The 57,671-nt window shown below is 42.9% G+C and carries 55 protein-coding genes and 1 riboswitch (2 of these 56 running past the window's edge); of the genes, 12 read left to right on the top strand and 43 right to left on the bottom strand.

The features are described from left to right. The 3 genes in view from FGL80_RS06135 to FGL80_RS06125 are tightly spaced (at most 54 nt apart) and all read left to right on the top strand, a layout consistent with a single transcriptional unit that may run on beyond the window. Positions 1–138, top strand: the 3' portion of a protein-coding gene (locus FGL80_RS06135; protein ID WP_010000190.1) for an HIT family protein. 294 nt of this gene lie to the left of the window's left edge; the window shows 138 of its 432 coding nt (coding positions 295–432); the start codon falls outside the window, past its left edge; its stop codon occupies positions 136–138. A gap of 5 nt (positions 139–143) precedes the next feature. Next, entirely contained in the window at positions 144–383 is a 240-nt protein-coding gene (locus FGL80_RS06130) for a hypothetical protein (protein ID WP_055308006.1), read from the top strand. 54 nt (positions 384–437) lie between these two features. Continuing rightward, entirely contained in the window at positions 438–1,349 is a 912-nt protein-coding gene (locus FGL80_RS06125; protein ID WP_010000193.1) for a peptidyl-prolyl cis-trans isomerase, read from the top strand. A 33-nt stretch (positions 1,350–1,382) separates the two neighbouring features. On the opposite strand, the gene FGL80_RS06120 is transcribed toward FGL80_RS06125, so the two are convergent. Genes FGL80_RS06120 through FGL80_RS06110 form a run of 3 tightly spaced genes read right to left on the bottom strand, consistent with a single transcriptional unit; the run spans position 1,383 to position 5,878 of the window. Continuing rightward, positions 1,383–2,330, bottom strand: a complete 948-nt coding sequence (locus tag FGL80_RS06120; protein WP_055308007.1) for a 3'-5' exoribonuclease YhaM family protein — start codon at positions 2,328–2,330, stop codon at positions 1,383–1,385. 15 nt (positions 2,331–2,345) lie between these two features. Further along, positions 2,346–4,709, bottom strand: a complete 2,364-nt coding sequence (locus FGL80_RS06115; RefSeq protein WP_055308008.1) for an ATP-binding protein — start codon at positions 4,707–4,709, stop codon at positions 2,346–2,348. A 5-nt stretch (positions 4,710–4,714) separates the two neighbouring features. After that, positions 4,715–5,878 carry a metallophosphoesterase family protein gene (locus FGL80_RS06110; RefSeq protein WP_147001862.1) on the bottom strand — a complete coding sequence of 388 codons (1,164 nt, stop codon included), beginning with the start codon at positions 5,876–5,878 and terminating at the stop codon, positions 4,715–4,717. Between the two features lie 122 nt (positions 5,879–6,000). On the opposite strand from FGL80_RS06110, the gene FGL80_RS06105 reads away from it, so the two are divergent. Further along, entirely contained in the window at positions 6,001–7,032 is a 1,032-nt protein-coding gene (locus tag FGL80_RS06105; protein ID WP_147001861.1) for a lactonase family protein, read from the top strand. 35 nt (positions 7,033–7,067) lie between these two features. On the opposite strand, the gene FGL80_RS06100 is transcribed toward FGL80_RS06105, so the two are convergent. The 22 genes from FGL80_RS06100 to FGL80_RS05995 form a co-directional block, all read right to left on the bottom strand. Further along, positions 7,068–7,823 carry an SGNH/GDSL hydrolase family protein gene (locus FGL80_RS06100; RefSeq protein ID WP_055308011.1) on the bottom strand — a complete coding sequence of 252 codons (756 nt, stop codon included), beginning with the start codon at positions 7,821–7,823 and terminating at the stop codon, positions 7,068–7,070. A gap of 79 nt (positions 7,824–7,902) precedes the next feature. Beyond that, entirely contained in the window at positions 7,903–8,754 is an 852-nt protein-coding gene (locus tag FGL80_RS06095) for a DegV family protein (protein WP_010000201.1), read from the bottom strand. A 7-nt stretch (positions 8,755–8,761) separates the two neighbouring features. Further along, entirely contained in the window at positions 8,762–9,262 is a 501-nt protein-coding gene (locus FGL80_RS06090) for a dihydrofolate reductase (protein WP_055308012.1), read from the bottom strand. Then, positions 9,255–10,460 (bottom strand): CCA tRNA nucleotidyltransferase, encoded by a 1,206-nt coding sequence (locus FGL80_RS06085; protein ID WP_147001860.1) that lies wholly within the window; start codon positions 10,458–10,460, stop codon positions 9,255–9,257. Before FGL80_RS06085 ends, FGL80_RS06090 begins: the two co-directional genes overlap by 8 nt. Before the next feature lie 96 nt (positions 10,461–10,556). Beyond that, entirely contained in the window at positions 10,557–11,822 is a 1,266-nt protein-coding gene (locus FGL80_RS06080) for a tetratricopeptide repeat protein (RefSeq protein WP_055308014.1), read from the bottom strand. Positions 11,823–12,024: 202 nt separating this feature from the next. Then, the gene (locus FGL80_RS06075) at positions 12,025–12,252 is read right to left on the bottom strand and encodes a CsbD family protein (protein ID WP_010000206.1); all 228 of its coding nucleotides are present in this window, start codon (positions 12,250–12,252) and stop codon (positions 12,025–12,027) included. A 261-nt stretch (positions 12,253–12,513) separates the two neighbouring features. Next, positions 12,514–12,789, bottom strand: a complete 276-nt coding sequence (locus tag FGL80_RS06070; protein WP_010000207.1) for an HU family DNA-binding protein — start codon at positions 12,787–12,789, stop codon at positions 12,514–12,516. A gap of 195 nt (positions 12,790–12,984) precedes the next feature. Next, on the bottom strand, positions 12,985–14,298 hold the full coding sequence (der, locus tag FGL80_RS06065; RefSeq protein ID WP_010000209.1) for a ribosome biogenesis GTPase Der: 1,314 nt from the start codon (positions 14,296–14,298) through the stop codon (positions 12,985–12,987). Positions 14,299–14,400: 102 nt separating this feature from the next. Further along, positions 14,401–15,591, bottom strand: a complete 1,191-nt coding sequence (gene rpsA / locus FGL80_RS06060; RefSeq protein ID WP_010000210.1) for a 30S ribosomal protein S1 — start codon at positions 15,589–15,591, stop codon at positions 14,401–14,403. 95 nt (positions 15,592–15,686) lie between these two features. Continuing rightward, complete coding sequence (cmk, locus tag FGL80_RS06055) at positions 15,687–16,364, bottom strand: (d)CMP kinase (RefSeq protein WP_055308015.1); 678 nt, start codon at positions 16,362–16,364, stop codon at positions 15,687–15,689. A gap of 13 nt (positions 16,365–16,377) precedes the next feature. Beyond that, positions 16,378–16,947 (bottom strand): DUF2500 domain-containing protein, encoded by a 570-nt coding sequence (locus FGL80_RS06050; RefSeq protein WP_147001859.1) that lies wholly within the window; start codon positions 16,945–16,947, stop codon positions 16,378–16,380. A gap of 76 nt (positions 16,948–17,023) precedes the next feature. Then, complete coding sequence (locus FGL80_RS06045; protein ID WP_055308017.1) at positions 17,024–17,608, bottom strand: ECF transporter S component; 585 nt, start codon at positions 17,606–17,608, stop codon at positions 17,024–17,026. 66 nt (positions 17,609–17,674) lie between these two features. Then, positions 17,675–17,810: riboswitch (FMN riboswitch) on the bottom strand. A 52-nt stretch (positions 17,811–17,862) separates the two neighbouring features. Beyond that, positions 17,863–18,612 (bottom strand): pseudouridine synthase, encoded by a 750-nt coding sequence (locus FGL80_RS06040; protein WP_010000216.1) that lies wholly within the window; start codon positions 18,610–18,612, stop codon positions 17,863–17,865. Beyond that, a complete protein-coding gene (scpB, locus tag FGL80_RS06035; protein ID WP_055308018.1) occupies positions 18,605–19,204 on the bottom strand; it encodes an SMC-Scp complex subunit ScpB in 600 nt (199 codons plus the stop codon). The genes FGL80_RS06040 and scpB overlap by 8 nt, the downstream gene beginning before the upstream one ends. Continuing rightward, positions 19,197–19,973, bottom strand: coding sequence for a segregation and condensation protein A (locus FGL80_RS06030; RefSeq protein WP_055308019.1), 777 nt, complete (start codon positions 19,971–19,973; stop codon positions 19,197–19,199). The genes scpB and FGL80_RS06030 overlap by 8 nt, the downstream gene beginning before the upstream one ends. Beyond that, complete coding sequence (locus FGL80_RS06025; protein WP_010000220.1) at positions 19,952–20,308, bottom strand: hypothetical protein; 357 nt, start codon at positions 20,306–20,308, stop codon at positions 19,952–19,954. The genes FGL80_RS06030 and FGL80_RS06025 overlap by 22 nt, the downstream gene beginning before the upstream one ends. A 38-nt stretch (positions 20,309–20,346) precedes the next feature. Further along, the gene (xerD, locus tag FGL80_RS06020; protein WP_055308020.1) at positions 20,347–21,243 is read right to left on the bottom strand and encodes a site-specific tyrosine recombinase XerD; all 897 of its coding nucleotides are present in this window, start codon (positions 21,241–21,243) and stop codon (positions 20,347–20,349) included. Beyond that, positions 21,227–22,108 carry a CvfB family protein gene (locus FGL80_RS06015; protein ID WP_055308021.1) on the bottom strand — a complete coding sequence of 294 codons (882 nt, stop codon included), beginning with the start codon at positions 22,106–22,108 and terminating at the stop codon, positions 21,227–21,229. Before FGL80_RS06015 ends, xerD begins: the two co-directional genes overlap by 17 nt. Positions 22,109–22,220: 112 nt before the next feature. Further along, on the bottom strand, positions 22,221–22,667 hold the full coding sequence (locus tag FGL80_RS06010; RefSeq protein WP_095652524.1) for a GatB/YqeY domain-containing protein: 447 nt from the start codon (positions 22,665–22,667) through the stop codon (positions 22,221–22,223). 86 nt (positions 22,668–22,753) lie between these two features. Beyond that, the gene (rpsU, locus tag FGL80_RS06005) at positions 22,754–22,939 is read right to left on the bottom strand and encodes a 30S ribosomal protein S21 (protein ID WP_004899901.1); all 186 of its coding nucleotides are present in this window, start codon (positions 22,937–22,939) and stop codon (positions 22,754–22,756) included. 135 nt (positions 22,940–23,074) lie between these two features. After that, positions 23,075–24,577, bottom strand: coding sequence for a carboxypeptidase M32 (locus FGL80_RS06000; protein WP_055308023.1), 1,503 nt, complete (start codon positions 24,575–24,577; stop codon positions 23,075–23,077). 33 nt (positions 24,578–24,610) lie between these two features. Then, the gene (locus tag FGL80_RS05995; RefSeq protein ID WP_055308024.1) at positions 24,611–25,876 is read right to left on the bottom strand and encodes an MFS transporter; all 1,266 of its coding nucleotides are present in this window, start codon (positions 25,874–25,876) and stop codon (positions 24,611–24,613) included. Between the two features lie 170 nt (positions 25,877–26,046). Between FGL80_RS05995 and FGL80_RS05990 the strand changes: the two genes are divergently transcribed. Together FGL80_RS05990 and FGL80_RS05985 are read left to right on the top strand one after the other, a co-directional pair. Next, positions 26,047–27,594 (top strand): PucR family transcriptional regulator, encoded by a 1,548-nt coding sequence (locus FGL80_RS05990; protein WP_055308025.1) that lies wholly within the window; start codon positions 26,047–26,049, stop codon positions 27,592–27,594. Positions 27,595–27,726: 132 nt separating this feature from the next. Further along, positions 27,727–29,124, top strand: coding sequence for an amino acid permease (locus tag FGL80_RS05985; RefSeq protein ID WP_055308026.1), 1,398 nt, complete (start codon positions 27,727–27,729; stop codon positions 29,122–29,124). A gap of 132 nt (positions 29,125–29,256) precedes the next feature. Here the strand turns inward: FGL80_RS05985 and FGL80_RS05980 are convergent, their stop codons facing one another. From FGL80_RS05980 to FGL80_RS05965, 4 genes are all read right to left on the bottom strand, one after another. Continuing rightward, positions 29,257–30,252 carry a LacI family DNA-binding transcriptional regulator gene (locus tag FGL80_RS05980; protein WP_055308027.1) on the bottom strand — a complete coding sequence of 332 codons (996 nt, stop codon included), beginning with the start codon at positions 30,250–30,252 and terminating at the stop codon, positions 29,257–29,259. 62 nt (positions 30,253–30,314) lie between these two features. Then, positions 30,315–31,163: a sugar ABC transporter permease gene (locus tag FGL80_RS05975; RefSeq protein WP_010000234.1), complete on the bottom strand. Its 849-nt coding sequence runs from the start codon at positions 31,161–31,163 to the stop codon at positions 30,315–30,317. A 2-nt stretch (positions 31,164–31,165) separates the two neighbouring features. Then, positions 31,166–32,527 (bottom strand): carbohydrate ABC transporter permease, encoded by a 1,362-nt coding sequence (locus FGL80_RS05970; protein ID WP_055308028.1) that lies wholly within the window; start codon positions 32,525–32,527, stop codon positions 31,166–31,168. 57 nt (positions 32,528–32,584) lie between these two features. Next, the gene (locus FGL80_RS05965) at positions 32,585–33,817 is read right to left on the bottom strand and encodes an extracellular solute-binding protein (RefSeq protein ID WP_055308029.1); all 1,233 of its coding nucleotides are present in this window, start codon (positions 33,815–33,817) and stop codon (positions 32,585–32,587) included. A 353-nt stretch (positions 33,818–34,170) separates the two neighbouring features. On the opposite strand from FGL80_RS05965, the gene FGL80_RS05960 reads away from it, so the two are divergent. Genes FGL80_RS05960 through FGL80_RS05945 form a run of 4 tightly spaced genes read left to right on the top strand, consistent with a single transcriptional unit; the run spans position 34,171 to position 40,412 of the window. Continuing rightward, the gene (locus tag FGL80_RS05960; protein ID WP_055308030.1) at positions 34,171–35,274 is read left to right on the top strand and encodes an ABC transporter ATP-binding protein; all 1,104 of its coding nucleotides are present in this window, start codon (positions 34,171–34,173) and stop codon (positions 35,272–35,274) included. 49 nt (positions 35,275–35,323) lie between these two features. Continuing rightward, positions 35,324–37,108, top strand: a complete 1,785-nt coding sequence (locus FGL80_RS05955) for a glycoside hydrolase family 13 protein (RefSeq protein ID WP_055308031.1) — start codon at positions 35,324–35,326, stop codon at positions 37,106–37,108. Positions 37,109–37,118: 10 nt separating this feature from the next. After that, positions 37,119–38,750: a glycoside hydrolase family 13 protein gene (locus FGL80_RS05950; RefSeq protein ID WP_055308032.1), complete on the top strand. Its 1,632-nt coding sequence runs from the start codon at positions 37,119–37,121 to the stop codon at positions 38,748–38,750. A gap of 18 nt (positions 38,751–38,768) precedes the next feature. After that, on the top strand, positions 38,769–40,412 hold the full coding sequence (locus FGL80_RS05945) for an alpha-glucosidase (RefSeq protein WP_055308033.1): 1,644 nt from the start codon (positions 38,769–38,771) through the stop codon (positions 40,410–40,412). A gap of 59 nt (positions 40,413–40,471) precedes the next feature. On the opposite strand, the gene FGL80_RS05940 is transcribed toward FGL80_RS05945, so the two are convergent. The 8 genes from FGL80_RS05940 to FGL80_RS05905 all read right to left on the bottom strand — a co-directional run bounded on the left by FGL80_RS05940 (position 40,472) and on the right by FGL80_RS05905 (position 51,255). Then, positions 40,472–41,338 (bottom strand): YitT family protein, encoded by an 867-nt coding sequence (locus FGL80_RS05940; protein ID WP_147001858.1) that lies wholly within the window; start codon positions 41,336–41,338, stop codon positions 40,472–40,474. Between the two features lie 110 nt (positions 41,339–41,448). Further along, entirely contained in the window at positions 41,449–43,218 is a 1,770-nt protein-coding gene (aspS, locus tag FGL80_RS05935) for an aspartate--tRNA ligase (protein WP_147001857.1), read from the bottom strand. Continuing rightward, positions 43,218–44,519 (bottom strand): histidine--tRNA ligase, encoded by a 1,302-nt coding sequence (hisS, locus tag FGL80_RS05930; RefSeq protein WP_055308123.1) that lies wholly within the window; start codon positions 44,517–44,519, stop codon positions 43,218–43,220. Before hisS ends, aspS begins: the two co-directional genes overlap by 1 nt. Positions 44,520–44,856: 337 nt before the next feature. Then, positions 44,857–45,531: a beta-phosphoglucomutase gene (gene pgmB, locus FGL80_RS05925; protein WP_055308036.1), complete on the bottom strand. Its 675-nt coding sequence runs from the start codon at positions 45,529–45,531 to the stop codon at positions 44,857–44,859. A 12-nt stretch (positions 45,532–45,543) separates the two neighbouring features. Then, positions 45,544–46,512: an aldose epimerase family protein gene (locus tag FGL80_RS05920; RefSeq protein WP_055308037.1), complete on the bottom strand. Its 969-nt coding sequence runs from the start codon at positions 46,510–46,512 to the stop codon at positions 45,544–45,546. Positions 46,513–46,552: 40 nt separating this feature from the next. Then, complete coding sequence (locus FGL80_RS05915; protein WP_055308038.1) at positions 46,553–48,820, bottom strand: glycoside hydrolase family 65 protein; 2,268 nt, start codon at positions 48,818–48,820, stop codon at positions 46,553–46,555. Between the two features lie 23 nt (positions 48,821–48,843). Then, positions 48,844–50,199, bottom strand: coding sequence for an SLC45 family MFS transporter (locus tag FGL80_RS05910; protein ID WP_055308039.1), 1,356 nt, complete (start codon positions 50,197–50,199; stop codon positions 48,844–48,846). A gap of 111 nt (positions 50,200–50,310) precedes the next feature. Continuing rightward, on the bottom strand, positions 50,311–51,255 hold the full coding sequence (locus FGL80_RS05905) for a LacI family DNA-binding transcriptional regulator (protein ID WP_055308040.1): 945 nt from the start codon (positions 51,253–51,255) through the stop codon (positions 50,311–50,313). Between the two features lie 119 nt (positions 51,256–51,374). On the opposite strand from FGL80_RS05905, the gene FGL80_RS09235 reads away from it, so the two are divergent. Further along, on the top strand, positions 51,375–51,509 hold the full coding sequence (locus tag FGL80_RS09235) for a hypothetical protein (protein WP_010000247.1): 135 nt from the start codon (positions 51,375–51,377) through the stop codon (positions 51,507–51,509). A gap of 34 nt (positions 51,510–51,543) precedes the next feature. Here FGL80_RS09235 and FGL80_RS05900 read toward each other — a convergent pair whose 3' ends face one another. From FGL80_RS05900 to FGL80_RS05885, 4 genes are all read right to left on the bottom strand, one after another. Then, entirely contained in the window at positions 51,544–52,143 is a 600-nt protein-coding gene (locus tag FGL80_RS05900; RefSeq protein ID WP_055308041.1) for a nitroreductase family protein, read from the bottom strand. 115 nt (positions 52,144–52,258) lie between these two features. Then, on the bottom strand, positions 52,259–52,783 hold the full coding sequence (locus tag FGL80_RS05895; protein WP_029508892.1) for a GNAT family N-acetyltransferase: 525 nt from the start codon (positions 52,781–52,783) through the stop codon (positions 52,259–52,261). A 220-nt stretch (positions 52,784–53,003) separates the two neighbouring features. Continuing rightward, the gene (locus FGL80_RS05890) at positions 53,004–54,203 is read right to left on the bottom strand and encodes an aminotransferase class I/II-fold pyridoxal phosphate-dependent enzyme (protein WP_147001856.1); all 1,200 of its coding nucleotides are present in this window, start codon (positions 54,201–54,203) and stop codon (positions 53,004–53,006) included. A 129-nt stretch (positions 54,204–54,332) separates the two neighbouring features. Beyond that, positions 54,333–55,466, bottom strand: a complete 1,134-nt coding sequence (locus tag FGL80_RS05885) for a THUMP domain-containing class I SAM-dependent RNA methyltransferase (RefSeq protein ID WP_147001855.1) — start codon at positions 55,464–55,466, stop codon at positions 54,333–54,335. Positions 55,467–55,525: 59 nt separating this feature from the next. Between FGL80_RS05885 and FGL80_RS05880 the strand changes: the two genes are divergently transcribed. Continuing rightward, positions 55,526–55,810: a hypothetical protein gene (locus FGL80_RS05880; RefSeq protein ID WP_055308045.1), complete on the top strand. Its 285-nt coding sequence runs from the start codon at positions 55,526–55,528 to the stop codon at positions 55,808–55,810. On the opposite strand, the gene FGL80_RS05875 is transcribed toward FGL80_RS05880, so the two are convergent. Together FGL80_RS05875 and asnS are read right to left on the bottom strand one after the other, a co-directional pair. After that, on the bottom strand, positions 55,802–56,440 hold the full coding sequence (locus tag FGL80_RS05875) for a DnaD domain-containing protein (RefSeq protein WP_010000255.1): 639 nt from the start codon (positions 56,438–56,440) through the stop codon (positions 55,802–55,804). The two genes, FGL80_RS05880 and FGL80_RS05875, sit on opposite strands and share 9 nt — an antisense overlap. Positions 56,441–56,572: 132 nt before the next feature. Then, positions 56,573–57,671 carry the 3' portion of an asparagine--tRNA ligase gene (gene asnS / locus FGL80_RS05870; protein WP_055308124.1) on the bottom strand. It continues 209 nt past the right edge of the window, so 1,099 of the gene's 1,308 nt are visible here — the last part of the coding sequence; its start codon lies off the right edge, out of view; its stop codon occupies positions 56,573–56,575.

The raw sequence follows: 57,671 nt of genomic DNA, 5'->3' as shown, positions 1-57,671 counted from the left end.
TGGCATTTGATTCCACGTTATGATGATGACAATTTGACTTCACGCTTGGCACCAACCATTGACAACAGCAGTCAATTCTCACCTGAACGTTACCAAGCGATTGCCACAGCGATTACTGAAGCCCTTGAAAAGGAGTAACTGCCATGGTTGTCATTGATCAAATCAAACATATAATTGCCCAAATTCAAACCATCCTGTCTTTGGGCAAACAACTTCAAAACCAAGAAGCCCAACTTAAAGCACAATTAGCGCAACTAAAAGTCGTGCAAGATGATCTCCAAGTCGACATTAATAAGATGAACTTCAAAAATAAGCCACATCTTGATCGCATCCAAGAGACCACTGCACACCTGAAAGCTGAATTGTCAAAGTATCAGGCGTAGAGACTGATTTTGTGTTAAAATAATCAAGATACTAATCAGAAAAGGAAGCATCTCATGCGTAAATTTATTTGGGGGCTACTTGTTGTTATTTTTGCAGGTGGTCTGATCTATCTTGGTCTCAATTCATCAAAAACACTGATGACATCTGACGCAGGAAAAGTGACGGAAAAATCATTCTTGGCTGACTTAAAAAAGTCACCAGCTGGTCAACAAGCGTTCGCCAACACAGTGGTCACAACCGTACTTGACAATAAATACGGAGGCGATGTCTCAAAGTCTGACGTGCAACAAGCATTTGATACACAAAAGGCCCAATACGGCGATGCCTTCAAGACAGTCTTGGCTTCAAACAATATGACTGAAGCACAATTCAAGACGAACATCAAAAACAATTTGATTATGACGGCAGCTGTGAAAGCCAACTACAAGGTGTCAAACAGCCAACTTGAACAAGCTTACAAAGACTATCATCAATCAACAACGATTTCGATGATTAAAGCAAAAGATGAAGATTCTGCCAAAAAAGCCATTGAAGACTTAAAGTCAGGTAAAAGTTGGAACGACGTTTATAAGCAATATACAACAGATAAGACTTATGAAAAGTCAAATGGCCAACTCCCTGCCTTTGATTCTACTAGCACAAGTGTTGATTCAGCAATTCAAGACGCCGCCTTCAAACTTGCAAAAACCGGTGACTATACAACCGACCCTGTAACGTCTAACGGTAGCTATTATGTTATCCGTTTGGACAAGACGACAAAGAAGCCTAGCTTGAACAGCGTGCGTACACAACTCACGGACAAGCTTGTCACAAACTTCTTGAATGATCAAAAGAGCAGTGACAAAGTACAAGCCATTATTGGTAAGATCCTACGTCAAGAAAACGTTGACGTTAAGGACGCACAACTTAAAAATGCTTTGAATGCTTACTTGACAGCTGGTTTAACAGCCAACAAGTCAAAGTAAATTAAAAACACGTCACTGAAGTGACGTGTTTTTTTATGCCTGCGTATCGTGATAAAAACGACGATTATCTAATCCAAAGATGCGATCAGAAAAAGCATGTTCTGGCGTTTTTTCTAAAGCAGCCGTCATCATCTGAATATTGGCATCAATCTCATCGAGTTGATGTAACACTTCGGCTGTCATCGTGGCTGGTCGTACTGGCGAACCATATTCTAGTACCCCATGATGCGCCAACACAACGTGCCGCAGCAACAGCATGTCTTCAGATTGTAAGTCAAATTTTAATTCGTGAGCGGCCAATACAATTTGTTCATCCACCAACGTAATATGTCCAATCAGATTGCCAGCCAATGTGTATTGCGTAGCAACCGGACCAGATAATTCAATGACTTTGCCTAAATCATGCAACAAAGCCCCAGCAATCAGTAAGGACTGATTTAGTTGTGGGTATTGCGCTGCGACACTTTTTGCTAAACGTGCAATCGATAATGAATGATACGCTAAGCCGCCGGCAAACGCATGGTGGTTCACCTTAGCTGCTGGAAAACGCAAAAACGCCTCATGATAGGTTGTAAATAACTTTCGCACCAACCGATTCCAAGTAGGATTGGTAATCATCAAAATGAGGTCATTTAATTCTTCTTGCATCGCCTCCGTCTTAATCGGCGCATGCGTCATAAAGTCAGCCGGATCATCCGGTTCCCCAGTTTGTGATAAGCGTATATGCGTAATTTGAACTTGTGGCTTATCCTGATAAGCACCGCGAACGCCCTGCAATTTGACGATTTGACCTGGCAGTAAGGTTTTTATCTGCTCATCCGTCGCATCCCATAAATTACCTGGCAAATCACCCGATCGATCCGAAAAAACCAGACTCAAATAAGGTTTGCCCGTTTTTGTCAGTCGCATATCGGCACTTTTAATTAATGCAAAATTGTCAATCGGTTCTGTATCTTGATACGCTGTCAGTAATTTCACCATTTGCCACCTCTTTGATTATAATTTTATCATACTCTCGACCGCTTGATCGGGCCAAGCCGTTGCAAAATAGATGATTTGTTGCTGCTGGGCAATATCTTGTAATAGCGCGATCATTGTCTGTTTACGCTGCGGATCAAAATTAACAAACCCATCGTCAATCAAAATTGGGACCGACACAATATCTGCAATCACGCGACTTAAAGCCAGCCTTAACGCAATATAAAGTTGTTCTTGTGTCCCAGTTGATAATTCAGTCACGGCAAATTGTTGCTGGTCCGCGCGCGTGACTAGTAATTCTGACGCTGAAAATGTCATCTCATGATAGCGTCCGTGCGTTAATCGCTGGAAATACTGCGTCGCCAATGTTTGCATTTTTGGAAAGCGGTTTTGCGAGGCACGTTGCAAAGCGACTGTAATCCATTGACTAGTCAACTTTTCGGCAATATAGACACCGAATTGTTCAATTAAGGCGGTCTCCTCGTCTGCAAGCGCCTGTTGCATGGCGATAAATTGATCGTTACTGGTTAAATGCGCTTGTTGTGCTTGGTGATCTGATAATGCCGCTTGGCAGGCAAAAAGACGCTGCTGGGCAACTTGCAACTGTTGTTGTAAAGCGGTGAGTTGTCCCTGTAACGTATCACGATCCTTAATTTGTTCTAATTGTGCCAGCATGTCAGGCTGAATTTGACGCATCAAATCGTCATACCGTTGGCGCAGTCTGGTCTGTGATAACTCTTGTTGTTTTAGGGCCTCGATATCTGCCATGTCACTGACATGATACTGGGCAAATAACTTTTGTTGCGCTTCACGAGCTTGATCTAATTGCTGCTGATGAAACGCGATGGCTTCAACGCGTTGCTGTTGTTGCTGGCTCAACGCCATAAAGTCGTGTTGCGCCGTTAATTTTTGCTGTTCATAGCGATGTTGCAATTCAACCACTGATTGCGCTAAATCAGTCATATGCAACGTCACGTTAAAATGCGTGGCAACTGGCTTCAATTGACGCATAATCGCGGTTTGCAAATCAGCAATCGCAATGTTTAAAGCCGACAACTTTTGTTTTGTTGCGGGTTGTTGCTGCAAGGTTTTCTGCAGTGTCAACACCTCATCAACCGTTAAATGCCCGTAGCGCGCTAAAATTGCAGCAACTTGGCGCTGATGTGACTTGTATTGCCAAAAGGCCAAGCCAGCCGGAATAATGGCCAACAAGACCCCTGGTTTGGCAACCAAAAAGCCTAAGACGCCGACAACCAAACTCGCCATCAACCAGACCATTTCAGAACTACGACGTGTCAATTGTTGCTTTTCAGCAGGACTTAGTGGTTCGGGTAGCACCCCATCTTCAAATTGTGCCTGTAATTGGCGTTGCGCTGACAGGAGCTTTTCACGTGCTGCTAGTTTCTCCTGTAATTGTGTCACCGCGTGCTGGGCTTGCGCTAAAGTCGTTTCAAATTCAAAGGCGTCTGGTGTGGCTGCCACTTGTTTGGGATCTTGTGCCTGTTGTAAAGTTTCTAAGGCCGATTGATGTAATTTGATGGCTGACGTCTGCTCTTGTAAAGCCAGCAAATCCGCATCTGAAACGTGCGGCCCAGCTTGCGTCATTTTTGTTTTTAACGCAACGGCTGTTGTATACACATCATATTGTTGTTGCAGTTGCTCATGCTGTTTAACTTGTGCTGTCAGCGATAAAACAGCTGTTTTAGCCTCATCGACACGTTGTTGATCAGCCATCACTTCCGCCTCACCTGCAATAAAATCGGGTAAGGCGGTCGCTTTTTGCTGAACTTGTGCCAATGTCTCAAAATAATGCTTGGTCGCTTGATTAAGCGGCCGCTTACCTGTTGGCCGTTGCGCAAATTGCTTGTCTGCTTGTTTGTCTAGGTCATCAGCGACGGTTAACCATTGTGCGCTGCCTACGGCCCCAATATTGAGTAGAAGCTTCTGTAAATCAACCGCTTTGAGCTGGGTAATTTCTGCTAAATCCTGTTGACTAAAATTAAAAATCGCGTCAAAAGCTTCACGATTTAGCGGGGCTAATTGGTCGGCTAACCACTTTTCGGGTTCAGCGATACGCGTTTGGTCAGCTAAACGTGTGATCGTTAATTGCGATTGTGTGCGGCCTAAGCGGGTAATTTTCACCGTTTCGGACGCAAAACGCACCGTTAAGCTCCCACCATAGCGACTCCCATCTCGCGGGTCATAAGTATTAGTCTTCCCTTTTTTGCTGGGAAAACCAAATAAAATCCCAACGATAAAGGCCCGTAAGGTTGACTTACCAGACTCATTTTGGCCAATAATGACTTGGAGTCCTGACTGAAAGTCAAAATGTTGCTTCGACCAACGCCCAAAGCCACTGATATCGACTTGTTGGATATCCATGCGTCTCACATATTCCTTTCTAATAACAGTTGTTGCATTTTGTCACGCAAAGCTTGCTTACCAGCTGCACTAAGGTAATACTCACGGACAGCATTAGGTACTTGTGCGGGTAAATGCGCCCCCATATCAAAATCATCGAGTACTTGCGCCAATGCGTCATGCCAAAATTGTTGATCAATTTGATCGGCTGCTAACAACGTTGTGGCGACCTGTCGCCGTTCCAGTTTAACAACCCATTGGTTGGCTGGTAGATTCGCCCGAATTTTGGCTAACATCACGCCACTCGTTAAACGTTCAACCACAGCTGGATCTAGCTGTCCAGTGAGCTGAATGGTGAAAAAGACAGGCGTCTGATCATCACGATCAGCCAGTCGTGCTAACAACTCATCTTCGTTTAAACTGTCCGTAAAAACGAGTTCCTCCCAACGAATCACCGTTGATGGCTGAAATACTGGAACTAATTTACCTTGTGTCGCTGTGACTAAATAATAGCCCTTCTCGCCGGTTTCTTTCCGGTTTAACCCTTGTAAATTCCCCGAATACCCAATAAATGGTTGCTCATGTAGTGTTTGTCGCACATGAATGTGGCCAAGTGCCCAATAATCATAGTGCTTGGTGAGTAGTCCTTGTACAGTAAATGGTGCATAAGGATCGCCCGCCTTTCCCAACGCGCCATGATACAGGCCAATATGATAGTCATCCGTCGTGCTTTTCACTGGAAAATCCGTCAAAACAGGCTGCATTTGTCGTGGCGTTTGGTAGCTAAATCCAGTGATTGCCACCCGTTCACCGGACGCAAGTGTGAACCGTTGTGTCGCCACATCTTGACTGAACACATGCACATTTGCTGGCCAAGGTAAGTGGGCATGTTGATCCGCTTCAAAATCATGATTCCCGAAACTCAGATAGACCGGAATATTTGCTTGATTTAAACGTTCAAATTGTTGATGCACAAAAACTTGGACTTTGGGACTATTTTCGGTGGCACTATATAAATCCCCAGCAATCACTAAAAAATCAACCTGCGCCGTCAGCGCCTGCGTTATCATTTTTTCAAATGCGTGCATGGTTGACGCTTGCACTAACTGTTTGAGCGCTGCTGGTAACTCACGGTCTAACCCTTTAAAGGGGTTACCTAAGTGACTATCCGCTGCATGAATAAATTTCATAATCGACCTCTCTGAACAAATGTTCGCTTATTTAATTATACTGAATTGCTTGCACTTTCACAACTTGTGAAACCCCTTACATATATGCTATGATAGAGGCAATACATCAAGGAGAGTTTATTATGACAATTCATAAAATTTTATTTGGTACTTATACGAAACGCATCTCAAAAGGCCTCTATGAAGCTGAACTCGACACTGAAGCGCGTCAATTACAAAACCCCACTTTTGTGGCACCACTAACAAATCCGACTTACCTCGCCGTATCAAAGGCCGACAAAGTATATGCCGTTGAAAATCGCAACGGTCAAGGTGGCGTTGTTACATTTGATAACACTGTTCGCCCATTGGCTGAAATTGATGCCCAATTAAGTGAAGGTTCTGCGCCAGCTTATATTGGTATTGATGAAGCCCGTCAACTTGTCTTTGCCGGTTACTACCATCGTGGTACCGTTGAATCTTATCAAATCAAGCCTGATGGCAACCTGTCACTCGTGACAACATGGACTAATACAGGTTCTGGCCTACGCCCAGAACAAGGAAGCTCTCACATTCATTTTGCTAACTTGACACCTGATAATCGCTTAGTTGCTGTCGACTTAGGAACAGATGAAGTGATTACTTTTGACGTACAAGATGATGGTCAATTTACTGAAGTGGCACGTTTCCGCACCGAAGAAGGCTTTGGTCCACGTCATATTCGTTTTTCACCAGATGGGCAATATGCCTATCTGTTAGGTGAACTTTCAAGCTTACTAAGCGTCTTGAAATATAACGCTGAAGATGGCACATTTGAGCACGTGATGACGGCATCAACGATTCCAGCCGATTGGACAGCCCACAATGGTTCAGCTGCCCTCCGCATTAGCCATGACGGTCGATTCATCTACGCGTCAAACCGTGGCCACAACTCAATTGCTGTCTTTAAGGTCATGAATGAAGGGGCAGAAATTGAACGTATCCAACTCATTAGTTCTGAAGGTGAATTCCCACGTGATATGAACTGGGATGACAAACAAGATTTCCTTGTTGTTGCCAACCAAGACACTGATAATGTGACCCTCTTTGCCCGTGATCAAGAAACTGGCGAATTAACGCTACTACAAAAAGACTTTGCCATTCCAGAAGGTGTGCGCGTTGCCTTTGAAAACTAATCAAAAAAAGTTCAAGTCGTTTGACTTGAACTTTTTTATTTGACTTTCAGCGTTTTAGTGTAAGTTTCAGCGATCAATCTGGCAATGCGGCGCTGACCCACATCATTTGGATGTAACCCATCCGGCATAAATTGTGCCCGAAAGTCGGCCTGACTCGGATCAAATAACTTTTTTTGCATTAAGTTGATGACGGGTACTGCTAAATTCTGACAAGCCGTGAGCTGAGCAGCCACATAGGCATGCAAATCCAAACCCAAACCATTTAACGTCCGGTCAGTCCGTCGCACCTGTTGTCCACGGACAGGTGTTTGATAAGTTGGCGTCAAGACAAGAATTGTCGCCTGCGGCTGTAGTTGCCGTAAATGGGCAATAATCTGATAGAACGCGCCGATATAAGTCGTAGCGGTCAAATCAGTCGGCGCACCAATGGGCACATTCCCCAGCCAATCATCATCCGTGCCTTGTACAATATATAAGTCAGCTGGTTTTAGCCGTTGGGCCTGCTGAAATAAACTGGTAAAACCGTTATCAGCAAGATGCGCACCAGATACCGCCAGATTTTGAATCGTGGCCCCTGTGGCTTTTTGAAGATACTGGCCATAATTATATTTGGCCTTTAAGCCAAACGACACACTATCGCCAATAATGCCAATTTGACGCACATTCTTCAAGGCCGAGTATCGGATACGCGCTAAACTCATCATATCTGAATCTTGCCAATGTGCCATCATCTGCCACGTTTTAAACCGACCGATAAGTTGATGGCTGAAATGTTTCAATTGTCCCCACATTGCGGTTCCCCAACGTCCTTTCTTGACACAACGACTAAAATAAAACCCCAAAAAATTTTGGGGTTACTATCACACGTTTTTAGCGCGCATGATACAAAATAGCCAAAGCACCGATACCCGTATGCGTTGAGACAATCGGTGTCGTATTCGTGACTTCAATTTTAATATCGGGCCAGATCGCATTCAAACGAGCAGCCATTTTTTCGGCTACTTCTGGGACACCGGCATGAGAAATACCAATCGCAATCATCTCATTATAAGATTGCATTTTTTCAATCACACTGTCATTGAATTTGGCAATGGCCTTCATACCACGTCCTTTGGCTACGACTTCAACTGAACCTGTTTGATCAACCGTCGCACCGACTTTAATGTTTAACAAATTCCCAATGATGCCTGATGTTTTACTTAAACGACCACCGGCAACCATGTTATCTAATGAGGTAAAGCTCAAAAATGTATGTGATTCCGAGCGTACCTTCTCAGCTTCCGCCAAAATTTCCGCCATTGATGCCCCTGCTTGTGCCATTTTAGCCGCTGCTAAAACGGGAAAAGCTTCGGCACGGTCAGCATTTAATGTATCAAATGTTGTAATTTTAGCTGCTGATAGTGCTGCCGCTTGTTCGGCGGCATGCACAGTCCCAGACAAACCAGATGAGAGGTGCATACTCAAAATTTCTGATTCAGGATATTGTTGATGAATGGCATCATAAGCTGCCTGAAACTTTCCAATTGATGGTTGTGATGTCTGCGGTAAAGTGTCACTTTTTGACATCTTTTCAAGGAATTCATCACGTTGAAGTGTCACGCCATCTTCATAAACGACCCCATCAATTTGCACCGTCAAAGGTACTACCGTAATATCATATTGGGCGATTTCTTCTGGGGTTAAAGCAATCGCTGAATCTGTAACAATCTTTATATTCGACATTTTTTCCTCAATTCTTACGCTGATATCGTTCAACAACAAATGCGTAGTCATGTTTTTCATCTTTTGGGTGTGGTTGACTGGCAATCAGCTCAAATTGTGACAAATCCACCGCTGGGGCAAACGTATCACCCGCCACATCACCAGCAACTTTTGTAATTATTAAATCCGTGGCATAAGGCATGAATGCTTGATACATGGTTGCCCCACCAGCAATGGTCACATCACGATCTTCTGCCGCAATTTTGGCCAAAACTTCTGACATACTATGCGCGACAAGTACGTCGTCATAGCCAGGTTGCCAATCAGTTTGATGGGTTAACACCAGGGTTGTACGGTTGGGCAATGGGCGCCCAATACTATCCCAAGTTGTCCTACCCATAATCATTAACGTCCCCATTGTTTCTTGTTTAAATAGCTTAAGGTCATCAGGTAAATGCCATGGTAAGTCCCCATTCTTACCAATTGCGTGCTGTTCGTCTTCCGCCCATACCATTTTAATCTTAGTCATGTTGACTGAGCTCCTTTGCATAGGCTAACAATGCCGCTGGCTGATTGGCCACTTGGCCTGTGACAACTGCCCGTTCAATTTGCTTTAAAATACGCCCCATTTGTGGGCCTGGTTGTACAATTTGTTCGGCAATTAACTGGCCGCCAGCCACACGTAGTTCACGTGTATGATGAATCGGTAAGGCCTCAAACATCGCGTCCACATCGGCAATTACTGCATCATCAGTTCGGATTAAACGTAATACACTCATCAAAACGTCACGGTAATCATAAATTTGATATAACGTCCATAAGTCACGCCGCGCAATGTGGCGTGCAACCGGAACAACCGCAGTTACCATCTTAATCAAGTCCCGACTTGTTTTCCAAGTCCGCATAAATGTCGTCATCTCTGACTCGTTTAACGTTGAACGGGTTAAAAGATGCGCCCAAACGACTGGAATTGTTGCGGGTTGCTGGTTTTCAAGGTCAGCGATAATATCAGCAAATTGCCACTGATCAAGCTGACCAGGTAAGTACGTCACAACGCCATCTTCAATTGCCATGGTCAGACTGGCAGCGGCTTGCTGACCCATCAATAGTTTTTCAAATTCAACACGAATGCGTTCAACCGCAATTTTGGCCAAATTTGGCGCCAAACGTTGCAAAGCTGCGCGGGTATCTGGTGCGATTTGAAAGCCAAGTTGGGCACTAAAACGTAATGCGCGCATCATGCGCAACGCATCTTCAGTAAACCGTACTTCAGCCTCACCGACGGCCCGAATGACACCGGCCGACAAATCCGCTAACCCATCGAACAAATCAACAATTTCACCATCATAGGTCATTGCCAACGCGTTAATCGTAAAATCACGGCGTTGCAAATCTTCTGACAAACTGCGCACAAACGTGACTGTATCAGGTCGGCGAAAATCTGTATAGGTTGATTCCGTCCGAAACGTCGTAATTTCATAGCCCAGCCCATGATCTAATACCATGACAGTCCCGTGCTGAATACCAGTATCGACTGTTTTATCAAATTGTTTTTTGACCTCTTCTGGAAAGGCAGCACTCGCAATGTCAACATCATGAATCGGTTTTTGAAGTAACATGTCGCGTACGGAGCCACCAACAAAATAGGCTTCAAATCCGGCTGCTTCTAAACGCTGTAAAACTGGTTTGGCAGCCTCAAATTCTGATGGTAACGCTTCAATTTTCATACATAATATCCTTCTGTCTATTATATCAAAAACACCCTAATTAGAAACACTCCCCCGCACCATTTATTAGGCTGATTCCAGTCTTTTTTGCTCATCTTAGTAAGCTAAATCTTCCAGACGCATTTGCATGTCCAGATCATCAGGTGCCAAGAATAGATATTGCTTCAACGCAGAGATTTCTTCTTCAGGTTGCCCTTGTTCATGGTACCAATCAATCAAATCGCGCAAGAAGGCACTATTATCTTGGAATAATGGCGCAGCAGTTGCCCAATTTTCAGCGGCCTTATCTGTCTCCCCAATAGCTTGATAGGCACGAGCTAATAACCAATAGAACTGTGGATCTAAGACATCCTCTGCCATGGCTGTCGTTAAGCGCGCAATCACGTCTTCATAACGTTGTTGGGCAAACCAGAGATCAGTCAACGCAATCAGTGTTGCAACATCGGACTCATCAACAGCGAGTCCCTTGAGATAATATACTTCGGCTGCCGCCGTATCCCCCAATTTTTCAGCTGCCTGACCGGCAAGACGATACAACAACACATTCGTTTCATCTTGGGCTAGCCCAGCCTGGTACGTCCGATAAGCGTCTTCTAACTGGTGAATTTGCGTATAGGCTTGTCCAAGTAGTGGATAAACTGACGTGTACTTTGGATCAACATCCAAAATGTCATTAAATAGACGGATCGCATCGTTTTCTCGATGCGTTTCTTGGTACAAAATAGCTAGCTGGAAACGCGTGTCTAACGTCATCAATTCTGGCTTGATTTGTTCCAAATAACCAATGGCATGGTCATATTGCCCGATTTGGGCATATGCGACCCCAATTCGCGCCACCAAGTCCACCCGACTCATTTCACGCTTACCTTTCAAGAGTAAGGCGCGGTAGCGACTAATGGCCTTCTGATAGGCTTGATTTGCAAAATAAAATTCAGCTAAAGCAAACTGGATAATATCTTCATCTGGCGCTAATTTTTCAGCCTGTAACAAACTGTGTTCAGCTGCTTCATTTAAGCCTTCTGATTGATAAATATCTGCCTTAACCAATAGTGCCCGCAAATAAGAATCAGAATCCGGTTGAATTTGTGCGAGATAATTTTGTGCGTCATCAATATCGCCATCTTCAATGGCAATGTCAGCCAATGCTGTGCGCAACTCATCTTCTTCCGGATACTTAGCCAATAATTGTTGATAAGCGCGTCGTGCTTCTTCTAAAAAGCCCAAGGCATACAGCTCTTCGGCTAAACTATAAATCAACTCATCGCTATCTTGACGTAACGATTGATCAAAAAATTTTTGCGCAGGTTCTAACTGACCACGCTCCAATGCATCTAACATTTGTTCGGCATAACTTGTTGACATTCTGACTCCTCTAACTTTGACCCCTATTTTTTATTGGCCGACAACACTACTTTTTAGGGCAGTATATCGCCATTAATATGATCTTATTTAACAGCCTATTTTACCATAAAACCGTTGGTAACAGCGACTTTATGGCTAATATATCGATAATCTATTCAACATAAAAACGCCGCTCATCTGAGCAGCGTTACTAACTGATATCTTACTTCTTGAGATGGTCGAAACCATCTTTCACTGCGTCAACGGCTTCTTCTGCCTTGTCCTTGACTGCTTCAGCAGCATCTGATAGCTTGTCCTTCACATCAGCAAATAGCCCTTGAGCCTTGCCTTCTGCTTCACGTGCCTTATCACCGGTAACCTTGCCTTCTACTTCTTTTGCCTTACCAGCAACCTTGTCCTTAGCGTTATCAAACTTTTCTTCAACTGACATAACCTGTCCTCCTTGAGTGGTGATTTGACGTTACAAGTGTATTCTAACACAAAAAAGATAATATAGGGTGAATTTTGCACATTATTTTTTAAGTATTTTGTCCTTTATTTATTAACGCCTTTTAAAATTAATGGCGTCACAACACAGAAAAAGGCAAGCGCTATTGCGCTTGCCTTCGGTATGCTAGATTAGAAAATAAACACTTATGTTGGCTAATTTCTCCCAGGATACCCTGTCAATCACGATTCAGTCAGAATCTGATTACTTAACAGCTTCCTTCAATGCCTTACCAGGCTTGAATGCAGGTACCTTTGATGCAGGAATTTCGATTTCTGCGCCAGTTTGTGGGTTGCGACCCTTACGAGCTGCACGGTCACGAACTTCAAAGTTACCAAAACCGATCAATTGAACCTTTTCACCGTTCTTCAAAGCTTCTTCGATTGATGTAAAGACAGCATCAACTGCTGCAGTAGCATCCTTCTTTGTTAAACCAGTTGCCTTTGCAACTGAATCTACTAATTCTTGCTTGTTAGCCATTTTCGCTTCTCCTAAGAGTTTTTATTAACCGTCAACCGGTTTTGAAATCTGTCGAAACATTATTTCATGTAACTAGAATAACACAAGAACGCCCGAATGTGTAGTGTTTATGCGGGTTTTCAGGTTTTCGTAATAATTTTGTCACAAGAAAATGACGTCATCACAACATGACTCACATGCGCAGTCGCTAACTTCTCATTTACGAGCACGGACAATCAATTTGATTGGCGTACCCGTGAAATCAAAGGCTTCACGGATTTTATTTTCTAAGAAACGTTCGTATGAGAAGTGCATTAATTCAACATCATTAACAAAGATAACAAAAGTTGGTGGTTGCACGGCAACTTGTGTCGCATAGTAAACACGTAAGCGGCGGCCATTATCAGTTGGCGTTGGGTTCACGGCAATCGCGTCCATAATAACATCATTCAACGTTGACGATGAGATACGCTTACGGTGGTTAGCATCAACATCCTTAATCATCTGTGGCAAACGATCCAAACGTTGCCCTGTTTTTGCTGAAACAAAGACAATTGGTGCATAATCTAAGAACTTGAATTCAGCGCGAATCAAATTCTCGAAATCTTTCATCGTGTGATCATCTTTTTCAATGGCATCCCATTTGTTGACCACAATAATCATGGCACGGCCGGCTTCATGCGCAAAACCTGCCACGTGCTTATCTTGTTCCCGAATACCTGCTTCGGCATCCAGCACCATCAAGACCACATTACTATCATCAATGGCTTTCAAGGCGCGCATCACAGAATACTTTTCTGTATTCTCATACACCTTACCGCGCTTACGCATCCCAGCAGTATCCACCATGATGAATTCATCACCTTCAGGCGTGACAAAACGCGTATCGATGGCATCACGAGTTGTCCCTTCGATATCAGACACAATCACCCGTTCTTCACCCAAAATGGCATTCACAATTGATGACTTGCCAACATTTGGCCGACCAATGATACTAAAACGAATAGCGCCATCGTCTTCTTGTTCAGCTGCTTCGTCGGGGAAATTCTTGACAACTTCATCCAACAAATCACCTAAGCCCAAACCGTGTGACCCAGAAACTGGATAAGGTTCGCCAAGACCAAGTGAATAAAAGTCATAAATATCTTGACGCATTTCTGGGTTGTCGACCTTATTGACCGCAAGCACTACGGGCTTGTCCGTCTTATAAAGCATTTTTGCGACAACTTCATCAGCTGAAGTCACCCCTTCACGCCCAGATGTCACCATGACAATGACATCAGCCTCATCCAAAGCTAATTCAACTTGGGCACGAATTTCGGCCAAAAATGGTTCGTCTCCGAGTTCAATCCCGCCGGTATCAATCATCCGGAATTCATAATTCAACCATTCGGCTGGTGCGTACAAACGATCGCGTGTCACCCCTGGTTGATCTTCAACAATTGCAATACGTTCTCCGGCCATCCGGTTAAAGATAGTCGATTTTCCGACGTTTGGTCGGCCAACAATGGCTACTATTGGTGCTGCCATAATCGCACCTCCTTTTTCATACCGTGAGCGTCCACTAATGCTCACTCAATTTTTTTCAAAAATAAAAGAACTGGCGAACCAGCTCTTTTATGTTGATGCTTCTTACAACTTATCACCAAAGATGTCACCCAATGTTGCGGCTGAGTCATCTTGTTGCTTGTAAGCAGCGATATCAGCACGTGAAGCTGAACCATCGTTACCACGACGATCTTCACGTTCTGGCTTTTCTTCCAAAGCCTTCATTGACAATGAAATACGTTCTTCGGCTGGCTTAATGTCCAATACCTTCACTTGTACCTTGTCACCAGACTTCAAAACTTCTGATGGGTTTTCAATACGCTTGTTTGAAATTTGTGAAACGTGTACAAGACCTTCGATACCAGGCAAAATTTCAACAAAGGCACCAAAGTCCTTCACACGCTTAACAGTACCTTCAAGCACTGAACCTGCAGCGATTTGATCTGCAGCTTCGTCCCAAGGACCACGTTGTGTTGCTTTGATTGACAATGAGATACGACCCTTTTCAGTGTCCAATGCCAAGATCTTAACGTCAACCTTGTCACCCTTTGTCAATACATCGGCTGGGTTCTTCACACGATCGTGTGAGATTTCTGATACGTGAACCAAACCATCAACACCACCCAAGTCAACGAATGCGCCGAAGTCTGTCAAACGGGCAACAGTTCCTTCAACAACTTCACCAACTGACAACTTGCTAAATACTTCAGCCAACTGTGCAGCACGTTCTTGTGCAGCAACAGCCTTACGTGACAAAATCAAACGTGCATTAGCAGGGTCAATTTCGATAACTTGTGCTTTAATATCCTTATTCTTGAATTGGTTCAAATCAGAAACGAAACGTTCTGCAACCATTGATGCTGGTACGAAACCACGTACACCGTTAACATCAACAATCAAACCACCACGAACAGCGTTGATAACCTTGGCATCAACTGTGTCACCTTCAGCAAAGCTCAAGTTTTCCCATGCCTTGCGAGCATCCAAACGCTTCTTTGACAACAAGTAAGCTACACCTTCCTTGTCGCTTGTTACGTTAGAAATGACAACTGCTTCAATGGTATCACCAATTTTTAATTCGTCTGCCAGGTTGATGTTACGATCGTCTGAGTACTCACGTGCTGGCACAACTCCTTCTTCACCGGTAGACAAACCAACAACTGCTTGGTTATCATTATCAATAGCTAAAAGCTCACCGGTAACGACATCTCCCACCTTAATTTGATCTGCTGCGCTTTCGAGAGCTGCTAAGAACTCGTTGTTTGTTTCACTCATGACGTCTAACGTCCTCCTACAATTTACACTATGTGTATAGTTTACCAGAATATGTTTATCTTGTATAGTAAAAAACAGCGTTTTCACGCTGTAAGTTAATCTTGCTGTTTATCTAGGATGATTTTTGTAATCATTGCCACAACTTCGTCGATGCTGTGACCCGTTGTGTCGACCAAAACGGCATCGTCGGCTTTGACTAACGGACTAATCTGACGATGTGAATCCTTATAATCACGTGCCTCAATTTCAGCTTTTAAGGTCTGCAAATCAACGGTCATGCCCTTAGCTAAATTCTCTTGATAACGGCGTTGTGCGCGTTCGTCAACACTAGCCACAAGGAAGATCTTCACTTGAGCATCTGGTAATACCGTTGTCCCAATATCACGCCCATCCATAATCACATTATGACTGTTGGCAATCTCTCGTTGGCGGGCCACAAGATCAGCTCGCACTGCAGCATACGATGAGACCAACGACACGTTGTTGGTAATCTCAGTTGACCGAATTGCTTCCGTCACTTCTTGATCATTTAAGAAAACACGTTGCACTGGTGTCCCTGGTTCAAAACGTACCTGCGTATGCGGTAATAAAGCCACAACCCGTGCTTCGTCATCATATGCGACGCCGGCTAATTTAGCCGCTAAGGTGATGGCACGATACATCGCACCCGTATCCACATAAACGTATTGTAATTGTGTAGCTAAAATTTTGGCAATCGTTGACTTACCAGCTGATGCTGGACCATCAATTGCCACCTGAAAATTATTTGTCATAGTCTCCTCTAACTTAGCGAATATTTAAATCGCGACCAGCATATTGGGTATAATTTGACACGGTAAGACCTGGGTTTAACGCAATCACTTGATCCGTTGTCATGCCATGAGTCACGGCAAAATTATAAAGTGTTTGGCTGGCACCAAGTACGGCAGTATTGTTAGCAACACTCGATGACGCTTCAGGTGCCACACTACTGCTACTTTCGACTGCACTTGATGAAACGCTCTCATCAACTGAACTGGTGTCATCACTACTACTTACGGCAGATTCAGATACCGCAGTATCGTCTGAAGAAGCGACCGATGACGATGATGAGTCAACAGACGATGCTTTTTTCGACGATGCCGTTTTCTTATGACTCACTGATGACGCCACTTGTTGTTGCGGTGCTTTGTGGTTCGCCCAGAAGCCATAGACTGGTACGCTCGATAAAATGAGCAACCCAAGCACAATAAGGAATACCCGTAAACGCTTGTGTTCTCTGTTACGTTGACTCGACTTACGCGCAAATTGCGGTTCAATTTTTTGTTGCTTTGATCGGGCTGACCGACTCATCTTGTTTGGGTCAAAATCGTTCATAATAAAACGACCTCCATCATAATAGTTCACTTAAAAGTTTACCACATAGGGGGTCGTTGATGTGCACAACGTTTGCTTAAGAGACAATTTTATGCTGAAGCGGCTTCAAGACTGATAAAATAGCAAAACTAACAATGCCCCATATCAAACCTTGCGCAATATTAAACGGTATCACCATTGCGATAAAGTATTGGCCCAAACCAATCATTTTAGCAATATCAAAATGCGCAAATTTCGCATAAAGTGGTACCGCGATCAACCAGTTCATCAGGACACCTGCCAATGTTAAGCTCACCGTTGCCGCACCGACCGCAAAAAATGCGCGGCCAATTTTTTTGGCGTCAAACTGTGGCATCACCCAAAATAATACTAGCGCAAAAGCCACAATCGCCCCTAAGTTAACGGGTAAGCCAAGATAGGTATTGACCCCTTCATTAGCCAAGATTAACTTTAAGAGCGTCCGTAAGATGACAGTCCATAGTGCCGCCGTAAGATCTAACCAATACCCTGCTATCAGCACCGGAACAATTGAAAAGTCTAATTTCAAAAAATCAGCTCCTGGTATCAACGGCAATTGTGGAAACAACATTAAGCCAAACGAAATGGCACTTAAAATCGCGATCAGCGTTAAGCGTTGCGTGCGTGTGTGTGAAACGGACATAATTTTTGCCTCAAAAAAACTGCACAATTTGTCAGGGTAGCACAAAAAGGCAGTTTTACTTTCTTTTTTAAACTTCTTTATACCCGACTTTACGGTCGGCTCTGGATTTTGACCAGATCAGCTGCTTGCGCAGGTCGCGGGCTTACCATGTCTTGCATGTCTCACCGCCGGTTGGGATTTACACCCGACCCTGAAGTATATTCAATTAAGATTACTTACTAATTGTAACAAAGTAATCATCACAAAGCAACGTTTTAGCGACGACGATACATTTTGTAGTCTTGATTCTTGAGGCGCTTGACTTCTGCACTCGTTAATTTACGATATTCACCCGATTGTAGACCAGTTAAATCAAAGAAGGCATACTGTTCACGTGTCAACTTAGCCACTGGTAACCCCACTTTTTGAAGCATGTTTTTCACTTGGTGATTACGACCTTCATGAATAATAACGCGTACCATACTGGTCTTTTTGTCTTTATCCACACGTTCAACACTCACCCGCGCAGGGGCCGTCTTCCGACCTTGAATGACCACACCACGCTTTAGCGGCGCTAACTTTTCGTCAGTCGCAATCCCTTCAACTTTGGCCATATAGACCTTATCAACACGTGACTTAGGGTGCATCAATTGATTAGCGATTACCCCATCATTGGTCAATAATAAAACACCAGTTGTATCATAATCCAAACGACCAACAGGATAAACACGTTGTGGCACGTCTTCAAGCACATCAAGGACCGTTTGGCGGCCCTTATCGTCACTATTCGTCGTGACCACCCCACGTGGCTTGTTCATCAAATAATACACCAGCTTTTCGCGGCCTTCAATCGGTGCGCCATCAACCTGAACAGTATCATGTGGCATCACTTTGATGCCCAGGGTTTTGACCGTCTCACCGTTGACTTGGACCCGACCTTGTGTGATTAATTCTTCTGCCCCACGACGTGAAGCAAGTCCTGCTTGCGCAATGACTTTTTGTAAACGTTGTGCTTCTTCAGACATCATTTTTTTCTTCCATTTCTGTTGTCTGCGCATCAAATGCGCTGGTAAATAATTCGCCACCACCATCTACGACGTCCAGGGATTCAAAATCTGGTAGTGGTGGGAGTTCATCAAGTGATTTTAAGCCAAAATAATCTAAAAATTCGGCTGATGTCCCATACATAATGGGACGACCTGGTTCATCTTTTCGCCCCACTTCAACCACAAGCTGCCGCAACATCAACTTCTGAATGGTACCTGCTGACTGGACGCCCCGAATTTGATCAATTTCAATACGCGTAATCGGTTGCTTGTAGGCAATAATGACTAAAGATTCTAGCTGTGCTTGTGATAAAGTAGCCTGGGCTGGCGCTTCAAAATACCCCTTAACAACTGCGCCAAGTGCTGGCTTAGTGACCAAACGATACATGCCATCCGTTTCCCGAATCTCTAAAGCGCTGTTGGGATCATCAGCATATTTATTGGCTAGCGCTTCAATCAAGTTCAACACTGCCGGTTTATCAAATTGGGTAATACTACAAAGCGTTGATAGCGCCATCCCTTCATCACCAGCGACAAAGAGCAGTGCTTCAATTTGACTCAAATTATTCATGCCCGTCTATGTTCTCAATTTCTACAAATATTTCTGCTTGTGCATCTGTTTGATGCAAAATAACCTGATCTTCCTTTGCCATTTCCAACAAAGCAATAAACGTCATGACCAGCGATTCACGATCATGTAACTGGTCAAATAACGACTCAAAGGGCAACATATCCCCAACTTGGTGTGCTGCAAAATGCTGACGAATATTAGCCACTGCGTGCGCCATCGTCATTTTTTCACGAACAACCCGACGACTAATCGGTTCATGTTGTCGTTTTTTGCGCAATAACTTAGCAAATGCCACCTGTAAATCCACTAACCCAAGCCCTGGTGCCAGTGCCATATCAGGCTCAAAATCTGCTGGGACTGCCATCGGTAACCGTGCAAATGATTGGTGATCAGCGCGCTCTCGTTCTCGTAATTGCGCACTGGCAGCTTGAAACTGTTTATAGGTTAACAGTTGCCGCATTAATTCATCACGTGGATCATTTAAATCCTCAACCAGCATATCATCGTCATAGGTTTCTTGCGGCAACAAATCCGCTGATTTAATTTGGACTAACGTGGCCGCCATCACCAAATATTCAGACGCCACATCCAACTGCATATCTTGCTGCGCCTGAATGAAGGCTAGATACTGGGCCGTGATCGTGGTAATTGGCAAATCAAAAATATCCAGTTCTGATTTTTTAATTAAATGCAGTAATAAATCTAACGGGCCTTCAAAATCGCTTAATTTGATTGTTAAACGCTGCGCTACGATGTTGCTCTTCTCCATTTATTAATTAATTTTTGATTATCTAGTGTTCCCATCAAAAAAGCCGTTGGATTTTGTGTTTGAAAATTAGATAACAACTCAAAATAATTTTCAACCGTACGGGCTTCTGGGGTAAACGCCACATGACGCACCAAGACGATATCATGATCTAAAAATTCAACGCCCAAAACACCCTGCACCCAATTACTACGCTGCCAAACATAAAGGCAACGGGTCTCACGATCGTTGTACCAAGCCATTTCAGCTTTCAAAAATGGTAACTCACGTAACCCAGGCAACAACGATAAAATACCCATCACGGTTTTTTGATTATCACTTCTAGCTAATGCTAACATTTTTCTTCCTCATTAATGGCAGGTCTGGCGCCAGTAAATTAAGCCCGTGGATGGTACTGATCATAGACTTCACTCAAGCGCTTTTTTGAAATATGCGTATAAATCTGCGTGGTTGAAATATCGGCATGCCCGAGTAATTCTTGCACAATTCGTAAATCCGCCCCATTTTCCAAAATATGGGTGGCAAACGAATGGCGCAACGTATGTGGGGAGACATCTTTTGTAATGCCTGCTTCAACAACCAACTTTTTAATAATTTTCCAAACACCCTGCCGTGTGAGTTGTCCGCCACGATCATTTAAGAAAACATAAGGTGATGCTTTACCTTTGAGTAAGGCTAAGCGACTGCTGGCAAAATAACGCGTTAACCAGTCCGCCGCTACTTCGCCAATCGGAATAATCCGTTCCTTGTCGCCTTTTCCAATAGTTTGAATCAACCCCAATTGCAAATGTAAATCACTTAACTTAAGGTTGACCAATTCGCTAACACGTAAACCAGTGGCATACATCACTTCAATTAACGTACGATTACGGATATCAAGCGGGGTCGTGTCTGTTGGCACAGCCAGCAAGGCATCAATTTCCGCCACACTCAAAACGGCCGGTAAATGCGTGGCTTTCTTCGGTGGTTTAATATCGCGCATCGGATTTGGCAAAACAATTTTTTCTTGCGCTAAGTAGCCAAAAAACTTCCGGAGTGACGTGACCATGCGGATCACAGAATTATTGGATTTACCAACTAACCGTAGTTGATTCAACCATGCCAAAACCACGACATGATCTACTGCTTCAAGCGTCAATTTTTCTGCTGTCAAATAAGCGCTAAATTGGGTTAAATCCTGTCGGTAACTGTTAATTGTATTGTCAGACAAGCCACGTTCTATCCGAATATAGTGCAAATAGTCCGCAATAGCGAGGTTAATTGTTTGTGTCATTTTCGGCAATCAGTTGAATACCACCGTCAACTTGTTCAATGAGACGCGCTTTGTAAAGGTGGCCTAACGCACGCTTGAACTGACTCTTACTAAAGCCAAATTGACGCTTAATGGCTTCAGGATTACTTTTATCATTGAATGGCAAAAAATGATCCGTCCGACGTTGCAACTGGAGCAACAAGAATTGGGCATCTTCATCCATTGTCTTATAAGCTAATGGCTTGAGTGACAAATTCAACGTGCCATCTTCACGAACGCCAATAACACGCGCTTTAAGAACTTCCCCTAATCTTGGCTCATCGTGACGTTGTGACGGGTGAATAAAGCCCAGATAATAATCTTCAGTAATCACAAGTGTGCCCGCGATTTTATTGCGGTACACTGTGGCTTTAACTGTTTTAGACTTCATTTCTTGTGGGGCACGACGAGCAACGGCACCAATAATATGTTGCTGGGCAAGTTCGCCCCACAACCGACCTTTATTATCTTCTTTTATTGCTAGCATCAGGCGGTCACCCTTTTGTGGCCACAATGTTGTGATGGTTGGCAGATCATCTAAAGAGACAACTAGGTCTTTGTTAGGTAGTCCAATAGCGACAAACACACCTAAATCGTGTCGGTTTGCCACAACCGTTCCCCAGCCATAAACATCTTTTTGAGCTGTTGGTAGTGTTTTGGTAATTTGTAGCTTATGATTTTCATTTTCATAAGCAAAACCTGTTACAAAGCCTCCGACTTTAAGGGGCTTTTCAAGTTCTGATTTGTCAATTTCGTACGTAAAGCCATCAACTTGCGCAAAAAAATACTGGGTATTTTCATCCGTTACTGATGCTTTTACAATTGTACCAACTCTTGGATTCGTCATGATTTTTCCTCTGATGCGCAACTTCACGCATTTTTCTTTAATACCCTAGTTTAACACGGATAGACAACGATAAGCCAACAAAAAAATCGGCCGCAGCCGATTATCCTTGTCTTTATTGTGCCAAGGTTGCCTTAACTAAGTCAGCGACTACCTTACCATCAGCTTTACCTTTAACTTGCGGCGTCACCACGCCCATGACTTTCCCCATGTCTTTAGGACCGGTTGCGCCAGTTTGTTCAATGGCTGCTGCAACAATGGCAACGATTTCTTCTTCGGTCAATTGCGCTGGCAAATACTTGGCCAAGATCGTTAATTCTGATCGAATACCTGCCGCTAAGTCTTCGCGGCCCCCCTTTTCAAATTCCGCTAGAGAATCTTGACGTTGCTTCACTTCACGTGATAATACCGTCAATTCTTCTTCTGGTGTCAAGTCATGACCCAAACTAATTTGTTCGTTCATCACCGTTGACTTCACCATCCGAATAACCGATAGCGCTTCCTTGTTCTTATCTTTCATTGCTTGCTTCATATCAGCGTTCAATGTCTCTAACAGGCTCATGTGTCTTCTTCTTTCTTGTTTAGTCTATTGCTATTTTAACATAAAATGCAAAAGAAAAACGCCACCGAAGTGACGTTTAGAACCGATTAACGGCCCTTCTTCTTGTTACGCTTTTGTGCTGCTTCAGACTTCAATTTACGAGCAACTGAAGGCTTAACATAGAATTCGCGCTTACGGTATTCTTGGAGAGTACCGTCCTTTGAAACACCGCGCTTAAAGCGACGCAATGCATCATCCAAAGATTCGTTCTTACGTACGATGACCTTTGCCATGTGATAACCCTCCTTTCTCGCATTTTATTTCGATTAAACGACATGCTGTAAATACTTATTTATTCTATCAAAATCCAGTGTTGCTGTCAACAACAGACCCCAAAGCGTACCTTTATTTTTTGCCGGATTGGGATGTTATTTTGGTAACTGGTAGGCCGTGGCATATAAATCATTCATCACGGTTAACCAATATTGTGGATTCAAGCCTTCACCAGTCGCTGCCAGTAAGACGTCGCCTGGGTCAATTACCCCACCGTGTTGCCAAATATGTTGTTTGCGCCACTCAAAAATTGGTGTGTACTCACCTGAAGCATAAATCTGCTCGAAATCCAATGTTTTTTGCATCGTGGCCATAAATTGGGCCGCATATAAATGGCCCAAAGCGTAACTTGGGAAGTAACCAAATGACCCACCAGCCCAGTGAATATCTTGTAAAATACCAGTCAAATCATCAGGCACCGTCAAGCCTAAGTATTCTTGATATTTATCACGCCAAAGCTGAGGCAACTCTGCTACTGGCACATTGTCATTAAAGATGGCTTTTTCAATTTCATAGCGAATAATAATGTGCAAAGGATACGTCAACGGATCCGCTTCAGTCCGAATCAACGTGGCCTCCGTTTTAATCCAGCCATTATAAAAGGTTTCAAATGAAATGTCATCAAATGTTGGGGCAAACACCGCTTGCATTTTTGGATATTCTGCCTGCCAAAACGCCTTTGAGCGACCGACCATGACTTCGTTAAAGAGTGATTGTGACTCATGAATACTCATACTAATCGGCATCACGGCACGCACGTCATCATACTTGGCGGCCACATTTTGTTCAAACAACCCATGCCCCGCCTCGTGGAAAATTCCCAACACCGCCATTTGGAAATTGTGTTCGTCCCAGCGTGTCGTAATACGCGCATCATCTCGATTTAAAGCTTCCATAAAGGGATGAATGGTGTCATCAAGACGGCCTTTATTCATATCATAGCCTAATCGCTGTGAAGCAGCTAAAGCATACTCACGTTGTTTGGCTTTAGATACTTGCCGAGATAAAAACGTACCATCAGGTTCGGTTCCAAGCGTTTCTAACCGGTGACGTAAGGCCATAATCCCTGTTTTCAGCTCATCAAACACTGCGTCTAATTTAGCCACGGACAAGCCTGGTTCATACTGATTTAGCAACACATCATACGGCGTTGCTTCATCAGTTTGCCACAATGGAATAAATTGCTTCAAGTAAGCAATAATTTTTTCAACATAAGGCTGGAAAATTGTATAATCATTAGCCTCACGTGCTTGGGCCCAGTAATCTTGGGCCTCAGATAATGTCCTTTGGAAATCGATATAGTCCTTTTCAGGAATCTTCCCCGTCACGTCAAAATCTTTCTGCGCTTTGGCTAAGACTAATTGTCCAAAGTCATCTAGACCGCTTTTATCCGCCGACAACTCTTCGAGTAACTGTTGTCGTTGTGCGCCCGTGGCGACCTGAAAGGTCTTTTCAGCCAAATAAGCATCCACATCGGCACGAAAATGCCCTGCATCTTTTGGCATACCGGTCAGGGCATCCCAGCCAGATAACGCCGAAATTTCTGACAAGATGGTCTGTTCTTTAATTGAATCTAAAAGTGCTTGTTGTGTCGCCATGAAACCCTCCTTGTATTATCATTATTTTATCATTTATTGATCCAGTTTAGAAGTTGACTTTGTATCAGCCATCCGCCAATAAACGAGTAAACTAATAAAAATAACGGTGGCGACATAAACAAAGAAGACCGATTCATGATGCGCATTCTTGAGATAGAGGGCCACATATTCCGCCGTACCACCAAAAACGGCAACGGTCAGACCATAAGGCAACCCGACACCGAGCGCCCGAATTTCTGTTGGGAACATCTCTGCTTTCACAATGGCGTTAATGGCTGTATAGCCCGTGACAATAATCAAACCCGCCAGCATCAAGAAGAAAGCCACCCAGGCACTCTTAGTTTGCGCCAAAGCTAAGAAAATAGGTACGGTGAACACTGTCCCTAACCCACCAAACCAAAATAGCAATGGCTTACGGCCAATTTTATCCGACAAAGCCCCAGCAAACGGTTGTAATAGCATGAAAATAAACAAGGCGGCAAAGTTAATCCAGGTCACCGTTTGTTTTGGCAAACCCGTGGTATTAATCATAAACTTTTGGAGATATGTGGTATAGGTGTAAAAGGCAATCGTCCCACCTAACGTCAAGCCCATCACCGTCAGAACTGCCTTAGGATAACGTAACAATTCACGCAATTGCCCTTTCTCTTTTTTGACTTGCGCCAAGAATTGATCGGACTCTTCCATACTCAGTCGCAAAACAAGGACGACTAGCGCGCCAAGCGCACCAATGACAAAGGGAATCCGCCATCCCCAGACCGCAATCGCATGCTCAGACAACGTCATTTGCAAGACAATTTGTACCCCCAATGCAATTAATTGCCCACTAATCAACGTCACATATTGAAAGGATGAATAAAAGCCACGGTGTCCCGCACTTGCCATTTCTGACAAATAAGTAGCTGATGTGCCGTACTCACCACCCAAAGATAGTCCCTGGAAAAGGCGCGCAATGACTAAGATTGTTGGTGCCAATATCCCAATTTGATCATATCCTGGTGTCACCGCAATCACTAATGACCCAGCTGCCATAATCAGCACTGACAATGTCAACGCGGCTCGGCGCCCATGTTGGTCGGCATACTTGCCCAGTAACAAACTCCCCAAGGGGCGCATCAAGAAACCAATCGCAAAAACGGCTGCTGTACTTAATAGCTCGGCTGTTTTATCATGTGATGGAAAAAACACCGGTGCAAAATAAATGGCAAACGCGGCATATACATACCAATCAAACCACTCCACCAAATTCCCTAAAGAACCTTTTAAGACGTTACTAATAATTTCTTTTTCTGTTCGCATAATTATCCCTCCATACCCTACCAAACATTAAAATATATCATTCCTACATATCGTAATATAGCATGCCGTCCGATACGGGTATTCGTGCGACTTGCACAACGTTCAAAATTCGCTTGTGCACTATCACTAACTACGATACAATGAAAAAAATACTTTGAGGCTGACACGACATGCAATTATCTGAGATTTTACAACACCCGTCCCTACGTAACATTCAGGTTGCGGCTGGCGCCGATGGATTATCACGCGAAGTATCCCAAGTCGGTATGATTGATGCACCCGATATCACGGACTTCTTATTTGATGGCCAACTTTTAGTCACGTCAGGTTATCATTTTTCACAGAATCATCATTTATTACGTGATTTGATTATTGGCATGCATGAAACCAATGCCAGTGGGATTGCGATTAAAGCTGGTCGTTACGTCACCACCCTGCCCAAAACAATCATTGATCTAGCCAATCATCTTAAAGTGCCTATTTTATGGACACCAACGGATGATTTTCTATCATTAACCGTTAAACGGCTAACGGCTGTTATTTTAGAAACCCAAAATACGGAATTAAAACAAATCATCGCTATCAACCAGCAATTGTCGGAATTGAATGCGCAAAATATTACCTATCAACACCTACTCGATCAAAGTGCCAAAGTATTGGAAACACCTCTGGCACTGCTCGACGCCCACTTTACGGCCATTTATGCGAGTAGCGAGTGGGTGGCGCAACGTGAATTCTTAACACATTACTTACGTCACGAATCTGGTATTGACTACTTGAATTTGACCGTCCCGGTTCGGGTTGAATTTAACCACCAACTCATTGACATTTTACCGATTTTTTCCGCTTTAAATGAAAACAAAGCGTTTGCTGCCTTTGTCGTTAATCAAGACGAACCGTCAAGCTTCCAAATTTTAAAGCGCCAACAAGTGATGAATACACTGGGGCTAGCTAATTCGCGCACTGATTTGTTGAACGAAACGGAATTTCGGAACCGTTCTGGTTTTTTCCTAAACGTGATGCAACGCGGGTTGAGTCATGAGGCAATTGATAATTATCTCTATAATGCCAATATTGACAACAAACGCCGCTATCGGGTCGCTATTCTTGATTTCAGTCAAAAAAACAAGGTTATCGAATCCCGTCAATTTGAAATTCGCCAACAACTCACCCGCTGGTTTATTTTTGAACATGATTGGCAAGTCTTGACCTTTTCACACCGCCAGCAGCTCGTCTTATTGATTGATGAACAGATTGATACGCGACAATTCCTCCAGCGCCTCTATGATTTTTTAGTGCAACAGCCCGGTTTACATTATGCTTTTACGATTGGCTTTTCAAGAATTGCCGAATCGATTCATATGCTATCTGATTTATATGATCAGGCCAATAACGCGCTGAAATTAACCTCTCAGCAGCATCCCATTATGCGTTTCCGGCCTAAAAACGCCCAAGAACTACTACACCTCTTGCCAAAACAAGAAGCTCGTGTTTTCGTTGAAAAAACGTTAGGCCCAATTTTGGAAAATGCCGAACTACTAGAAACCTTAGAAACCTATGTTTTCCTTCACCAAAATGTTACCGCCGTGGCCAATGCTTTATTCGTCCATCGCAACACGATCACGTACCGCTTAAAGCGGATTAGTGAGTTACTCGGCGTTGATTTAGAGATGCCTGACGTGTTAGTTGATATTCAATTAGCACTCTTACTTATTTAGGCACATACTTTTATTGATTGTGCACAAAATATTCTTCATTTTTTGTCATCCTTTCCGATATGCTAAACCGTAAAACTGCTAATATGTTTATATTGGCTCTTTTTTTTGGCCACGATAACCGGAGGTACAAATATGATTGAATATACAGACTTAGCAACTAACCCAGACGGCACAGTACGTGGCCTCAAAAAGAAGCACGTTCAAATGATTGCCATTGGTGGCACAATTGGTACCGGCTTGTTTTTGGGGGCTGGTAATTCGATTGCCAAAACCGGCCCATCAATTTTGGTGGTCTATGCGATTCTTGGCGCATTTTTCTTCTTAATGATGCGCGGAATTGGTGAAATGCTCTATGCCGATCCAACCCAACACACATTTGTGTCATTTATTAGTCGATACGTCGGCGCCGGTGCGGGCTATTTTGCCGGTTGGTCCTACTGGATTGGGTTGACCTTCGTTGCCATGGCTGAATTGACCGCTGTCTCGACTTATGTGAAGTTTTGGTTTCCAGATTGGCACACGTGGTTAATCCAAATTGTCTTCTTAGCCATTTTGACTTTGGTTAATCTGGTGGCTGTCAAAATTTTTGGTGAAACAGAATACTGGTTTGCCATGATTAAAATTATCGCCATTCTGGCTATGATCGCGACTGGTTTGTTCTTGATTTTCACCGGTTTTGAAGCACCAGCAGCTGGTGGCCATACCATTGCCTCATTTGGTAATATTACCCATAATTTCTCACTATTTCCTAACGGACCAGCTATGTTCTTTGCCGCCTTTCCTATGGTTTTCTTTGCCTTTCAAGGCATGGAATTTGTCGGCATCACCACAGCCGAAACACAAAACCCGCGTCAAGTCTTGCCCCGCGCGATTAACACCATTATCTTCCGTATTTTGATTTTCTATCTGGGCGCCATGATCATTATCATGTCAATTATTAATTGGCACGTAATCGCCAAAACACCTGGTCAAAGTCCCTTCGTGATGGTGTTTGAATTAGCCGGCTTCAAGGCAGCAGCGACTGTAATTAATTTCGTCGTCTTAACTTCGGCTGCCTCAGCATTGAACTCTGCGCTCTATTCGGCAGGTCGTCATTTCTATCAATTGGCAAAAGAATCAAACACCACCATCATGGCCCCATTTGGCAAGATTTCTAAACTTGGCATCCCAGCCAACGCCATTATTTTCACTGCCGTCTTGGTACTTTTCTCACCAATTATCAGTGCGTTGCCACAAATTACATCAGCTTTTAGTTTCATCACGGCTATTTCATCAAACATGTATATCATTGTCTATGGCTTAACGATGTATGCCCATCGTAAATTCCGTGAATCAGCTGATTTTTTGCCTGACGGGTTTAAAATGCCTGGTTATCAAGTCACCAGTCCATTAACCTTGCTCTTCTTTGTTGCCATTTACTTCAGCCTATTCTTCCAGTCTGATACGCGCATGTCAGCCATTGGTGCCATTATTTTCACCGTTGTCTTTGGTACCCTTGTGCATCAACGCTTTAAAAACACCAAAAATTAGCCATCAAAAAAGCGAATCTGACGATTCGCTTTTTTCAATACCTGCTCGATTATGCCGTCAATACTTGCTGTCTTTTCCGTAATAGCCAATCTAGTTGCCAGCGTGTCACCTTTGGTGCAACATCGTTTCAATTCACCATGTTTCGTCACCAAATTCAGGTAAACGATACGGCACAATCACACTTGTTGCCTTAGTTTGCTCCAACACAGAACGCTGATCATTAAACAATAATCGGACCGCTTCACTCCCCAAACTACGTGGTAACACATCAACTGAATAGAAGTCCTTACCACCGAGTCGTGCATATTCAGAACGATTAAAAGCAATCGTTGGCAATTTGGGATGTGTGGGTAAATGGGCTTGTGCTTGATTACGTGCCAGATAACCGATTTTGTCATCACTCGCAATGATGCCGTCAATTTCGTGATGCAATTCAAAATAATCTTTCAATACCTGTTTTTGCGCTTGGAAATCAATCGGTAATGATAAAATTTGACCCTCTGGTTGTGCAATATGAAATCCAATTTCACGATTTCGCTCATAACGCCAATCAGCCAAAGTGCGAACAAAGAGTGGGGCTTTTAGATTAAATTGATCAACTAGCTGTCTAGTCGCTTCTTCTCCAGCTCGTCGATTATCATTATCAACATATAGAACATTATTAGCCTGCTCCGGTTCGCCAGTGACAACAACACGCGCGTTGTTTTCTCGTAACAATTCAGAAATCGGATCATTTTCAACCGTGTAAAGCAGTATAAAACGGCGAACTTGTCCAGCTTCCACCATCATTTTAACGGCATTGTAAACTTCAGACCAATTACTTCCCGTCGCAGTAGTTAATAGATATTGTCGCGCAACGAGTTGAGAATTAATGCCAAATAGTAATTGCATTGCAAAATCATTTTCAGTACTACCGACGGCTTGTGGTTGAAAAACAACCCCTACCGTGTTACTTTCACGCTGTGTTAAGTTCCGTGCAGCAAAATTGGGCGTATAGCCCATATCTTGTGCCATTTTTTTAATCCGTTCCTTTGTTTTAACACTAATTTTGGGTGAATCAGCCAACGCGCGCGAAACCGTTGACATCGCAACGCCGGATTTATTTGCAATATCTTGTATTGTTACCATAGCCCCCTCCTGTAAAAGTTATTGTAACATGAAAAAGATTGGGACTGACGTCCCAATCTTTTTTAGCCTTTGACCGAACCACTTGTCACACCAGAAACGTAGAATCGTTGCAACACAATAAACAAAATTGTAATTGGAATGGCAATAATCACCGCCCCCGCAGCGAAACTCATGAATAATGAATTAGCCGTTTCTTTCGTCATCATCGAATATAATCCGATTGCAACTGTATAGTTTTTAACATTGTCACCCATAATAACCTGAGCAAAAATGAAATCCATCCACGGCCCAGTAAACGCTGTCAATGCTGTAAAGACAATGATTGGTTTAGATAATGGCAATGTAATTTTAGTAAAAATTTGCCATTTCGTTGCACCATCTAACATGGCACTTTCATCCAATGAATACGGAATCGTGTCGAAAAATCCTTTTTGGATGTAAAATACCAAACCAGCGCCAGACACATAAACTAGTATTAAGGCGAACAAACTTTGCGTCAAACCAGCTGCTTTCAAAATATAATAGATCGCAAACATTGCCATAAAGCCCGGAAACATGTTCAAAACTAAGGCAACTTTCAAAAAAGGACCCTTTAACTTAAATCGTAAGCGACTCAATGAGTATGCCATTGCTAACACTAAAGCTGTGGAAATAAAGCCGCTCACAATCGACACAAATAATGTATTCAAGAACCAGCGACCAAAAGGATATTGTGAGTTGGTAAAAAGTTGTACATAGTTTTGAAAAGTATAAGTTTTTGGCCAAAAATAGTTAACAAACGCGCCACCCTCCCCACGGAAACTCGTCAATATAATCCAGAGAATAGGCACGACCCAAACAATTGCCATGACAGTCAATAATAGATACAAAATTATTGTATTACGGCGTTTTACGCCTTTTAAACTATGCATTGTTATGCCTCCATGCCAGAATTTGATATTTTCTTATAAGCAAGTAACGAGAATGTGGCAGACAAAATGAAGATTAAGATACCAATGACTGAAGCTAAGTTATAATCAGCGGTATTCAAAGTTAAATTGTATAACCAAGTAATCAGCAAATCAGTTGAGCCAGCACCGTAATAATTAGAGTTAGCTGGTCCGCCACCGGTTAACAAATAAATCACATTGAAATTGTTCACATTACCAATGAACTGTTGAATCAAACTTGGCGCCATCACAAACACAATTTGCGGAAATGTGATTGACTTGAAAATTTGGAATTTATTAGCGCCATCAATTTCTGCTGCTTCAATTTGTTCTTCAGATTGATTTTGTAAAATCCCCGTTGTCACCAACATTGTCGCTGGAATACCAATCCATAAGTTAACAACAATAATTGTCAGCTTAGCAAACAATGGATTTGTGAAAAATGGTAACGATGTTTTAATCAGACCAGCGTTAATCAGCAATGTGTTAACTAAGCCGCCATCAGCAAACATATTGTTCATAATTAGTAAACTAATGAAGGCTGGAATCGCCATCGTTAAAATGAAGAGTGTTCGGAAAACTTTTTTGCCTTTGATACCCTTGGCATTGATCATCATTGCCAAGATAACGCCAAAGAAAAATGATGTTACAGTGGCGGCAACGGCCCAAATTAACGTCCAGGCCAGTACAGGAAAGAAGGTACTAGCCATTTGTCCTGAGATCACATTACCAAAATTCGCAAAGCCAACCCAACTAAATAAATTTTTGGGTGGCAAGTGATTGTGATCGTATGAGGTAAAAGCAATCGCAATCATATAAATCAGCGGCAAAATAGTAAAGAATAAAACGCCCGTCATTGGAATGGCCATCAATGTCACATGCATTTTTTCGTCAAGCAAGGACGCTAAGTCTTGCTTCAAAGTTGGCAGTGGTTCACCGGCTTGTTTTAATTCCCATATTTTCCGCGCCGATGCCAAATTAGCACGGTATAAGAGAATAAACAGTACCGTAATAATGACCGCTAGCATGCCCCACAGTAGCAAAAGCATCGAATTATCACCCGCTTTTAAGACAGAAATACCTAATTTTTTGTCATAAACCAAACCTTGTGCATTTGTGCCCAACGTTATCATGTTGTGATAAGCTTTTAATCCTGTCGTGAACAACCACGTCACCCAAGATATTTCTAGTGCTAAAAAGATCAAGCCTTTGAGATATTGTTTATTGGCAATGTTGGCAGCGCCCATAATCACATAAGAGGCCTTAGTCGCACGATCTGCTTTTTTAAATAATTGCGTTAGTGGTATATGTGCTTCAAAAGTCGAATGCTTTTTTCTTTTAAACATCTTTCCATCCTTCATAAGTATGTACACAGTGAATGCTCGCCACTCACTGTTTTACTGCTATTTCACTGATTTTGAGGCATTTTTAACTACAGTGGTCAACTTTGGTAACATTTGACTGTCTGAAATCTTGCCCTTGTATGTGTCATTAAACAAGGCATCAGATGATGTCCAGAAGTTAGCCATGGCTGGTGATTTAGGCATTGGTGTTGAATAGCCCTTCTTCGACATATCGACAACCGCCTTAGCAAGCGCATCATTTTGAATCTCTTGAGAAGCTTGAACTTTCTTAGACGATGGAATATAGTGTGAATCTTTGAATCCTAGCTCTTGTACCTTATCACTTGATAAGTACTTTGCTAATTTCATCGCTGCTAACGGTTCTTTCGTATCTTGTTTAACACCAAACAACTTAACACCCAAGAACGCCTGCATCTGCTTTTCACCAGAACCCAAGTCAACTGTTGGATATGGCGCAATGCCTAAGTTATCACCTAGGGCTTTTTTATAGTCATTATATGACCATGGACCAGACAAAGTTGCCGAAATGTTACCTGATTGTAGCAGATTCAATGTATTCGTGCTGGCTTGAACAACGCCCGGATTGTCTTTTTGGGCTTTTATCCACTTCAAAACGGATACACCTTTTTCGTTGTCAATATTTGTCCCTTTGGCTTTTTCACCATTGTTCCCATACAAAGTATCTCCGGCAGTGTAAAACAGTGGCGCGAAAATGTAGTTAGCGCCAGCTGATGCTAAATTGGTGCCAATTTTTCCCTTAGATGTCAAACTCGTCCAAGATTTAATATCCTCATTGCCAAGTTGCGTTTTGTTATAATACAAAACTTGTGACTCAATACCGTAAGGATAACCGTACACCTTGCCCTTATAAGTTGCTCCCGCCATTGCATTAGAAATTTGCGTTGACTTCAGGCTTTTAGCATATTTAGTATTTTGATAAATCAATCCCTGTGACGCTAGCGAACCGATTTGATCATGCGGAAACATGAAGACATCGGCAGCAGCCGATGGATCCTTTTGCAAATTCTTTAATGCATCAGTTGAGTTCGTGTACTTAATCGTCACCTTGATACCGGGATTCGCTTTTTCAAAATCTTTAACAGCTTGAACATAGGTTGGTTTTGTCCCTGTGTCCACCCACAACTTCAACTTTGCCGTCTTGGCAGCACTTACTGTTGGTGTATCAAGTGCAACACTCAATAATCCAACGGTAGTTGAAGCCGTCAGCAACGTTACCATCGCGCCAGTTGTCACGCTCATCATTTTTCTCATGATGTTTTTTCCTCCAGAAAAATTGTCTTTGTCTTTTCGATTACGCAATCATCATAAAACATTTATTCAAGTAATGCAAGCGCTTACATTTTTATTGTTTATAAATTGGTCTAAAAAATATGTGATATTCCGATTGCGACTAATTGAGCATATAAGAACGTATCTTTGCTTATGTATGCATCAATTACGATTATATTATTAAATTAATCATATTTTTCACAAGCATATAAAATTTGGTATAGCAATTTTGTGGAAGCGCTTGCATTTATTTCTAAGTATGCTAATCTAATCAATGTAAGCGCTATCATTTTTTATAGTCGCGATAACCGATATTAAAAAACAAGGAAGAAAAAATGGCTGAAATTCGTTTGGAACACATCAATAAAACCTATCCACACATGACCACCCCATCTGTGGCAGATTATAATCTGCAAATTCACGATAAAGAATTTATCGTGTTTGTCGGTCCGTCTGGTTCCGGTAAATCAACTGTTTTACGTATGATTGCTGGCTTGGAAGAGATATCTAGTGGTGAATTTTTCATTGACAATAAATTAATGAATGATGTCCCACCTAAAGACCGCGATATTGCGATGGTTTTTCAGAACTATGCCCTCTACCCACATATGAGCGTGTTCGATAATATTGCGTTCGGTCTCAAGTTAAGAAAAGTACCCAAAGCAGAAATCACACAACGTGTTCAAGATGCAGCGAAAATTCTCGGCATTGAAGACTATCTGGATCGCAAACCTGCTGATTTATCTGGTGGCCAAAGGCAACGTGTTGCGATGGGGCGCGCAATCGTTCGCGATGCAAAAATTTTGTTAATGGATGAACCCCTATCTAACCTTGATGCCAAATTACGTGTTGAAATTAGAGCAGAAATTACTAAGATTCACAAGCGGATTGGGGCCACGACTATTTATGTGACGCATGACCAGACAGAAGCGATGACACTGGCCGATCGCATTGTGATTATCGACCATGGTGACATTCAGCAAGTTGGTACACCGCAAGAACTCTACAATGAACCTGCCAACATTTTTGTGGCCACATTCATTGGTATGCCATCAATGAATATGATCTCTGGTCAGTTCAGTCATGATAGGTTGACCACAAAAGATGGCTTTACGCTGAAAATTCCGCTTGGTATGGCTAAGCAACTCACCGCCCGTGGCTACGAAGGCAAACAAGTTGTCTTCGGTATTCGACCAGAAGATATTCATTCCGAACAAGTCGCACTCGACACCTATCCCGAAAGTAAGGTGACAGCAACGGTTACCATTGCAGAACTAATGGGTGCCGACTCAATGTTGTATACGCAAGTCGGTTCACAACAACTGGTTGCCCGTGTCAATGCCCGTGATTACAATCAACCGGGTGCCGCAATTGAACTCGCTATCAACACCAATAAAGGGCACTTTTTTGATGCTGATACGACACAACGTATCGTCTAAGACTGTCGTGATTCCCTGACCATTTAATCCACTAACGAGGCAATTATTTATGAATAAAGCAGCAATTTATCATCGTCCTGAATCTGAATACGCTTATTTATATACAGCAGATGAACTACGATTACGCATCCGAACCGCAAAAGATGATATTCAATCAATTAGCGTCGTTGCTGGAGATCCCTATAATTGGCAGAACGGTACTTGGCAAAAATCGGCCGATGTTGTCATGGAAAAAACACTTGTTACTGAAACCCATCAATATTGGCAAGCATCATTAACCGCGCCTTTCAATCGTTTAAATTATGGCTTTATTTTAACTGACAGTCTCGGTGATTCAGTTTTTTATGGTGATCAAGGCTTTGAAACACTCACACCTTCTGCAAATGATAACAGCAGTTTGATGGGCGCGAATAATTATTTTAAAATGCCCTATTTTCAAGAAATTGATCGTTTTAAAGCACCAGAATGGGTTAAGAAAACGGTATGGTACCAAATTTTTCCTGAACGTTTCGCCAATGGTGACACAACTAACGATCCAGCCGGAACATTACCTTGGCGATCAAGTGATCATCCCACCGCTGAAAGTTTTTACGGTGGGGACTTGCAGGGTATTATCAACCATTTAGATCACTTCAGTCAACTTGGTATTAATGGCTTGTATCTCACACCTATTTTTAAAGCACCGACTAATCATAAATATGATACGCAAGATTATTTTGAAATCGATCCACATTTTGGAACAAAAGAAGATTTTAAATTATTAGTTGAAAAGGCGCACGCCGCTGGAATCAGAGTGATGCTTGATGCCGTGTTCAATCATATCGGTGATCAAAGTCCGCAATGGCAAGATGTGATGGCTAATGGTCGTCAATCAAAATACGCTGATTGGTTTCATATTCATGACTTCCCTGTTCGTTATACGCCGACTGATAATTTCGAGTATGCTGCCGACGCCAACTACGATACATTCGCCTTCACACCACACATGCCAAAACTTAACACGGCTAATCCAGCAGTACAAAATTATCTGATTGACATTGCGACCTACTGGATTAAAGCATTTGATATTGATGGCTGGCGTTTGGACGTGGCGAATGAAGTTGACCATCATTTCTGGAAAAAATTTCGCACAGCGGTAACTGCCATCAAGCCTGATATTTATATCCTTGGTGAAATTTGGACAAGTGCACAATCATGGTTGCAGGGTGATGAATTTTCAGCCGTCATGAATTATGCTTTCACAGGATCAATTGTTGACTTTTTTGCCAAACAACAACTTTCGCCATCCCAAATGGTCCATAAACTCAATGCCCAACTGATGCTAAATCGCGATCAAACAAATCAGGTCATGTTTAATCTACTTGACTCACATGATGCGCCACGTATTCTAACCGTCGCAAACAATCATCAATCAATCGTCAAACAAATGTATACGTTTATGTTCTTACAGCAAGGTACGCCGGATATCTATTACGGTAGCGAATATGCCATGACTGGTCAACAGGATCCAGATAATCGTCGACCGATGGTTTGGCAAAGTGATGAACAAGATACGTCGATGTATGACTTTTTGAAACACTTGATTCAGCTACGTCATGATTATCAAACGGTCTTATCTGAAGGGACACTGTCTTGGGAGACGGATGATCACAACAACATTGTTGGTTTCACGCGTGAGCTCGGTCAAACAAAAATCGTCGCAATCTTTAATGCCGGGACTACCAATTACCACATCCCAACAGCAATTGATGTCTCTCACATCATTTCAGAGCAGCTATACAACAATCAAATCATTCAGCCTCATGGCTTTATTGTGACGATTTCTAATCAATAAGGAGTTTTTTATGACAGCACCTTGGTGGCAATCAGCCGTTGTCTATCAAATATATCCCCGTTCGTTTCAAGACACTAATCATGACGGCATCGGTGATATTCAAGGCATTATCTCACATCTTGACTACTTACAAAAACTAGGCGTTGACGCAATATGGTTGTCCCCCGTTTATGCTTCTCCAAACGATGATAACGGGTATGATATCAGTGACTATGAAAATATCATGTCTGAATTCGGTACAATGGCCGATATGGAAGCTTTAATTCATGCTGCTCGTGAAAGAAACATCAAAATCGTGATGGATCTCGTGTTAAATCACACTTCTGATGAACATGCTTGGTTTATTGAATCAAAACAAAGTCGCGGCAACGCTTATCGCGATTTTTATATCTGGCGTGATGCGCATCATCATGCAGAACCAAATGACCTACCTTCTGCATTTGGCGGTAGTGCCTGGACATTAGAGCCACTCACAAATCAATATTATTTACATTTATTTAGTCCAAAACAACCTGACTTAAATTGGGCCAATCCTGACGTCAGACAAGCAATTTATCACATGATTAATTTCTGGATTGATAAAGGTGTTGGTGGTTTTCGTTTAGACGTTATTGATTTGATAGGTAAAATACCAGATGAAAAGATAACTGCTAATGGTCCTAAGCTCCATGACTACTTAAAAGAAATGAACCAAGCAACCTTTGCGCATCATGATTTAATGACGGTTGGCGAAACTTGGGGGGCGACACCCGAAATCGCCAAATTATATACGCGTCCTGATCGTCACGAACTATCAATGGTTTTTCAATTTGAACACATCACGCTCGATCAAGAAACTGGTAAAGACAAATGGTTTTATCTCCCATTAGATGTTAGCAAACTCAAGGTTGTCATGACTAAATGGCAAACACAGCTCAACAGTGATGATGGTTGGCAGTCACTATTTTGGAATAATCATGATTTACCTCGAATTGTCTCACGCTGGGGTAATGATACGACTTACCGTGTGGTCTCAGCAAAAATGTTGGCAATTTTGCTGCACATGATGAAAGGGACCCCTTACATTTATCAAGGTGAAGAAATTGGGTTAACCAATACACCAGTCAAAGATATTTCGGCTTTACGAGATATTGAATCGTTAAACTATTACCATGATGCACGCAAAGATGGCGATCTATCTGCTGATGTGATACTTGATCAAATTAATCATAAAGGTCGTGATAATGCACGACGCCCTATCCCTTGGTGCAATAGCCTTAATGGGGGTTTCTCTGATGTTGACCCATGGATTGATACCAATAGCAATTACCCTGATATTAATGTTGAAGCAGCTTTGAATAATCCCAACAGTGTTTTCTACACGTATCAAAAATTAATTGCACTGAGACATCAAAATCCCATCGTGGTCTATGGGGATTTTGAGCTCATTGATACAGCTGATCAAGTCTTTGCTTATTACCGACACTATCACGATTTAACTTGGCTGGTTGTGACTAATTTCAGTCATCAGACCAATACATTCACAAGCGCCGATCATATAGAAGCCACCATAATTGCCAATTATGACGCACCAAAAACTTTGCAGCATAAAACGCTGCAACCTTATGAAGCATTTGTGGTTCAAGTCACGACAAAATTGTAATTTTAGAGGTGTTTATTGATGACAAAAATTGCGCCACCATGGTGGCAATCAGCTATCGGCTATCAAATTTACCCACGCTCATTTCAAGATACAAATCATGATGGTATCGGCGATTTGCAGGGTATTATTAAGCGCCTACCTTATCTTAAATGGCTTGGTATTGATTTTATTTGGTTAAATCCAATTTATACCTCGCCAAATGTCGACAACGGTTATGACATTGCTGATTTTCAAAACATCGCGCCAGAGTATGGGACATTATCTGATTTCAAAGCGCTTATTGCAGCAGCTCACAAACAAGATATTCGTGTCATTATGGATTTAGTTGTCAACCATACCTCAAACCAACATGCTTGGTTCAAAGCAGCCAAAACCAGTCGTACTAACCCTTACCACGATTTTTATATTTGGCAACCAAACCATCATCACCAGCCACCAAACAATTGGACTAATTTTACTGGCGATAGTGTTTGGACCTATAATGAGCCAACTGATGAATGGTATTTCCACTTGTTTGCGCCAGAACAGCCTGATTTAAATTGGGAAAATCCATCTGTACAAACCGAAATGATCAATATGATGACTTGGTGGTCTGAGCAAAATATTGATGGTTTTCGTCTGGATGCGCTTAGTCACCTTAAAAAATTTTCATTTGAGACACCACAACCCACTGGTGAACATCAATTTGATATTTTTGCAAATAATCCAGGTATCGAAAAATTTTTAAAACGTTTGCATGATACTTTTCAATCACTTCATTTGATGACTGTTGGTGAAGCTGGTGGTGTACATGCTGACACGGCTAGAAATTGGACGGGACCACAGGGTTTCATTGACATGATTTTTGAATTAGAACATCAATCTCGTCAATCAGAAGTCCCACCACGCGCCGACATCAATCATTTATTGTCTAGCTTGACAACGTGGGAAACACAACTCAATTCCCAGGGCTGGCTAGGGCTATATCTTGAAAATCACGATCAGCCTAGATCACTGACTGTTTATGGCGATAACAATCCTTTAGCAGCGAAAAGCTTGGCAACTTTGTTGCTCACATTGCGCGGTACACCGTTTATTTATCAAGGTGAGGAATTAGGTATGACCAACATGCCCTTTACTTCGCCAGACCAAATTGATGATCCACCAACTTATCATGATTTTCAACGCTTTAAGTCGACGGGTATGGCAACAGATTTAGCTTTAAAAAAAGCAACAAGTTGGTCACGTGACAATGCTCGGACCCCGATGCAATGGACGAAATTTGGCTTTTCCGACAACGCATCAGATGCTAAAAAGACCTGGTTGGTGACTAATCCTAACACAACAACGCGTAATTATCTGGAGAGTCGAGAAAATCCTGACTCCATACTGAATTATTATCGTCGTTTAATTCATCTCCGTCGACATGATGACACCTTAAAATCAGGTGATTTTCAGTTAATCACTATAGCAAACACTAAAATGTTAGTGTTTACACGACATACAACTGATAGCCAACGCTTAATTATCATCAACTTGTCAGATACCGCTCAAACAATTTCCCTGCCCAAACAACTACTCAATAAAGGCTGGCAGCCATTGCTAGCGACCATTAATCCTATCCCAGAAATATCCCCCACCCTGCACCTGAAACCATTTCAATCTATTATCTGGTATCACTAACGTTTTAAAAATACCAAAAATTAGCCAGCAAAAAAAGCGAATCGTACGATTCGCTTTTTTTATAGTTCTGGTTCGTAGAAACGGCCCACGGTATGTTCGATCTTCCACGTTGACGAAAAGGCATGTTCATCAACTGCCTTCATCACTTCCCGTAATTCATAACGTTCTTGATCGGTAATCACCGTCAATAATACGGAACGTCCTTCACCAGTATAGCCGCCACGCGCATCGTTGATAATGGTCACGCCACGCCGCATTTTATCATAAATGCCTTGCACCATTTCATCTGGTTTCGTCGTAATAATCATCACCTGCATTTGCTGTTGACGCGTATAAAAGGCATCAATCATACGTGAACTCACGACGACACCGACAATTGAATAGAGCGCGTATTTCCAACCGTAAGTCACACCCGCGCCAATCATAATCAACGCGTTAAAGCCGAGATTTACCGGCCCCATCTTAAAGCCAAACTTCTTTTTGACTAAGATGCCAATCACATCAAGGCCACCCGTTCCAACCCCATAACGCAATGCCGTTCCAACAGCCATCCCATTTAGGGCGCCACCAAACAATGCGTTAATCAGTGGATCAGGCGTTAACACCCGATGCGTATCAAAGAGTGGAATGAAGGCCGCACTGAGTAAAACAGCCAAAGTGGTAAAAATCGCAAACCGCCACGATAACCGCCACCAAGCAATCATCAACATCGGCAAATTAACAAGGGCCAACGCCAAGCCAACTGGGATGTGCCCACCAGATAACGTTGCCACTAATTGGGCAAAGCCGGTAAAACCAGAGGAGTAAATATGGCCTGGTCGCCAGAAATAATCCATGGCTACCGCGACAATAACGGCATAAAAGACCGCCCCACCGATACGTCCGGCAATGCGATGTTTCATAAAGTTGTGGAAAAATTTTCGCATGATGAATGTGCGTTAACGCTTGTCCTTTTTGAATTAGAGTATGATAAATATAGCATGAATGCCCACAAAAATATACCTCTAATCAAGATAAACGACACGTATTTTCTCATTTAGTCAGCATCAGGAACAATTAAGCCAAGATCATTCAATTGCTTACCGTCCACACGTGTTGGTGCTTCAGTCATTGGTTCAGTTGCGCGTGAATTTTTAGGGAAGGCAATCACTTCACGAATGTTATCTTGTCCCGCAAGTAACATGGCCAAACGATCCAAACCAAGCGCAATACCGCCCATTGGTGGGAAACCATATTCCATGCCTTCAAGTAAGAAGCCAAACGCTTCATGCGCTGCTTCTGGTGTGAAGCCAAGTGCCTTGAGCATCTTTTCTTGTACATCCATGCGATGAATACGGATTGACCCTGATCCTAGTTCGTAACCATTTAAGACCAAGTCATAACTTTGTGCATGGGCTTGGTGCGGATCTTCACCCTCATCAAGATAGTGCAAATCTGCCTCATTTGGCATGGTAAATGGATGGTGCGCGGCAATCCAGCGATCAAATTCTTCAGAATATTCAAACAATGGCCAATCCACAATCCAGGCAAAGGCCCAAGGATTTTCTTGATCAATCAAATCCAAATCTTGCGCTGTTTGACGACGTAGGTAATCTAAGGTTGCAGCGACAACATCCGCACGGCCGGCACCAAACAACAACAAGTCACCTTCTTTGGCGCTAGTGTCTTCAAGCAACGCATCCGCTTCAGGGAAGAACTTGGCGATTGGGCCAGAAATACCATCAGCTGTTACCTTTAACCAAGCTAAGCCCTTTGCCCCAAAGCGTTCGATATATTGTGCGAGCTTATCGATATCTTTACGTGAGTAGTGCGCCGCACCACCTGGAACGGCAATCGCTTTGACAACCCCACCATCTTTGACCGCATTCGCAAAGACCCCAAATTCAGAATCCTTGACCGTTTCAGACAAGTCCTTAAGTTCGTAAGGAATACGCAAATCAGGCTTATCCGTCCCAAAACGCGTCATCGCTTCTTCCCAAGTAAGTGTTTGAATTGCGGCAGTGTCTAGATCATAACCGATGACATCATGCATCATCGTCTTCACCCATTCATTCACTAAGGCCCGGATTTCATCAGCTGACATAAATGATGTTTCCAAATCCATTTGGGTAAATTCTGGTTGACGATCACCACGCAAATCTTCATCACGGAAGGCCCGCGCAATTTGGAAATAACGATCAAAACCAGCGCCCATCAATAATTGCTTAAACAATTGTGGTGATTGTGGCAAGGCATAAAATGAACCTGGGAAAATACGTGAAGGGACTAAGTAATCACGTGCGCCTTCTGGTGTTGACTTGGCCAAAATTGGCGTTTCAATATTGATAAAATCATTGTCATCCATAAATTTCATCGCGCTTGACATGATCTTTGAGCGAATGCGAAGATTCTTTTGCATTTCTGGTCGACGTAAGTCCAAATAACGGTATTGCAACTTCAATTCTTCGTTGGCGTTCACACCATCTTCGATATAAAATGGTGGTGTTTTTGATGTGGCTAAGATTTCTGCTTCTGTAACATCAATTTCCACTTTACCCGAATGAATCTTATTGTTCACTTGGCTCGCTTCACGATCAATAACTGTCCCTGTCACAGCAATCACGTATTCATTGCGCATGGCTTCTGCCACGGCCAACGCAGCTGGATGGGTCGCGTTAAATGTGAGTTGCACAATCCCTTCACGATCACGCAAGTCAACGAAAATCAAGTCACCAAAATCACGGCGCTTTTGTACCCAACCTGATAGTGTCACGGTTTGGCCAAGATACTTTTCATCAATTAAGCCGGCATATGTTGTTCGCTTCATTATTCTTCATCTCCTTCTGCATCAATAATTGTTGGCAAATCTGTGTAAAGATCAGCTAATTTCACTGTTTGTTGCTGACCAGTTGCCATAGTTTTAATCTTCGCTACGTGATCAGCTAATTCTTGTTCACCAATTGTGACCACGTATTTGCTTTGGTAACGATCAGCTGATTTAAATTGAGCTTTCGCTGAGCGCCCCAAGTAATCACGTTCCGCGACGTAACCAAAACCACGAATGGCTTGTACAATTTGCATGGCTGCCACTTCTGTGTCGTCACCAATATTGACAACATAAAAGTCTAGCCCTTCGGGTTCAACTGGCTTTAAGCCTTTGGCCTCAAGGAGACTCACCAAGCGTTCAACCCCAATTCCAAAGCCAACACCTGGCGTTTCCGGTCCACCAAATTCTGATACAAGGCCAGAATAACGACCGCCACCAGCAATGGTTGCTGCCCCTTTTAAGGTGTCATCCACCGTCATGATTTCAAAAATGGTATCGTTATAATAATCCAAACCACGCACCATTGTCGGATCAACTTCAAATGGAATATCAAGCGCAGTCAACAATGCTTGGACTTTTTCCCAATGCGCTTTTGCCTCATCAGAAAGATAATCCAAAATTACTGGTGCATCCGCAACAAAGACTTGATCACGTGGATCTTTAGAATCCAAGACACGCAACGGATTCTTTTCTAAACGTGCTTGTGAATCAGCAGATAGTTCATCAAAGTGTGGCTTCAAATAGTCAATCAAAGCCTGACGATAAGCGTCACGGGTTGCCTTATCCCCTAAGGAATTAATGGCAACCTTCAAGTTATCCAAGCCAAGAGTTTGGAAAAAATTGATCAGCATTGCGATGATTTCAACATCAAGCGCTGGTGATGATGAGCCAAAGGCTTCTGCGCCAATTTGGTGGAATTGACGGAAACGACCAGCTTGTGGTCGTTCATAACGAAACATTGGGCCAATGTAAAAGGCTTTATACGGCTTGTCAAATTCTGGGCCATAAAGCTTATTTTCCACAAAGGCACGCACGATGCCGGCCGTGCCTTCTGGCCGCAAGGCCACATGGCGATCACCCTTATCGTAGAAGTCATACATTTCTTTTGTCACCACATCAGAGGTATCCCCTGCTGAACGTGAAAAGACTTCAAAGTTTTCAAAAAGTGGTGTCCGCACCTCTTTAAAATTGTAATCGCCAAACAAAACGCGGGCTAGATTTTCAACATATTGCCATTGGACAGTTTGTTCTGGTAACAAATCAGCTGTGCCTTTGGGGCGTTGGAAAGTTGCTTTTGCCATTTTCATTCACACGTTGCGCGACGTATAGATTGTCGACAACGCCTACTCCTTTTATTTTTTACATTAAACCTCAAAAGCGCCCTTAACGACTAATCGTTAAGGGCGCTTTTGCACGGTACCACCTTAAATATTGACAGCACTGACTGTCACTTTGACTGCTTATCGCGCAACCACGCACTGTCTTGAACAACAGCGACCTCCAAGGTGTCACCAATCACGTCATTGTTTTGCTTGCATCACCCGCAAAATTTCTAAAGGTCCAAACTGTGATTTTTCCAATTCATCGGCTTTAATATATAACCTAATCATAGCGGGTCACTGCTTTAAAGTCAAGCAGTTATTCACCCATTAAAGCCGCAATGTTTTCAAGCGTCACATCTGCAGTTGTTGCAAAATTCAAGTCTGCTGCTGACAACACATTTGAATCACCGATACCCAATGATATTGCGCCAGCTGCGTTAATCGCTTCAATACCAGAAGTTGAATCTTCTAAGCCAAGCGTTTGTTCTGGTGGCAATGATAAAATTTCCGCCGCCCGCACAAAGATTTCTGGATCAGGCTTACCCTTAGCAAGTGTTGCTGGATCGACAATCCCAACAAAATCGTCCATCAAACCGAGGTGTTCAAGGATAAGTGGCGCATTCTTAGATGCCGAAGCAATGGCGAGTTGATACCCGGCTGCTTTAGCATTAGTAATGAAGGCCTTCATCCCCGGTAAAATATCAGCTTCTGTCAGTGTGGCAATCAGCGTTTGGTAGTTGCGATTCTTTTCATCAGCCAAGACTGCTTTTTCCGCGTCACTATAAGCATCACCCTGACCACTTGCCTCTAAAATCAGTTGGAGAGAATCCATTCGGCTAATCCCCTTGAGGCCTTCAGCCAATTCTTCTGTCCATGGTGTACCAACTTTGTCAGCAACTTGTCGCCAAGCTTGACCATGGAACTTCGCCGTATCAGCAATCACACCGTCTAGGTCAAAGAGGAAGCCTTTTATTTCTGAAAAATTAGTCATTTTTTGACTCCTTTAAATTAAATCATAAGTCACTTGATAGGTTTTCATCACATTTGCTGGTAACACAATATCACCAAAATCCGCGTGATTAATCGCATCAGGTAAGGTTTGCATTTCAACCGCAACGGCTGTCATCTGGTCACTATCCATCGCTGGATTGGTTGTAAAGACCACCACACCGTTACGATCTGAATCAATGGCAAGCGTCACATCAGTCTTAGGCGAGCGTAAAATCACTGCCGGCCCTTGCCGATCATCAGCCAAGCGCCAAGCATCATCAAAGCGGGCGTCACCGATGGGTTTTAATGTTTCAAGGTCGAATTTAGTCCCAGTGTTTTCAACTAGTGCCCCTGTTGGGATTTTAGCGTCATCAACTGCCACATGCTCACGCGCAGCAATTTGTAATTCGTGCTGGCTCGCATCTTGCTGTCGCCCATCAAAGTTGAAATAAACATGGGTCATCGGATTAAATAACGTCGTTGCCGTTGATTGCCCGCTAAAAGTGATCGTCACACGATCAGTCTCATCCAGTGAATACGTCACTTCTGCCCGCAATTCGCCAGGAAATTCTGTCACAAACGTGTGGGTAAAATGCACCGCTACTTGGTGGGCATCTTGTGTCACTGATGCTTGCCAATTCACCCGATCAAACCCATTAATGCCTGAATGCAAAATGTTTGGGCCATCATTAGGTGTTAATTTAAACGCTTCGCCGTCAAATTGATAGGCCACTTGCGATAAGCGACCACCCACTGGGCCGATTGTATGGCCCACGTGGAAGGGTTGTCCCACATAGTCAGACAATTGATCAAAATTAACCAATAATTCATGTGATTGACCAGCTTTAGACACGCGAAATGATTGCCAAGTCGCGCCATAGGTCAAAGCGGTCACCGCTGTTTGATTATCATTGACTAACGTGTACGCTGTCACTTCTTGACCATCTGGTAAATGGCCAAATATCTGCTCTTTTACTTGCATAACCCCTACCTTACTTCAAGTCAAATGTGTCACAACACACTTACTTATCTGACTTTGACAATGTCACTTCTTCTCCTGAAAGGTTAATTGTCAATGGGTCACCACTAATAAGTTGCACATTGGCACCAGCTTGGTCAACTGATACTTCCAAGACATGGCCACGGAAGACCAAACGGAAGCTGTACTTGTCCCACTTCTTTGGCAAGAATGGCTTCAAGTGCAATTGCCCGTCACGAACACGCATGCCAGCAAATCCTTGCACGATCGCCAACCATGAACCTGTCATCGCTGTGATGTGAAGGCCATCTTCTGTATCGTTGTTATAGTTATCCAAATCCAAACGCGCCGCACGTTCATACATTTCAACGGCCTTATCTGACATTTCCAGATCAGCGGCCAAAATGGCGTGAACAGATGGTGACAATGATGATTCATGCACTGTCAATGGTTCGTAGAATTCAAAGTTTTGACGCTTTTCATCTTCAGTAAAGGCGTCTGGGAAGTAGAACATCGCATGCAATGTGTCTGATTGCTTAATATATGGTGAGCGCAAGATACGATCCCATGACCAGTTTTGGTTAATAGGGCGAATATCTTGTGGCATATCGGCAATTGGCGTCAAATCCTTATCCAAGAACGTATCGTGTTGTTCAAAGATATGGTAGTCCTTACCCTTAAGCGTGATATCTGCTTCTGGCAAATACATCTTCGCCACAATGTCTTGCCACTTCTTAAGTTCGTCAGCTGACACATTCAAACGTGCCTTCTGTTCATCCGCAATGTCATCGTAGTTATCCAACGCATACTGCAAGACCCACTTGGCCATCCAGTTGGTGTAGAAGTTGTTGTTGACGTTGTTTTCGTATTCGTTTGGTCCCGTGACACCATGAATCATGTATTGGCCGTGACGTTCAGAATAGTGCACACGATCAGCCCAGAAACGGGCAATGTTGTACAAAACTTGCGCCCCATCACCTGTCAACCATGAACGGTCGCCAGTAATGTTCGTGTAGTTATAAATTGCATAAGCAATTGTTGAGTTACGGTGAATTTCTTCAAACGTAATTTCCCATTCGTTGTGTGATTCAATCCCATCAAAGGTTACCATTGGATACAAAGCACCCGCTAGGCCTTGTTCCTTAGCGTTATGGAAAGCACCATCGAGTTGATCAAAACGGTATTGCAACAATGATCGTGTCACTTCAGGTTCAGCAACCCCAAGGTAAACTGGGATGGCAAACGCTTCCGTATCCCAGTACGTTGCGCCACCATACTTTTCGCCAGTGAAGCCCTTAGGTCCAATGTTCAAACGTGGGTCGTTACCGTAGTAAGTTGAGAACAATTGGAAGAGATTGAAGCGAATACCTTGTTGCGCTGCATCATCCCCTTCGATTTGAACATCGGCCTTTTCCCAACGGTTAGCCCATTCTTGAGTGTGTGCTGTATACAAATCGTCATAGCTTTGTGCTGCAATCGCTTGCGTGATTTCCGCACCTGCAGCGACCACGGCATCCAAATCCGCATAATCACGTGATGTCGTCACGACAACACGCTTTTCAAATGTCACTTCACCAGCTGCCGGCACTGTCAAATCAAAGTGATCAGTCACTTCGGTTGCTGTTTGTGATGCCGTTTGGTTGTCACCGCCGACAAAGCTTTGACGGGCTACTACTGTAAATTGTGGCACATCAAATGGATTTTCAACAGTCTGTGTCGCAATAAATGAGGTGTCATTTTCATGACCAGCTGACAAGACTTGCCAGAACTTTTCATCATAGTTTGAATCTTCATTGACAACATCCGCATCAATACTTGCGTCAAAGCGCACTTGATGGGCCTGACCGTCAGCTGATGCAAACGTGTAATGCAAGACTGCTAATTCCTTTTGTGCCACCGAAATCAAACGGGTTACTGTCACTTTGACACCGAATACCGTAAAGGTACGGTTTAAGACACCCTTTTGCATATCCAATGACAACTCAAAGTCTTGGACATCATTTTTTGCCAAGTCCACTTGTTGGTCATCGATGTAGAAATCCGCTTTAACAAAATTCAAAGCATTAATTGCCTTACCGAAATAGTGTGGATAACCATTTTTCCACCAACCAACACGTGTTTTGTCAGGGAACCAAACACCACCGATATAAATACCTTGGTGCGTATCACCTGAATACACTTCTTCAAACATGCCACGCATGCCCATATATTCATTTCCCAAACTCGTCATTGATTCCTGAAGACGCTTGTCTTGTGGATTCAATTCATGAGTTGTCACTGTCCAGGGATTAACTTCAAAAATTCTTTTCATTTGTTCTCACCTCATTGTGTTTATTATACGTCAGCATTAACTGGGTTACTGTGAATTTCCTTAATAAAGGCAACACTTAGCGCACCAAAGAACATCAAGATACCAGATACCAAAATCATCACTGGGAAACTTGAACCCAAAGCTGGGAACAATGCGAAGCTGGCAACTGAAGCCACGATTTGTGGCAAGCAGATTGAGCCGTTAAACAAGCCCAAGTACGTACCCATGTGATCACCTGGCAACGCATTTGTCACCATGATGAATGGGTAAGCCATCATACCGGCCCATGAAATACCAATTAAGATAAATGACACAATCAGTAAGTATTGTGAATGCACAAAGAATACTGAAGCAAAACCAATTGCGCCTAAGAAGAGTGACAAAGCATAACCAAGCTTGTTACGTGAAGCTGGAATCTTTGACAAAACAAGTGACCAAACGACGGCTGCAACCGCGTAAACGGCTGACATGATACCAAACCAGTTACCACCGTTTTGGTAACCTGCTGTTGTTGGATCAGTCGCATTGAAAATGTTATCAGCGACAGCACCAGTACCATAAGTCCAAAGGTATTGGAAAGCCATCCAGCAGAAGAATTGTGTGATTGTCACTGTCCAGAAAGTCTTTGGGGCACGCTTTAGCAAAGCGAAGAAGTCACCCTTACCATTTTCAGCAGTGTTCAAAGCATAACCATGGTAAAGTTCGTATGTGGCATCGTCATATTCTTTGACATTAAATACGGCGATCAATGAGAAGATGACCAACACAATGGCCCCAACATAGAATGAAATCACAACGGAAGCAGGCACTTCACCCTTTGGCGCCGTGTTAGCAACACCAACTGCTGTCAGCAAGAATGGGAAGATTGTTGCTAAGACTGAACCCGTATTTGAGAGGAAACTCTGGATTGAGTAAGCATATGACTTCTGATCTTCGTTGACCATGTCACCAACAACCATTTTGAAGGGTTGCATTGCCACGTTAGAACTCAAATCCATGAACAAAATTGTAATGGCACCAAACCATAGACCAGCCGTTGTTGAGAAGCCAAAACTACCTGAGTTTGGCAACAAGAACATCACAACAACTGATACCAATGCCCCGACCAATAGGTAAGGCATGCGGCGTCCAAAGCGCTTTGTCCATGTGCGGTCTGAGAAGTAACCCACAATTGGCTGAACAAAGAGTCCAGCAAGTGGTGGTAGGATAAAGAAGAATCCTAATTTTGTGGGGTCAGCCCCAAGTGTTTGAAAGATACGTCCCATTTGTGAACTCTGCAATGAGAAAGCCATCTGTACACCTAAGAAACCAAAACTCAACATCCAAATTGTGCTTAATGGCAAATTTGGTAGGCCTTGGCCTTTTTGCTTGTTAACCATAATCGTCTCCTTAAATAAAACATATAATATTGTAAGCGTTTACAGATATTAGTATAAAACATGATGTAAGGAAATGAAACCGCTTTCGCAGTGTTAACGGTAACATGTTTTTTAGTGGCGCGTTGTGTCACGAATAATCAAATCGGGCGCTAAACGCTGCATCCCCAGCTCTCCATTATTAAGTTGTACAAACAAATTATCCACCAAAGCTTGCGCAATTTGTTCAAAGGGTTGTCGAATCGTCGTTAATTGGGGCGACGTAATTTGATCAATGAAGACGCCATCAAAACCGACTACCCCATACTTATCCGGTACGCCATGATTGCGCCCCAATGCTCGGACAACGCCCAAGGCAATCCGGTCGGTCGCACAAACAATACCAGTATTTTCTGGTAAATGCGGCATCAAATTATCAATCAACCGTTCGGCCTCATGCGAGTGATTAGCGACCGTATACACCCGCGATACGCGTTTATTCGCAGCCATGGTCGCTAAATAGCCCTGTTCGCGTTCTCGCATAAATGGCAAATCAACCTGCATGCCAATATATATAATTTTGTCATAACCGGCTTGAATCAAATGCTGGGTTGCTAACGTTGTCCCGAGACGGTTATCACTATCTACAAAGGCCATATCATGATCAAGCGATGATTCCCCATATAAGACAACTGGTACATTTAAGGCTTCCAAAGCGGCCAAATCCGCATGTCGCCAACCACTCACGATCACCCCATCAATTTGGTGATTGTCCTGAATTTTAGTGCTAATTTGTAAGGTATAGCCTTTTTTATTTAAGAGATCAGCCAGTTGTAGTAGTAAAATCGCATAGTTTGGTTCAACTGTCACGACATCTTCTAAAACTAAAAATTCAATCACGTAGTGCCGATTCGTCACCAGTGCTTGGGCCATACGATTAGGCTGATACCCAACAGCTTCAATTGCCGCGCGAACGGCGTCTCGCACTTCTTTTGAAACTTTCTCCGGATGATTGATCACCCGACTCACTGTCATTTTAGAAACATGCGCACGATGTGCGACATCTGCTAAATTTGCCATGTTAACTCCTTTGTGTTGCTTATGCTTCTCATTTTACCACGACCCGTCAAGCAGGCCACTGCCCTATATTTCCCCTTTAAAATAAGGTATACTATTAAAGACACAAAAGGATGGAAAATATGGGACGTTATCAGATTGATTTTAAGCAAAAACAAGCCGACGCTAAATACAAGTCGGGACAACAAACACAATTAACAAAGGCTGAAAAAATTGCGGCCATCAAGGCTAAATTCACACAGCAAAAAAGCAAGTAATCCTAATTTTGGATCACTTGCTTTTTTTATGAGTTTAATTGAAAAATTTGAAACGCTCTGCATCGCTCATCATGTCTTTTTCACTAGCAGCTGCTTCAATTGAGCCAAATGGCATCTGAGCGCGTAACCGCCAGTTGTCAGGAATATTAAAGGCTGCAGCGACTGCTTCATCAATCAACGGATTGTAGTGTTGCAATGACGCACCCAAGCCGGCTTCCGTCAAAGCAAGCCAAGTGGCATATTCAGCCATCCCGTGCCCTTGCTCTGACCAATCATAGAAGTTTTCCGCATAAAGTGGAATTTGTTCTTCATACATTTTAACCACGTCTGTATCGGTAAAGAACAATACTGTTCCGAAACCGGCCTTAAAGGCATGGTTAATTTTAGCTAATGTTTGCTGATATGCTTCTTCATCTGGTACTTCTTGTTGTAACCGTTTTGCCGTCATATCCCACAATTTTTCATGGGCTTCACCTGTTAAAACAACGGCGCGAACCGATTGATTATTAAAGGATGTTGGTGACTGCTTAACAGCTGACTTCACCAAATCATATAAGGCTTCTGGTGTTTGTGTAACGTGTCGTCCTAACGCATAGATTGAGCGACGTTGTGTTTGTAAATCCGTAAAAGACATTGGTTATTTATTCCCAAATAGCATGGTTCAAACATGCTATTTCCTTTCCGATAAATTATCACAATGTGATTATTTTATCATAACAACTTACTTAAAACAAGTGAACGACGATAACTTATAATACCAGTTGATAGGCCCAACGGACATTCTGATCTTCACCTTCTTGGATATACACATGCCCTTGCTTTTGAAAACCATTACCGGTGATGACGGCTTGCATGGCGAAGTTTTCTGGGTGGGTATCAATTCTAAAATCGCGTTGATTTTGTGCGTAAAAATATGACAAAATTGCTGTCATAAAACGCTGGGCAAGTTTGTGACCACGGAATTCATTTGACATCGCAAAGCGATGTAGCGTGACATAGCATTTATCATCATTCTGCCATTGGCCAGCCTCGATTACACCGTAAACTGGATCTTCTCCAACAATAACTGCCGCATAACCAGCAATTGTTTCATCCACAATTAACACATAACCTTGTTTTAATTCTAAATCGGTGGCAATCGTATCTTGGTTGGGGTACCCCATTTGCCATTGGTTAATACCTTGTTGCTTTAAATACTCTCGTCCATTGTCGATGACTGCTTTGATGTCGTGCAAGTCATCTGCGCGCGCTTGGCGCATGTATACTGCTGGCATATTTCCAAAGTATTCAGGGAATATTCTTTAACCCTCACGTTTATTCAACTCCATGGTTTGACTCATTCACGTCGTCATTGATTGCCCGAATACGTTTCCTCCATTTTGGTAGTTCATTCCAAATTAACACAGCTGCTTTGCCATAAAACTGACAAAACAGCTGAGTTAATCATTTAATTCTACCATGATAGCCAGCAAAAAAAAACAAATTTATGCACCTTTAAACAGCTGTTGCGCGCGCCAAAGTGGCAAAGCTTTTCAAACGTGACATGGCATCAACCAGCATAGCCATGCTCGCCGCATAACTGATACGAATATAGCCTTCGCCACCAGGTCCAAAACCGGATCCCGCCACAACTGCTAGACGTTCTCGGGCCACTAATTCATTGGCAAACACCACATCATCTTGGCCTAAATCAGCTGGAATTTTAGCAAAAATATAAAAGGCACCGTTTGGCCGAACCATGTCAAAGCCAAGCGCTGTCAATTCAGTGACTAAAAAGTCACGCCGTGCCTGATAAGCCGCTTTCATCCGCTGAGTGTCCGCCAGACTTCGCTCACAATTAAAGGCCTCTGTCGCAGCGGCCATCGCTGGATTCGATGGTGTCATAATGATAAAGCCATGCACTTTATTAATTTGTGCGATCAACGCCGCTGGTCCAGCTAAAATGCCAATTCGGTAGCCTGTCATCGCATGTGATTTAGACACGCCATTCACAACAATGGTTTGTTGTGGCAAATAAGTAGCAATCGATGCGTGTTCCCCTTCATATTGTAATTCCGAATAAATTTCATCTGAAATGACTAAAACCGACGTTTCTTTTAGCACGTCAGCCAAAGCCTGTAATTCAGCTGAGGTATAGGTCGCCCCAGTCGGATTTGATGGATTGGTGAGCAATAACACCTTAACCCGTGGGTTGGTTGCTAACACCCTGCGCAAATGTGTTGGTGTTAAGATAAAATCATCTTGCGACACATCAACTAATAATGGTTCGCCACCATTGAGGTGTGTCATTTCGGCATAAACTGGATAAGCTGGCGTTGGAATGAGGACTTGGTCACCTGGATTTAACACCGCCGAAAGAATGGTAAACAAGCCCTCAGTGGCACCAACAGTTGTTAAAATCTCCGTTGTCGCGTTGTAATTTAATTGGTAGCGTTCAGCCAAAAATTGCTGGGCTGCTTGCCGCAATGCCAGTGAGCCGGCAGAGACTGAATAATGAGAATCATCCGCTTCAATGGCAGCCACAGCGGCAGCTTTGATATGGTCTGGCACTGCAAAATCAGGTTCACCAATTGTTAACTTTAAGATATTTGGCAAATGACTGACTTGTTCACTAAAAGTGTGAATTGGACTTGGGACAACTTGCTGCAAACGATCAGAAAAAATATTTTCCAGTGCGCTATTTGTTTCAACCATAGATACGCCTCATTTCTTACATATTCAATATTGTTAACCATTCTACCAATATAATACGAAAAAACACGGGTTATCACGCAAAAATAAAAAAGCAAAATTTATGCAATCTGCACAAATTTTGCTTTATTTTTATTTGGCACGCTTACCCCAATACTGGAAATAATCGACACGCAATGCCCCGTTGTAGAGCTTGCGACGTTTCGTGGCTTTCTCACCATAAGCATTTTCAAAGTCTAAATCACTCGTTAAAATATACTTACTCCAACTTGGTAATTGGCGATAAACGTCACCCATTTGCGTATATAGTTCACGCGCTGCATCTAATTCGCCCAATCGCTCACCGTATGGTGGGTTGGCTACAATCACACCATTTTCTTTGTCTGTCGTCCAATCTTTGGCCGCCAGTTGCTTAAAGACAATATCTTGTCCAAGGCCGGCATGCTTCGCATTTTCAATCGCGATTTGTACCATATTTTCATCGATATCAAAGCCTTGAATATCCAATGTCCGGTCATAATCTGCTTGTGCTTCTGCTTCATCACGTACCGTCTCAGATAATGTCTTATCAAACCAATCCATTTGCTCAATATCAAAGTCACGAATCAAGCCAGGCGCAATATTTCGGCCAATCAAGGCAGCTTCAATTGCTAATGTCCCTGATCCTGTGGTTGGATCAACAAATGGTCGATCTGGATGCCAATTCGTCAACAAAACCAACGCTGCGGCAAAGTTTTCCTTTAACGGCGCCCCACCTTTATTGACACGATAACCACGTTTAAACAATGATGGCCCCGTCGTATCCAATGTGACAATCACATGATCCTTGTCGATCATGACTTCAAGCTGTGCAAAATAGCCATTTTCAGGTAAACGTGTCCGAATATGGTACGCTTCTTGTAAGCGATTAACGATCGCCTTTTTCGTAATGGCTTGCACATCTGGGACACTAAATAGTTCCGACTTCTTAGACCGTCCGGCCACTGGGAATTCTGAATCATAGTTCAGATAATCTTCCCATGGTAAGGCTTTAACGCCTTCAAATAAGTCATCAAATGTTGTCGCATCAAATTCACCAACGATGATTTTCACACGGTCAGCTGTTCGTAACCAAATATTAGCGTTTAAAATGTCACGCGCTGTGCCATCAAAACGGACACGATAATTTTCGACTTTTGGTTCATAGCCCAAGCGATCCAGTTCTTTGCCGACTAATGACTCAAGACCTGCCGCAGCAGTCGCCATTAAATGATATGTTTTTTCCATTTGTTTTCCTTTATACTAATTAAGTCACATCACGTGACGATAGGTAGGTTTAATTGCATATGAAATTGATTGATTTAACACAACTCACACACTATATGTCCCCAAAAAGTCGCTTATATTGGCAAGATACGTCGGTAATTTTACCTGTTGATCAGGTTAAATTCGCTACATCTGGTCCCAATTTGATCATCGTGACCGGCCAGCAGCCCATGACGTTATCCCAATTGCAAACGCGCCTGCAAGATATGAGCAGTGAAACGCAATTATTTGCGCCAGATGGCCAACTTATTTTTGGGTTTCACTTACAGTTAGAACACCCTGTTCCACACATTATTTTAAAATAAATTATCATATGTGTAGGTCACCCCGCGACGCTTTTGCTTGGCAATTTGCGCTTGGGTGGCTGTTTTAACATTATCTCGTTGCCAGTTCACCAAAATTGTTTCAATATAGCGTAAACTACGCGCATTGTTGGCAACGGCTTCTTGAATGGCTAATAACATCAAGTCTGGTTCAAAATGATCTTGATCAAACCAATGGCCAACCGTCTGCATTTCCATCGGCGTCAATGGCCGACCAAATTCAGCCTCCAACGTTTGGAAAATTTCACGACGCGTCGATTTGCCATCAGACATGATGGGTTGCACACTAATTTGTTGCCCTTGCAGCAATTTCGCAATCATTGGCGTAAAATCATACGTTTCCACTTGTTTCGTGGTCGCGGCAATCACCATCAGCTCACGCGTAATCAAACTTTTCAAGCGGGCAACCACGACATTTTCAGTCACGTGTAAAATTTGCGCTAATATTTTAGGCGTCGCAGCATCCCCTTGATTTTGAATTCGCGTTACCTGTAAATATAAGGCTAAATCATCATTATCCATCCCAATTTCGTGATAGTGTTGCAACAAATCATTACTAATCGCTGTTTGACCTGCTTGAATATATTGTTGTAATCGTTGATCTAATACCATCTGTCAACCTACTTTGATTCCAATACCGTTATAAAAACGTCCAAGTTAAGCTTGGACGTTTTTATCATCTACTTTAGTCTAACATGTTTTGGTCAGGGACGCTGAACAAAAGCTGTCTTCGCCCTTTAAAAATTATGGTCGAATACGATTAGTCATTCGTGGGAACGGAATGGCTTCACGAATGTGTTCTTCACCCGTGACAAATGTGACCATGCGTTCTAATCCTAAGCCAAAGCCTGAGTGTGGCACTGAACCGAACTTACGCAAATCCAAATACCAGTTGTATTCCTCAAGGTCTAAGCCTTGTTCTTCAATGCGCATCTTCAAGTATTCATAGTCGGTATCACGTTCTGAACCACCGATAATTTCCCCATAACCTTCTGGTGCCAATAAGTCGGCAGACACGACAACATCATCACGTGTTGCGTGACGCTTCATATAGAAGGCTTTGATTGCTTTTGGGAAATTGATAATAAAGACAGGCTTAGCAAAGTGATTAGCCAAGAATGTTTCTTCTGGTGATCCAAAGTCAACACCCCATTCAATATCAAAGCCATTGTCTTGCAACAACTTCACCGCATCATCATAACTAATACGTGGGTAAGGGAGTTCCGTGTAAGACGCCAATAACGCCTTGTCACGACCAAGAATATCAAGCTCTTGCTCATTGCGTTCCAAGACCTTTGAAATCAAGAATGAAATATAGCGTTCTTGCAATTCCAGACTCTCTTCTTGATGCATGAAGGCCATTTCTGGTTCAACCATCCAAAATTCCGTCAAATGACGGCGTGTCTTTGACTTTTCTGCACGGAATGTTGGACCAAAAGTAAAGACCTTCCCAAAGGCCATTGCCCCTGCTTCAGCATACAATTGTCCAGTTTGTGACAAATAAGCAGATTCACCAAAGTAATCCGTTTCAAACAATTCAGTGGTCCCTTCTGGGGCAGAACCAGTCAAGAGTGGTGAATCCAACTTGACGAAACCTTCGTTGTTAAAGAATTCATACGTTGCGGCAATCAATGTATTTCGGATCTTCAATGTCGCAAACGGCTTTAAATGACGTAGATAGAGGTGCCGTTCATCAAACAAGAAGTCTGTCCCGTGTTCTTTTGGCGTGATTGGATAATCATGGCTTTCACCAATGACTTCAATATCTGACACTGCCATTTCATAGCCAAATGATGATCGCGCATCTTCACGGATTTCACCCGTCACGTACAAACTTGTTTCT

It is taken from the genome of Leuconostoc lactis, assembly GCF_007954625.1.
Taxonomy (GTDB): Bacteria; Bacillota; Bacilli; order Lactobacillales; family Lactobacillaceae; genus Leuconostoc; species Leuconostoc lactis_A.
The sequence above is the reverse complement of the archived record's forward strand: the minus strand, read 5'-3'. Positions and strand labels throughout refer to the sequence as shown.

Bases quoted from the DNA above. Each gene is read 5' to 3' on its own strand.
- FGL80_RS09235 (WP_010000247.1), top strand. From the start codon at position 51,375: ATGGGACGTTATCAGATTGATTTTAAGCAAAAACAAGCCGACGCTAAA.
- FGL80_RS06075 (WP_010000206.1), bottom strand. From the start codon at position 12,252: ATGTCAGTTGAAGAAAAGTTTGATAACGCTAAGGACAAGGTTGCTGGT.
- FGL80_RS05960 (WP_055308030.1), top strand. From the start codon at position 34,171: ATGGCTGAAATTCGTTTGGAACACATCAATAAAACCTATCCACACATG.
- FGL80_RS05990 (WP_055308025.1), top strand. From the start codon at position 26,047: ATGCAATTATCTGAGATTTTACAACACCCGTCCCTACGTAACATTCAG.
- der (WP_010000209.1), bottom strand. From the start codon at position 14,298: ATGGCAGCACCAATAGTAGCCATTGTTGGCCGACCAAACGTCGGAAAA.
- FGL80_RS06025 (WP_010000220.1), bottom strand. From the start codon at position 20,308: ATGTTAGCATTAGCTAGAAGTGATAATCAAAAAACCGTGATGGGTATT.
- FGL80_RS05920 (WP_055308037.1), bottom strand. From the start codon at position 46,512: ATGCAAGTAAAAGAGCAGATATTTGGCCATTTACCAGATGGTCAAGAA.
- FGL80_RS05940 (WP_147001858.1), bottom strand. From the start codon at position 41,338: ATGCGAAAATTTTTCCACAACTTTATGAAACATCGCATTGCCGGACGT.
- FGL80_RS05885 (WP_147001855.1), bottom strand. From the start codon at position 55,466: ATGGAAAAAACATATCATTTAATGGCGACTGCTGCGGCAGGTCTTGAG.
- FGL80_RS05965 (WP_055308029.1), bottom strand. From the start codon at position 33,817: ATGAGAAAAATGATGAGCGTGACAACTGGCGCGATGGTAACGTTGCTG.
- FGL80_RS05945 (WP_055308033.1), top strand. From the start codon at position 38,769: ATGACAAAAATTGCGCCACCATGGTGGCAATCAGCTATCGGCTATCAA.
- FGL80_RS05995 (WP_055308024.1), bottom strand. From the start codon at position 25,876: ATGCGAACAGAAAAAGAAATTATTAGTAACGTCTTAAAAGGTTCTTTA.
- FGL80_RS06100 (WP_055308011.1), bottom strand. From the start codon at position 7,823: ATGTGGGGACAATTGAAACATTTCAGCCATCAACTTATCGGTCGGTTT.
- FGL80_RS06125 (WP_010000193.1), top strand. From the start codon at position 438: ATGCGTAAATTTATTTGGGGGCTACTTGTTGTTATTTTTGCAGGTGGT.
- aspS (WP_147001857.1), bottom strand. From the start codon at position 43,218: ATGAAGCGAACAACATATGCCGGCTTAATTGATGAAAAGTATCTTGGC.
- FGL80_RS05880 (WP_055308045.1), top strand. From the start codon at position 55,526: ATGAAATTGATTGATTTAACACAACTCACACACTATATGTCCCCAAAA.
- FGL80_RS06090 (WP_055308012.1), bottom strand. From the start codon at position 9,262: ATGACTAAGATTAAAATGGTATGGGCGGAAGACGAACAGCACGCAATT.
- FGL80_RS06030 (WP_055308019.1), bottom strand. From the start codon at position 19,973: ATGGAGAAGAGCAACATCGTAGCGCAGCGTTTAACAATCAAATTAAGC.
- scpB (WP_055308018.1), bottom strand. From the start codon at position 19,204: ATGAATAATTTGAGTCAAATTGAAGCACTGCTCTTTGTCGCTGGTGAT.
- pgmB (WP_055308036.1), bottom strand. From the start codon at position 45,531: ATGACTAATTTTTCAGAAATAAAAGGCTTCCTCTTTGACCTAGACGGT.
- FGL80_RS06050 (WP_147001859.1), bottom strand. From the start codon at position 16,947: ATGAACGATTTTGACCCAAACAAGATGAGTCGGTCAGCCCGATCAAAG.
- FGL80_RS06000 (WP_055308023.1), bottom strand. From the start codon at position 24,577: ATGGCGACACAACAAGCACTTTTAGATTCAATTAAAGAACAGACCATC.
- FGL80_RS05910 (WP_055308039.1), bottom strand. From the start codon at position 50,199: ATGGTTAACAAGCAAAAAGGCCAAGGCCTACCAAATTTGCCATTAAGC.
- FGL80_RS05900 (WP_055308041.1), bottom strand. From the start codon at position 52,143: ATGTCTTTTACGGATTTACAAACACAACGTCGCTCAATCTATGCGTTA.
- FGL80_RS05905 (WP_055308040.1), bottom strand. From the start codon at position 51,255: ATGGCAAATTTAGCAGATGTCGCACATCGTGCGCATGTTTCTAAAATG.
- hisS (WP_055308123.1), bottom strand. From the start codon at position 44,519: ATGGCAAAAGCAACTTTCCAACGCCCCAAAGGCACAGCTGATTTGTTA.
- xerD (WP_055308020.1), bottom strand. From the start codon at position 21,243: ATGACACAAACAATTAACCTCGCTATTGCGGACTATTTGCACTATATT.
- FGL80_RS05980 (WP_055308027.1), bottom strand. From the start codon at position 30,252: ATGGTAACAATACAAGATATTGCAAATAAATCCGGCGTTGCGATGTCA.
- rpsU (WP_004899901.1), bottom strand. From the start codon at position 22,939: ATGGCAAAGGTCATCGTACGTAAGAACGAATCTTTGGATGATGCATTG.
- FGL80_RS06085 (WP_147001860.1), bottom strand. From the start codon at position 10,460: ATGAAAATTGAAGCGTTACCATCAGAATTTGAGGCTGCCAAACCAGTT.
- cmk (WP_055308015.1), bottom strand. From the start codon at position 16,364: ATGACAAATAATTTTCAGGTGGCAATTGATGGTCCAGCATCAGCTGGT.
- FGL80_RS05970 (WP_055308028.1), bottom strand. From the start codon at position 32,527: ATGTTTAAAAGAAAAAAGCATTCGACTTTTGAAGCACATATACCACTA.
- FGL80_RS06095 (WP_010000201.1), bottom strand. From the start codon at position 8,754: ATGTCGAATATAAAGATTGTTACAGATTCAGCGATTGCTTTAACCCCA.
- FGL80_RS06015 (WP_055308021.1), bottom strand. From the start codon at position 22,108: ATGACGAATCCAAGAGTTGGTACAATTGTAAAAGCATCAGTAACGGAT.
- FGL80_RS06040 (WP_010000216.1), bottom strand. From the start codon at position 18,612: ATGTCTGAAGAAGCACAACGTTTACAAAAAGTCATTGCGCAAGCAGGA.
- FGL80_RS06010 (WP_095652524.1), bottom strand. From the start codon at position 22,667: ATGAGCCTGTTAGAGACATTGAACGCTGATATGAAGCAAGCAATGAAA.
- FGL80_RS05890 (WP_147001856.1), bottom strand. From the start codon at position 54,203: ATGGTTGAAACAAATAGCGCACTGGAAAATATTTTTTCTGATCGTTTG.
- FGL80_RS06105 (WP_147001861.1), top strand. From the start codon at position 6,001: ATGACAATTCATAAAATTTTATTTGGTACTTATACGAAACGCATCTCA.
- FGL80_RS05875 (WP_010000255.1), bottom strand. From the start codon at position 56,440: ATGGTATTAGATCAACGATTACAACAATATATTCAAGCAGGTCAAACA.
- FGL80_RS05950 (WP_055308032.1), top strand. From the start codon at position 37,119: ATGACAGCACCTTGGTGGCAATCAGCCGTTGTCTATCAAATATATCCC.
- FGL80_RS05985 (WP_055308026.1), top strand. From the start codon at position 27,727: ATGATTGAATATACAGACTTAGCAACTAACCCAGACGGCACAGTACGT.
- FGL80_RS05975 (WP_010000234.1), bottom strand. From the start codon at position 31,163: ATGCATAGTTTAAAAGGCGTAAAACGCCGTAATACAATAATTTTGTAT.
- FGL80_RS05915 (WP_055308038.1), bottom strand. From the start codon at position 48,820: ATGAAAAGAATTTTTGAAGTTAATCCCTGGACAGTGACAACTCATGAA.
- rpsA (WP_010000210.1), bottom strand. From the start codon at position 15,591: ATGAGTGAAACAAACAACGAGTTCTTAGCAGCTCTCGAAAGCGCAGCA.
- FGL80_RS06130 (WP_055308006.1), top strand. From the start codon at position 144: ATGGTTGTCATTGATCAAATCAAACATATAATTGCCCAAATTCAAACC.
- FGL80_RS06080 (WP_055308014.1), bottom strand. From the start codon at position 11,822: ATGTCAACAAGTTATGCCGAACAAATGTTAGATGCATTGGAGCGTGGT.
- FGL80_RS06115 (WP_055308008.1), bottom strand. From the start codon at position 4,709: ATGGATATCCAACAAGTCGATATCAGTGGCTTTGGGCGTTGGTCGAAG.
- FGL80_RS05895 (WP_029508892.1), bottom strand. From the start codon at position 52,783: ATGCCAGCAGTATACATGCGCCAAGCGCGCGCAGATGACTTGCACGAC.
- FGL80_RS05955 (WP_055308031.1), top strand. From the start codon at position 35,324: ATGAATAAAGCAGCAATTTATCATCGTCCTGAATCTGAATACGCTTAT.
- FGL80_RS06045 (WP_055308017.1), bottom strand. From the start codon at position 17,608: ATGTCCGTTTCACACACACGCACGCAACGCTTAACGCTGATCGCGATT.
- FGL80_RS06110 (WP_147001862.1), bottom strand. From the start codon at position 5,878: ATGAAATTTATTCATGCAGCGGATAGTCACTTAGGTAACCCCTTTAAA.
- FGL80_RS06070 (WP_010000207.1), bottom strand. From the start codon at position 12,789: ATGGCTAACAAGCAAGAATTAGTAGATTCAGTTGCAAAGGCAACTGGT.
- FGL80_RS06120 (WP_055308007.1), bottom strand. From the start codon at position 2,330: ATGGTGAAATTACTGACAGCGTATCAAGATACAGAACCGATTGACAAT.